Source organism: Virgibacillus sp. DJP39 (genome assembly GCF_049310925.1).
GTDB lineage: Bacteria > Bacillota > Bacilli > Bacillales > Amphibacillaceae > Virgibacillus_F.
In genome coordinates, this window is sequence record NZ_JBMERP010000017.1 from 1 (window position 1) to 57,671 (window position 57,671).

General features: G+C 34.3%; 55 protein-coding genes, 4 pseudogenes and 2 riboswitches (1 of these 61 running past the window's edge). Of the genes and pseudogenes, 37 read left to right on the forward strand and 22 right to left on the reverse strand.

Features of this window, described 5'->3' with window-relative positions; all coding sequences use genetic code 11:
- The first annotated feature begins 86 nt into the window (after positions 1-86).
- The 3 genes from ACOI1D_RS07775 to ACOI1D_RS07785 all read left to right on the forward strand — a co-directional run bounded on the left by ACOI1D_RS07775 (position 87) and on the right by ACOI1D_RS07785 (position 3,383).
- Entirely contained in the window at positions 87-305 is a 219-nt protein-coding gene (locus tag ACOI1D_RS07775) for a YqgQ family protein (protein ID WP_422500636.1), read from the forward strand.
- Positions 298-1,263 carry an ROK family glucokinase gene (locus ACOI1D_RS07780; protein ID WP_422500637.1) on the forward strand — a complete coding sequence of 322 codons (966 nt, stop codon included), beginning with the start codon at positions 298-300 and terminating at the stop codon, positions 1,261-1,263. Before ACOI1D_RS07775 ends, ACOI1D_RS07780 begins: the two co-directional genes overlap by 8 nt.
- Before the next feature lie 212 nt (positions 1,264-1,475).
- A complete protein-coding gene (locus ACOI1D_RS07785) occupies positions 1,476-3,383 on the forward strand; it encodes an LTA synthase family protein (RefSeq protein ID WP_422500638.1) in 1,908 nt (635 codons plus the stop codon).
- 82 nt (positions 3,384-3,465) lie between these two features.
- Here the strand turns inward: ACOI1D_RS07785 and ACOI1D_RS07790 are convergent, their stop codons facing one another.
- Entirely contained in the window at positions 3,466-3,636 is a 171-nt protein-coding gene (locus tag ACOI1D_RS07790; RefSeq protein WP_422500639.1) for a DUF2759 family protein, read from the reverse strand.
- Positions 3,637-3,820: 184 nt separating this feature from the next.
- Here ACOI1D_RS07790 and ACOI1D_RS07795 point away from each other — a divergent pair, with 184 nt between their 5' ends.
- Complete coding sequence (locus ACOI1D_RS07795; protein ID WP_422500641.1) at positions 3,821-4,441, forward strand: MBL fold metallo-hydrolase; 621 nt, start codon at positions 3,821-3,823, stop codon at positions 4,439-4,441.
- Positions 4,442-4,493: 52 nt separating this feature from the next.
- Here the strand turns inward: ACOI1D_RS07795 and ACOI1D_RS07800 are convergent, their stop codons facing one another.
- The 8 genes from ACOI1D_RS07800 to ACOI1D_RS07835 all read right to left on the reverse strand — a co-directional run bounded on the left by ACOI1D_RS07800 (position 4,494) and on the right by ACOI1D_RS07835 (position 7,971).
- Positions 4,494-4,736: a DUF2626 domain-containing protein gene (locus ACOI1D_RS07800; RefSeq protein ID WP_404453006.1), complete on the reverse strand. Its 243-nt coding sequence runs from the start codon at positions 4,734-4,736 to the stop codon at positions 4,494-4,496.
- A 124-nt stretch (positions 4,737-4,860) separates the two neighbouring features.
- Entirely contained in the window at positions 4,861-5,241 is a 381-nt protein-coding gene (locus ACOI1D_RS07805; RefSeq protein WP_422500643.1) for a hypothetical protein, read from the reverse strand.
- Positions 5,213-5,653: a competence type IV pilus minor pilin ComGF gene (locus ACOI1D_RS07810; RefSeq protein WP_422500645.1), complete on the reverse strand. Its 441-nt coding sequence runs from the start codon at positions 5,651-5,653 to the stop codon at positions 5,213-5,215. The genes ACOI1D_RS07805 and ACOI1D_RS07810 overlap by 29 nt, the downstream gene beginning before the upstream one ends.
- Entirely contained in the window at positions 5,613-5,948 is a 336-nt protein-coding gene (locus tag ACOI1D_RS07815; RefSeq protein ID WP_422500646.1) for a prepilin-type N-terminal cleavage/methylation domain-containing protein, read from the reverse strand. Before ACOI1D_RS07815 ends, ACOI1D_RS07810 begins: the two co-directional genes overlap by 41 nt.
- Positions 5,935-6,366, reverse strand: a complete 432-nt coding sequence (gene comGD, locus ACOI1D_RS07820; protein ID WP_422500648.1) for a competence type IV pilus minor pilin ComGD — start codon at positions 6,364-6,366, stop codon at positions 5,935-5,937. Before comGD ends, ACOI1D_RS07815 begins: the two co-directional genes overlap by 14 nt.
- Before the next feature lie 15 nt (positions 6,367-6,381).
- A complete protein-coding gene (comGC, locus tag ACOI1D_RS07825) occupies positions 6,382-6,687 on the reverse strand; it encodes a competence type IV pilus major pilin ComGC (protein ID WP_422500649.1) in 306 nt (101 codons plus the stop codon).
- A gap of 14 nt (positions 6,688-6,701) precedes the next feature.
- On the reverse strand, positions 6,702-7,757 hold the full coding sequence (gene comGB / locus ACOI1D_RS07830) for a competence type IV pilus assembly protein ComGB (protein WP_422500650.1): 1,056 nt from the start codon (positions 7,755-7,757) through the stop codon (positions 6,702-6,704).
- Positions 7,720-7,971, reverse strand: coding sequence for a hypothetical protein (locus ACOI1D_RS07835; protein ID WP_422500651.1), 252 nt, complete (start codon positions 7,969-7,971; stop codon positions 7,720-7,722). The genes comGB and ACOI1D_RS07835 overlap by 38 nt, the downstream gene beginning before the upstream one ends.
- Positions 7,972-8,344: 373 nt before the next feature.
- On the opposite strand from ACOI1D_RS07835, the gene ACOI1D_RS07840 reads away from it, so the two are divergent.
- The 7 genes from ACOI1D_RS07840 (at position 8,345) to ACOI1D_RS07870 (ending at position 14,141) form a co-directional block, all read left to right on the forward strand.
- Positions 8,345-9,958, forward strand: a complete 1,614-nt coding sequence (locus ACOI1D_RS07840; RefSeq protein ID WP_422500652.1) for a hypothetical protein — start codon at positions 8,345-8,347, stop codon at positions 9,956-9,958.
- 85 nt (positions 9,959-10,043) lie between these two features.
- Positions 10,044-11,117, forward strand: a complete 1,074-nt coding sequence (locus ACOI1D_RS07845) for an RES family NAD+ phosphorylase (protein WP_422500654.1) — start codon at positions 10,044-10,046, stop codon at positions 11,115-11,117.
- Positions 11,118-11,257: 140 nt separating this feature from the next.
- Positions 11,258-11,590, forward strand: coding sequence for a helix-turn-helix domain-containing protein (locus ACOI1D_RS07850; protein WP_422500655.1), 333 nt, complete (start codon positions 11,258-11,260; stop codon positions 11,588-11,590).
- A gap of 5 nt (positions 11,591-11,595) precedes the next feature.
- Complete coding sequence (locus ACOI1D_RS07855; protein WP_422500656.1) at positions 11,596-12,249, forward strand: ImmA/IrrE family metallo-endopeptidase; 654 nt, start codon at positions 11,596-11,598, stop codon at positions 12,247-12,249.
- A gap of 65 nt (positions 12,250-12,314) precedes the next feature.
- Positions 12,315-12,485, forward strand: a complete 171-nt coding sequence (locus ACOI1D_RS07860) for a hypothetical protein (protein ID WP_422500658.1) — start codon at positions 12,315-12,317, stop codon at positions 12,483-12,485.
- A 513-nt stretch (positions 12,486-12,998) separates the two neighbouring features.
- A complete protein-coding gene (locus ACOI1D_RS07865; protein ID WP_422500659.1) occupies positions 12,999-13,670 on the forward strand; it encodes a hypothetical protein in 672 nt (223 codons plus the stop codon).
- Positions 13,671-13,895: 225 nt separating this feature from the next.
- Complete coding sequence (locus ACOI1D_RS07870) at positions 13,896-14,141, forward strand: hypothetical protein (protein WP_422500661.1); 246 nt, start codon at positions 13,896-13,898, stop codon at positions 14,139-14,141.
- A gap of 39 nt (positions 14,142-14,180) precedes the next feature.
- Here ACOI1D_RS07870 and ACOI1D_RS07875 read toward each other — a convergent pair whose 3' ends face one another.
- The 5 genes from ACOI1D_RS07875 to ACOI1D_RS07895 form a co-directional block, all read right to left on the reverse strand.
- Positions 14,181-14,375, reverse strand: coding sequence for a hypothetical protein (locus ACOI1D_RS07875; RefSeq protein ID WP_422500662.1), 195 nt, complete (start codon positions 14,373-14,375; stop codon positions 14,181-14,183).
- A 98-nt stretch (positions 14,376-14,473) separates the two neighbouring features.
- Positions 14,474-14,842: a hypothetical protein gene (locus ACOI1D_RS07880; protein ID WP_422500664.1), complete on the reverse strand. Its 369-nt coding sequence runs from the start codon at positions 14,840-14,842 to the stop codon at positions 14,474-14,476.
- Positions 14,842-14,997, reverse strand: coding sequence for a hypothetical protein (locus ACOI1D_RS07885; RefSeq protein ID WP_422500665.1), 156 nt, complete (start codon positions 14,995-14,997; stop codon positions 14,842-14,844). The genes ACOI1D_RS07880 and ACOI1D_RS07885 overlap by 1 nt, the downstream gene beginning before the upstream one ends.
- Positions 14,998-15,371: 374 nt before the next feature.
- Entirely contained in the window at positions 15,372-17,033 is a 1,662-nt protein-coding gene (gene recJ / locus ACOI1D_RS07890) for a single-stranded-DNA-specific exonuclease RecJ (RefSeq protein WP_422500667.1), read from the reverse strand.
- Positions 17,034-17,180: 147 nt separating this feature from the next.
- Positions 17,181-17,549 carry a hypothetical protein gene (locus ACOI1D_RS07895; RefSeq protein ID WP_422500668.1) on the reverse strand — a complete coding sequence of 123 codons (369 nt, stop codon included), beginning with the start codon at positions 17,547-17,549 and terminating at the stop codon, positions 17,181-17,183.
- Positions 17,550-18,105: 556 nt separating this feature from the next.
- On the opposite strand from ACOI1D_RS07895, the gene ACOI1D_RS07900 reads away from it, so the two are divergent.
- The 4 genes from ACOI1D_RS07900 (at position 18,106) to ACOI1D_RS07915 (ending at position 25,142) form a co-directional block, all read left to right on the forward strand.
- Positions 18,106-20,145 carry a type I restriction-modification system subunit M gene (locus ACOI1D_RS07900; RefSeq protein WP_422500669.1) on the forward strand — a complete coding sequence of 680 codons (2,040 nt, stop codon included), beginning with the start codon at positions 18,106-18,108 and terminating at the stop codon, positions 20,143-20,145.
- Entirely contained in the window at positions 20,145-21,470 is a 1,326-nt protein-coding gene (locus tag ACOI1D_RS07905; RefSeq protein WP_422500671.1) for a restriction endonuclease subunit S, read from the forward strand. The genes ACOI1D_RS07900 and ACOI1D_RS07905 overlap by 1 nt, the downstream gene beginning before the upstream one ends.
- Positions 21,467-24,439 (forward strand): type I restriction endonuclease subunit R, encoded by a 2,973-nt coding sequence (locus ACOI1D_RS07910; protein ID WP_422500672.1) that lies wholly within the window; start codon positions 21,467-21,469, stop codon positions 24,437-24,439. The genes ACOI1D_RS07905 and ACOI1D_RS07910 overlap by 4 nt, the downstream gene beginning before the upstream one ends.
- Positions 24,440-24,641: 202 nt before the next feature.
- Positions 24,642-25,142, forward strand: a complete 501-nt coding sequence (locus tag ACOI1D_RS07915; protein ID WP_422500674.1) for a hypothetical protein — start codon at positions 24,642-24,644, stop codon at positions 25,140-25,142.
- 310 nt (positions 25,143-25,452) lie between these two features.
- On the opposite strand, the gene ACOI1D_RS07920 is transcribed toward ACOI1D_RS07915, so the two are convergent.
- The 3 genes from ACOI1D_RS07920 to ACOI1D_RS07930 all read right to left on the reverse strand — a co-directional run bounded on the left by ACOI1D_RS07920 (position 25,453) and on the right by ACOI1D_RS07930 (position 28,091).
- Positions 25,453-25,647, reverse strand: a complete 195-nt coding sequence (locus ACOI1D_RS07920; RefSeq protein WP_422500675.1) for a hypothetical protein — start codon at positions 25,645-25,647, stop codon at positions 25,453-25,455.
- Positions 25,648-26,430: 783 nt separating this feature from the next.
- On the reverse strand, positions 26,431-27,093 hold the full coding sequence (locus ACOI1D_RS07925) for a hypothetical protein (RefSeq protein ID WP_422500677.1): 663 nt from the start codon (positions 27,091-27,093) through the stop codon (positions 26,431-26,433).
- Between the two features lie 20 nt (positions 27,094-27,113).
- A complete protein-coding gene (locus tag ACOI1D_RS07930) occupies positions 27,114-28,091 on the reverse strand; it encodes a DUF6731 family protein (protein ID WP_422500678.1) in 978 nt (325 codons plus the stop codon).
- 181 nt (positions 28,092-28,272) lie between these two features.
- Between ACOI1D_RS07930 and ACOI1D_RS07935 the strand changes: the two genes are divergently transcribed.
- The 3 genes from ACOI1D_RS07935 to ACOI1D_RS07945 all read left to right on the forward strand — a co-directional run bounded on the left by ACOI1D_RS07935 (position 28,273) and on the right by ACOI1D_RS07945 (position 30,147).
- The gene (locus ACOI1D_RS07935) at positions 28,273-28,530 is read left to right on the forward strand and encodes a hypothetical protein (protein WP_422500680.1); all 258 of its coding nucleotides are present in this window, start codon (positions 28,273-28,275) and stop codon (positions 28,528-28,530) included.
- Positions 28,531-28,877: 347 nt separating this feature from the next.
- Positions 28,878-29,696, forward strand: a complete 819-nt coding sequence (locus ACOI1D_RS07940; protein ID WP_422500682.1) for a hypothetical protein — start codon at positions 28,878-28,880, stop codon at positions 29,694-29,696.
- Position 29,697: 1 nt separating this feature from the next.
- Positions 29,698-30,147 (forward strand): GIY-YIG nuclease family protein, encoded by a 450-nt coding sequence (locus tag ACOI1D_RS07945; RefSeq protein ID WP_422500684.1) that lies wholly within the window; start codon positions 29,698-29,700, stop codon positions 30,145-30,147.
- Between the two features lie 86 nt (positions 30,148-30,233).
- Here ACOI1D_RS07945 and ACOI1D_RS07950 read toward each other — a convergent pair whose 3' ends face one another.
- The gene (locus ACOI1D_RS07950; protein WP_422500685.1) at positions 30,234-30,599 is read right to left on the reverse strand and encodes a hypothetical protein; all 366 of its coding nucleotides are present in this window, start codon (positions 30,597-30,599) and stop codon (positions 30,234-30,236) included.
- Between the two features lie 340 nt (positions 30,600-30,939).
- On the opposite strand from ACOI1D_RS07950, the gene ACOI1D_RS07955 reads away from it, so the two are divergent.
- The 11 genes and pseudogenes from ACOI1D_RS07955 to ACOI1D_RS08005 all read left to right on the forward strand — a co-directional run bounded on the left by ACOI1D_RS07955 (position 30,940) and on the right by ACOI1D_RS08005 (position 44,015).
- The gene (locus ACOI1D_RS07955; protein ID WP_422500686.1) at positions 30,940-32,814 is read left to right on the forward strand and encodes a TniQ family protein; all 1,875 of its coding nucleotides are present in this window, start codon (positions 30,940-30,942) and stop codon (positions 32,812-32,814) included.
- 105 nt (positions 32,815-32,919) lie between these two features.
- A complete protein-coding gene (locus tag ACOI1D_RS07960; RefSeq protein ID WP_422500688.1) occupies positions 32,920-33,402 on the forward strand; it encodes a hypothetical protein in 483 nt (160 codons plus the stop codon).
- A gap of 418 nt (positions 33,403-33,820) precedes the next feature.
- Positions 33,821-35,875, forward strand: coding sequence for a transposase (locus ACOI1D_RS07965; RefSeq protein ID WP_422500689.1), 2,055 nt, complete (start codon positions 33,821-33,823; stop codon positions 35,873-35,875).
- 181 nt (positions 35,876-36,056) lie between these two features.
- Complete coding sequence (locus tag ACOI1D_RS07970; RefSeq protein ID WP_422500690.1) at positions 36,057-36,179, forward strand: hypothetical protein; 123 nt, start codon at positions 36,057-36,059, stop codon at positions 36,177-36,179.
- A complete protein-coding gene (locus ACOI1D_RS07975) occupies positions 36,172-37,086 on the forward strand; it encodes a TniB family NTP-binding protein (protein ID WP_422500692.1) in 915 nt (304 codons plus the stop codon). Before ACOI1D_RS07970 ends, ACOI1D_RS07975 begins: the two co-directional genes overlap by 8 nt.
- Positions 37,087-37,143: 57 nt before the next feature.
- Positions 37,144-37,548: pseudogene (locus ACOI1D_RS07980) on the forward strand (TniQ family protein); the annotation flags it as partial.
- A 60-nt stretch (positions 37,549-37,608) separates the two neighbouring features.
- Positions 37,609-38,946 carry a hypothetical protein gene (locus tag ACOI1D_RS07985; protein WP_422500713.1) on the forward strand — a complete coding sequence of 446 codons (1,338 nt, stop codon included), beginning with the start codon at positions 37,609-37,611 and terminating at the stop codon, positions 38,944-38,946.
- 1,025 nt (positions 38,947-39,971) lie between these two features.
- Positions 39,972-40,295 carry an HNH endonuclease gene (locus tag ACOI1D_RS07990; protein ID WP_422500693.1) on the forward strand — a complete coding sequence of 108 codons (324 nt, stop codon included), beginning with the start codon at positions 39,972-39,974 and terminating at the stop codon, positions 40,293-40,295.
- Positions 40,296-40,528: 233 nt separating this feature from the next.
- Positions 40,529-40,945 (forward strand): hypothetical protein, encoded by a 417-nt coding sequence (locus ACOI1D_RS07995; protein WP_422500694.1) that lies wholly within the window; start codon positions 40,529-40,531, stop codon positions 40,943-40,945.
- Between the two features lie 488 nt (positions 40,946-41,433).
- Positions 41,434-42,564 carry a hypothetical protein gene (locus ACOI1D_RS08000; RefSeq protein ID WP_422500695.1) on the forward strand — a complete coding sequence of 377 codons (1,131 nt, stop codon included), beginning with the start codon at positions 41,434-41,436 and terminating at the stop codon, positions 42,562-42,564.
- Positions 42,565-42,785: 221 nt separating this feature from the next.
- Positions 42,786-44,015 carry a pentapeptide repeat-containing protein gene (locus tag ACOI1D_RS08005; protein WP_422500696.1) on the forward strand — a complete coding sequence of 410 codons (1,230 nt, stop codon included), beginning with the start codon at positions 42,786-42,788 and terminating at the stop codon, positions 44,013-44,015.
- A gap of 383 nt (positions 44,016-44,398) precedes the next feature.
- Here ACOI1D_RS08005 and comGA read toward each other — a convergent pair.
- A pseudogene (comGA, locus tag ACOI1D_RS08010) lies at positions 44,399-45,160 on the reverse strand (competence type IV pilus ATPase ComGA); the annotation flags it as partial.
- Between the two features lie 102 nt (positions 45,161-45,262).
- On the opposite strand from comGA, the gene ACOI1D_RS08015 reads away from it, so the two are divergent.
- Both ACOI1D_RS08015 and ACOI1D_RS08020 read left to right on the forward strand, forming a co-directional pair.
- Positions 45,263-45,769 (forward strand): shikimate kinase, encoded by a 507-nt coding sequence (locus tag ACOI1D_RS08015; RefSeq protein WP_422500697.1) that lies wholly within the window; start codon positions 45,263-45,265, stop codon positions 45,767-45,769.
- A gap of 33 nt (positions 45,770-45,802) precedes the next feature.
- Positions 45,803-45,982 (forward strand): YqzE family protein, encoded by a 180-nt coding sequence (locus ACOI1D_RS08020; RefSeq protein ID WP_422500698.1) that lies wholly within the window; start codon positions 45,803-45,805, stop codon positions 45,980-45,982.
- Between the two features lie 132 nt (positions 45,983-46,114).
- Here ACOI1D_RS08020 and ACOI1D_RS08025 read toward each other — a convergent pair whose 3' ends face one another.
- Entirely contained in the window at positions 46,115-46,906 is a 792-nt protein-coding gene (locus ACOI1D_RS08025) for a YqhG family protein (protein WP_422500699.1), read from the reverse strand.
- Positions 46,896-48,554 (reverse strand): DEAD/DEAH box helicase, encoded by a 1,659-nt coding sequence (locus tag ACOI1D_RS08030; RefSeq protein ID WP_422500700.1) that lies wholly within the window; start codon positions 48,552-48,554, stop codon positions 46,896-46,898. Before ACOI1D_RS08030 ends, ACOI1D_RS08025 begins: the two co-directional genes overlap by 11 nt.
- A 156-nt stretch (positions 48,555-48,710) precedes the next feature.
- A riboswitch (glycine riboswitch) is annotated at positions 48,711-48,810 on the forward strand.
- A 3-nt stretch (positions 48,811-48,813) separates the two neighbouring features.
- Positions 48,814-48,913: riboswitch (glycine riboswitch) on the forward strand.
- Positions 48,914-48,970: 57 nt separating this feature from the next.
- Here ACOI1D_RS08030 and gcvT point away from each other — a divergent pair.
- The 3 genes from gcvT to gcvPB are packed head-to-tail and all read left to right on the forward strand — an operon-like array spanning position 48,971 to position 52,888.
- On the forward strand, positions 48,971-50,077 hold the full coding sequence (gene gcvT, locus ACOI1D_RS08035) for a glycine cleavage system aminomethyltransferase GcvT (RefSeq protein WP_422500702.1): 1,107 nt from the start codon (positions 48,971-48,973) through the stop codon (positions 50,075-50,077).
- 11 nt (positions 50,078-50,088) lie between these two features.
- Complete coding sequence (gcvPA, locus tag ACOI1D_RS08040; protein ID WP_422500704.1) at positions 50,089-51,438, forward strand: aminomethyl-transferring glycine dehydrogenase subunit GcvPA; 1,350 nt, start codon at positions 50,089-50,091, stop codon at positions 51,436-51,438.
- Positions 51,431-52,888, forward strand: a complete 1,458-nt coding sequence (gcvPB, locus tag ACOI1D_RS08045; protein WP_422500705.1) for an aminomethyl-transferring glycine dehydrogenase subunit GcvPB — start codon at positions 51,431-51,433, stop codon at positions 52,886-52,888. Before gcvPA ends, gcvPB begins: the two co-directional genes overlap by 8 nt.
- Before the next feature lie 63 nt (positions 52,889-52,951).
- On the opposite strand, the gene ACOI1D_RS08050 is transcribed toward gcvPB, so the two are convergent.
- Complete coding sequence (locus ACOI1D_RS08050) at positions 52,952-53,329, reverse strand: rhodanese-like domain-containing protein (protein WP_422500707.1); 378 nt, start codon at positions 53,327-53,329, stop codon at positions 52,952-52,954.
- A gap of 375 nt (positions 53,330-53,704) precedes the next feature.
- Here ACOI1D_RS08050 and ACOI1D_RS08055 point away from each other — a divergent pair.
- The 3 genes and pseudogenes from ACOI1D_RS08055 to pruA all read left to right on the forward strand — a co-directional run.
- Positions 53,705-55,150 (forward strand): annotated as a pseudogene (locus ACOI1D_RS08055) (vitamin B12-dependent ribonucleotide reductase); the annotation flags it as partial.
- Between the two features lie 255 nt (positions 55,151-55,405).
- Positions 55,406-56,527, forward strand: a pseudogene (locus ACOI1D_RS08060) (ribonucleotide-diphosphate reductase subunit alpha); the annotation flags it as partial.
- A 134-nt stretch (positions 56,528-56,661) separates the two neighbouring features.
- Positions 56,662-57,671, forward strand: the 5' portion of a protein-coding gene (gene pruA / locus ACOI1D_RS08065) for an L-glutamate gamma-semialdehyde dehydrogenase (protein WP_422500708.1). 535 nt of this gene lie beyond the right edge of the window; only the first 1,010 of its 1,545 coding nucleotides appear in the window; it begins with the start codon at positions 56,662-56,664; the stop codon falls past the right edge of the window.

Sequence of the window (57,671 nt, forward strand, 5' to 3'; positions counted from 1 at the left end):
AATAATTTGTCAGGGTTTTGAGGTATTTTTTTTTCGTGGTATACTATATAAGTTAAAAAATAAACATAAAATTCTGGTGATAGAAAATGAAAACAGTACATGATGTTCGACAATTATTGAAGAAATTTGGAACCTTTATTTATATTGGTGATAGAATAGCAGATCTTGAATTAATGGAAGACGAAGTAAAAGAATTGTATCAGAATGCTTTCATAAGTGTACAAGACTACTCAACAGCAACTTTAATACTAAAAAAAGAAGCACGAATAATACAAGAAAAAAAGGATGCATCTAATAATGGATAATATTTTAATCGGTGTCGACATTGGTGGAACAACAATAAAAATTGGTTTCTTAACGGATCAGGGAACAATAATCAATAAATATGAAATTCCTACAAATACAATTGATAATGGCAATCAAATTATACCGGACATCGCAACATCAATTAATGGAAAAATAAAAGAGCTGTCTATTAAACAGGAATCAATTTTAGGTGTTGGTGTTGGAGCTCCTGGCTTCATTATAGGTGAATCCGGGATAGTTGAAGAAGGAGTAAATATTGGATGGAAAGATGTTAATCTTGGGAATCAACTAAGTGATCAATTACAAATGCCTGTTTTTGTGGAGAACGATGCTAACTTAGCAGCACTAGGTGAGAACTGGATGGGATCTGGTAATAGGGCCAGCAACTTTGTAGCAATTACATTAGGTACTGGTGTTGGCGGTGGGATAATTGCAAATGACCAGTTGCTAACAGGAGAAAATGGCACTGCAGGTGAAATAGGCCATATAACAGTCGCACCAAACGGGTATCTATGTAATTGTGGGAAACACGGTTGTTTAGAAACGGTAGCTTCTGCAACAGGGATTGTCAAACAAGCATTGGAAGTAATAGATATGAAACCAACAAGTAATTTAAACAAATATGTACAGGCTAATGGAGATTTAACTGCAAAAGATGTATTTGATTTGGCAAGTAATGGTGATACGGATTGTTTAAAGATAATCGAAAGAACTGGGGATGTGCTTGGATTGGTACTTTCCAATATTGCCACAATTATCAACCCTTCGAAGATTGTAATAGGTGGTGGAGTTTCGAAAGCCGGGAAACCGTTACTAGATGCTATTAAACATTCCTTTAATATTTATGCACTTGAAAGGTTAACAAAGGTGTGTAAAATTGATACAGCACAGCTGGGTAATGATGCAGGGGTCTATGGTGCAGCATACCTGGTTATAGACAAGTTTAATAATAAATAAATTTTTTGTGGCTGCAATAAAAGGCTAACTTTTGTATATATATATTAAATAATTGTTAAATTAAGTGAAACTTTTACCTCAGGCAATCCGTCTTATCATGTAGGGTGAAAAATATATATGGTTTGTAAATCTTACAATAGGGTATTTACAAAAGAATAAGTATAATAGATTAATTGATGATGAACATGTTTTTTGTTTAGGAGGAACCTATAATGAATTTCAAAAAAACCAAAATTCCATTATATATAGTTGCTACATTATTATTTGGATTGAAGACATATATTGTCTATCGGTTTTTATTTAGTATTGAGTTAGAAAATTCAATGCAAGAGTTTATTTTATTTGTAAACCCATTTATATCAGCGTTTTTGGTGTTTGCTATAAGTGTATGGTTTAAAAAAGAAGCGCGTCAAATGAAATTTATTCGCTATTCAGCATTAATTGGTACAATTATTATATACTTTAATTTAGTCTTTTATCGTTCTTTCACTGACTTTATTACAGTTCCACAACTATTCCAAGCAAGTAACATGGGTGATTTGGGAGGTAGTATATTAACGCTAACAAAGCCTTATGACATATTGTTAATCGTAGATGTTTTATTTATTTGGTATTTGAGTAGGAAAAAGACTGAGGTAATGACAGTAAATTATCCTAGAAATGGTAAAGTCTTTGCATTAGCTATGTCATTAATGTTATTAGCCGGAAACTTTTTTCTTGCAGAAATGGAGCGTCCACAATTATTTACAAGAGCATTTGACCGAGAATATATTGTTAAAAATATTGGACTATTTAACTACCATATATACGATATTGCTCTTCATTCAAAAGTTAAAAGCCAAAGTGTTTTTGCCGATGGAAATGAACTGCCTGAAATAAAGAATTTTATTAAAACTGAGGTTAAAAGTGAAGAAAAGTCTGAAATGTTTGCTGTCGCAAAGGATAAAAACGTAATTTTTATTTCAGCGGAATCAGTTCAAAATTTTGTTATTAACAACAAAGTCAATGGAGAAGAAATCACGCCATTTTTAAACAGCCTGGTGAAGGATGAGGATACGTACTACTTTGATAACTTTTACCATCAAACAGGACAAGGAAAGACATCGGATTCTGAGTTTGTTATGGAAAATTCCTTGTATCCTTTACCAAGTGGAGCGGTATTTTTTACACATGGACAAAATGAATATAATGCATTGCCAAAGTTATTAAACCAAGAGGGTTATTATACGTCTGTGCTTCATGCGAATAATAAGAGCTTCTGGAACCGTGATCAAATGTACGATAGTTTAGGTTATGATCATTTCTATGGGGAAGAAGCTTATGAAGCAACGGAAGAAAATTCAATCGGCTGGGGACTCAAAGATAAGCCATTCTTTGAACAGTCCATTAAATATTTACAGGCAATGGATAAACCATTTTATTCTAAATTTATCACACTTACCAATCATTTTCCTTTTGATATTAGTAAAGATGATCGATCAATAGAACCGTATAATTCAAATTCCAATACACTTAATAATTATTTTCCAACCGTTCGTTACACAGATGAAGCTATCGAAAAGTTTTTTCAACAGCTTAAAGATAACGGTTTATATGAAGATTCAATTATCATAATTATGGGAGACCATTATGGAATAAGTGAAAGTCATAATAAAGCTATGAGTCAATATTTGGGTAAAGAGGAAATCACACCATATGACCATATACAGCTGCAGGAAGTTCCATTCTTTATTCACATCCCTAACAATGGAAATGGAAAAACAATGTCACAGGTAGCAGGTCAAATTGACATTAAGCCTACGTTGCTAAGCTTGCTGGGTATTAAAGCCGAAAATGATATTCAATTTGGCAATCGTCTATTTATTGAGGATAGAAAAGGTTATATCGCGTTTAGGAATGGAGATTATGCCAGCGAAAAATATATCTCTACAAATGACACTTGTTATAATCGTCTAACTGGAGAAGTGTTAAGCCAAGCTGAAGAGCAGGATGATGAACCTTCTGTTGAACAGGATAATCCATGTACAGAAATCAGTGATCAGGTGAATGAGGAACTACAATATTCGGATGACATTGTTTATGGTGATCTGTTCCGGTTCGTCAATTTCGATGAAAAATAAAAATCATAAGGAAAGGGAGCTGATTTAAATAATCAGCTCCCTTTTAAAAATCGTTTTGGATAGGTTACGTTTTGTCGTGCAATTATCCAGTAATCTCACTTATAATCGTCATCACAGAGAAAAACCCAAAAGCCAGTACAGATACTGCTGAAAAACCAAGACCAAACAAGTTTTTAGCTTTCATTTGTTTAACCGTAGAAATAGCACTAAGGATGGTAACAATCAATAATAGTATACCTAATGTAAGATGCATGTTTTTTTCCTCCTTCTACATTCCGTGCATGTTATAATTGCTATTGGAATTGCATTTATATTATTATGTATCTAATCGTTTATTCCTATTTAATTTTATAGCAAATTGACTAATTTGTCGAGGATTATCCGATTCAATTATCAGGAAACGCCAACAATAAAGAATGAAAGGGATATGATTTTTGATGAATATGGAGAGAAAATCGTTAGGACCATTAGGCACGAATTGTTATCTTCTTTATAATGAACTGGATGCTTTAATAATTGATCCAGGTGGAGATGCGAGCGAAATTTTAAATTTTTTTGCTGATAAAGCTTGCAGTCCTAAAGCAATATTGCTGACGCATGCTCACTTCGATCATATTGGTGCAGTTGATGAGGTTAGAGCTACATATAAGATACCTGTGTACTTGCACGGGAAAGAGCAGGAATGGTTGGAAGATCCCAAATTAAATGGGTCCACACTATTTACTGCTAATCCTATTTCTACTAGAAAGGCTGAACATGAGTTAAAAGAAGGAGATTTAAAAATCGGATCATTTGAGTTCAATGTTTTACATACTCCTGGTCACTCTCCTGGAAGTGTTTGTTTTGTTTTCAAAGAAGCAGGAGTAGTTATTGGTGGAGACTTACTGTTTAACATGGGAGTTGGACGTACGGATCTACCAGGCGGAAACATGGACCAATTAATGAACAGTATACGTGTTAAATTGTTTCAATTAAAAGATGATACTACTGTCTACCCAGGTCATGGGGTGGAAACTACGATAGGCGAGGAAAAGCGTGTTAATCCGTTTCTAAAATAATACCTATAGAAAAAAACCCTGCATAAAAAGTTATGTAAGCAGGGTTTTTTTCTTAGTGACCAAATCCAGGTACTAATATGAAATTCGAATACCAGGTAAAACCAATCATAAATACAGTACAATAAGCTCCGAATAAGTACATATACATGCGCTCAGATAATTTTAAGTAACTTACTGTAAGGAAAAATGCCGTCTGAACTAAGAATAATAGTGCTGTTTTGTTCATGTCTCCAATTACAAACATTACTGTAAATATCCCTGTCCAAAAGGCAAGCACACGAAACATCCGATCCATGTCTTCCCCTCCTTTAGATAACCTTATCATAGTTATTATAAACGACAATTTGTATATTGTAAATAAATCTTATTATAATAATCATGTTAAATATAATGCTGTTATTAGTTTAGCCTGTTTTAGTTCATTTATTCAAGTCCAATATCACTGCCATATGGTTTGCGATAATGAATTGTTTATTATCAGGAGTTGCGATCGAAAATAGTAACTCGTAAATATTTTGTTTGCGTGAATAAGTAATTTCTACATCACCATCGGGAAATGTGTATTGAACTGTACCACTCTCCTGGTTCAACAAAGGAAGTTCACTTTTGAATTTAGACCGTCCCATTTGAAAGAGGGTGTCAATTTTTGTTTGTGCCAGTTCATTTTTTGTAATGCGCAATTCATTTTGATAGATAGAAACGTGTGTGCTTAGAAAAAGAAAAAGGAGTGCTGCGGTCAAGAGTACTAAAGGAAGAATAAATCCTTTTTCATTATTTATATACTGTGAATTTTTTTTCATATACTGCACCATCCGTTGTTGAAATTACCGTTTTAATTCCATAGGTAATACTTTCGAAATTCAGACTATTTATACCTCTAATAACAACTTCATGTCCAGTTCCATTTACTTGCCGTCTAATAACATTTTCATATTTTTCGTATGTCACTATTGTACCATCAACAGCACTTAATGCTATTCCTTGATCGTACGTAGTGTAGTTTGTTGAACGGATTAAATCATCACGGAAGAAGTGGAAAAATTGATAGTAGGATAGATCCGTGTAGTTATTTGTGTAACTTAAACTTTTTGTCATATATTCAAGGAACGGTATTGTAATGAAGAGCATTGCAACAGTTAGAAGCATCGAAAGTAATGTGAAGCCTTTTTGGTTAACTAACATACCCATATAAGCACGACTTTTCTTTTTCAAAGTTAACATTTGTCCATTCAACACATCCTTGCAAGAGATCATTTACAGGCCTGAAACGAAAAGTAAGTTGTCTGTTTTTGTATGGACGGGTAAAGGTCTGGGTTAATTCGGAATTATGCCAAATAACTTGTTGTAGTTCGTCATAGAGAGTAGCAACTACCGTAATTCGGTCAGAGAGTTTCTGTTGTTCTTTTTTTATTTGGACTGATATTGGAACTACTGTAACAATCAACATCATTAAAATAGAAAATGCTACTAAAACTTCAATCAATGAAAATCCATTAAATTTTCTCAATATAGCACCTACCTTTCCCTGGAGGAAAAACAATCTTGTAGGAGTTATTAGTTGTAGTTAAATAAATGGTACCCGACTGCCTGATTGTGCCATTCTGATTAAACGAAATTAGCTCCTTAAGTGTTCTCAAATCAAACGACCACCCAGGTGGAATTGCACGGCGCTTTAGGATGGTGTTTGTATGACCTTCTAAAATCGTATAATTATCCGAATAGATTTTTATCCCTATATAGTCTTTTGAGAGGTAGGATATACTCTGCATATACAATACATCGTTTTCAAATGTCGTTAAAAACTGTTCATCTTTTTGATTTTCCAGTAAAGAAACCATTACTGGTGTACTAAGTAACAACAAAGCCGATACTACCCCCAAAACTAAAATCATCTCGAGTAAAGTAAAACCATTTTTAGTCTGCATTATATTTCCTACCTTTTAAGGTGTTGTAACTTTTCCAGTAGAAGAAATAGTTAATACTTTCCCATTTGAACATTTTGTTTGCTTATCTGTAATGTAACCATCTAAGGATAATGTAGATAGGGTATCTGGATACATACCCTTATCAAGGTAATAGGATTCGGCCTGTGTCTGAACAACAGCAACTAACGCGCCACAGCCCTTTTCATAAACGTCTTTACTCTTTTCGTTTAAATTTGGAATGATTAAAATAATGAGTACTGAAATAATCATCAGTACGATTAGCATTTCGATTAAGGTGAACCCCTTTTGATTGTTAAACATATTATATTCCTCCATTAAATTGTTTTGATTAGTTGAAACATAGGCCACATTAGCGTGGTATAAATTAACACAATAAAGCCAGCTAAGATCACAAAAAATACTGGTTGTATATATGTTATAGTTTTTGCTATCTTTCGATTGAGCTCTTCAGTGATGATACCTGCATATACGGTTAAGTCTTTTTCTAGTTCATGCGCATTAGCATTTTTTTGAAATATATATGCGATCTGTTTTTCTAATAAATACACTTGTGAAAGCAAATGATTAATGTGTTTACCTTGATTTAATTCATCTATTAACAAATTAGCGTAATAGGAAATGACTGGAAGTTGTGTCTGATTAGACATAATAGTAAGTATATCCTTAATTGATATACCTGTTTTAAGCAAAGAACTGAAATGTGTTGCAAATAAATAAGAAGTTTCTATTCGCTTATAGTGTCGATAAACGGGCAAATGGCGGTACAGCTTCAACTGATGATGAATACTAATTTTTTCTTTAATGAATTTCCAAATTACAATTAGGATAAAAGTCGTTACCATACTAATCCAAACAAATACTTCAAAGAAGTTAATTGCTGTTAGAGAAAGTGTGATTGTTGAAGAAGTTTCAGAGTTAGTGGTAAAGAGGTCAGCAAAGGAAGGTAAGATAAAGTGTTTGATAAAGTAAAGAAGCAGTGTAAATATAACAAGTAGTACAAGAGGATAACGAATTGTCTGCTGAAACTTAGATGTAAATTCAATTCGCTGTTTAAACATATCGATACATTTTTCTAAACTAGCTTGTATGTCTCCGTTCGCTCGCACGAAGTAAAGATAGGTTGTGATTATCGGGTTAAAATTTGCCTGTTCAAATGCCTCATCAAGCGTGTTACCGTTTTTTAAAGACTGAATTACTGTATTAGTCGGTTTGGTCATTTGTTTATCCCAATTCATAACTTCTAGTGCATGAAGTAAACTGTATCCATTTTTTAAAAGGCGTAATAGACGGGATAGGAATAACAACTGGGTATCTTTCTTGAGCTTGCGGTTTCTAGGTAGAGAGAAATAGTTCTTTTGAAATAAAACCATACATATATGCCTTCCTTCTCAAATTTTCAAAAGGCTGGAACGTAGAGATATTTCTCACGTCTTGTCCCTGTAGTACGCCTTCAAGTGTTTTCCCATCCAATAATTCTAGAATGGCAGCTCTTCGGGAGATGGTTTGATGTACTTGAATAGGCAAGAGTTGTAATGCTGCAACAGCTATTAAGGATTGTTGCAAATCTGTAATTTTTAAACCCATTTGTAGTCCTCCATGAAGATTGATACTACTACCCCTGAAGAACACCGCCACATCAACACCTCGGTTCACGTTGTTTGATACTAAAATCCAATATGTTTGATACAATATGTACTATTATTCACGAAGTTTGAGAAAACGAAAATTTATAGTAAGGCAGGATGGAGTGGGGCGATTTAAGCTATATACGTGCAAGTAGTGTATATTGCTTTAAATATGTAGATAACCTTAGTAGCATTTGTAGGTTTATCATGCCTCGATAAGAGTTGAACATTATCTTTACAGAAAAAGTTGTTATATTCTTTTGTTTTAAAACAAATTGGAAACCATTATGGTAAAATTATATAGATTGATATATTTATAAGGGGTTTTTTAAATGCCAAAGCAGATCACACAATATGACTTATTAATATCCTGTCCTTCCGACGTTGAGGAAGAACTTAATATAATTAAAGAGGTAATTGAAACATTTAATAGATCGGTCGGAGAAGCGAACAATGCTTCAATAAATCCTAAACATTGGTCTATCGACTCCTATCCGGAATCTGGTAGTAAACCACAGGAATTATTAAATAAACAATTTGTTTTACAGTGTGATTTAGCAGTCGCAGTTTTTTGGACAAGATTTGGTACACCAACTGATGATTATGGATCTGGAACCGAGGAGGAAATTGAATCACTAATTAAAGAAGGGAAGCAGGTTTTTCTATATTTTAGTGATTGTCAACTTAATCCATCAACAATTGATAGTAATCAATATAAATTAGTTCAGGATTTTCGAAATAAATACAAGGACAGAGGGATTTATGCTACATATTCCGATGTATCTGAATTCAAAAAGAGTCTTTCAAATCATCTTTATAAATATTTTCTTAAGTTATTTACGGAAGATGAATATTTAACTAAACCAGAAAAAATTGTGAATAGTAAACTAGCAATAAAAGGTGTAGAAAACGGAAAGATTGTTGAACATCCTTTATTAACAAAAAAGCATTTAAAAAATTCGCAAATTGTAAAAAAATTAAGAGAAAATATCAATCAAATCTTTGAAAAAACGAAAAATATTCAAATCGCAGAAAAAGTTATAAATGATGATGAAGACGAGGAAAGGCATCAATTGATCCCTAATAACAACACATTTGCAAACCTCAACAAGGTAGCTTTGGAATGGAAGAATGCGACAAGTAAATTTGGCAGTTTAATTGAAACCTTTGATGTTGAAATCATGGATGATGATAAAAATTTAATAATTGATTATGCAAACCAAAACAATATTTCTTTCGATGAAAATAAGTTATTTAACTTTGGAAATATAACTAAGGTGAAGCAACCGTTTGTTGGTGGTTCTTTCGGGGGTGGTTCTTCATATTCATTACAAGGTACTGATAAAGAAAAAGAAAAATATGGATTACTTATGGAGTTAGCTAATAAGATTGATGAGTTTAATCAATGGATTAAATACTTTGAAAGCATTGACTCAAATAGTTATGTAGAATTAGCTTTAACCAACAATGGGACGAACTTTGATGAAGATATTGATATAAAACTCTTAGTAAAAGAAGGATATATATGCAACGGAGAGCACCTCCCTTTCCCAGGAAATGATATTTTAGAGGAGGCAACTAAAAAGTTCGATTACATTTATCGGTCAAAAAAATCTGTATCCATAATGGAATTCGAAGATTATAATCAACGATCTACTAGTTATACAGTTGATCTTCCATATGGATTATATAACCCAACTTATAAACAAGAAGTTGAGGCTAACAAAGTAGACTTTATTCGAACAGCCCAAACTACTTTTTGTTATGAATATTTTAAAGATGATGGTTATGATGTCATTTGTTATAACTTATCTTATATCAAGCAGAATACAAATGTATATTTCCCTTCACTTTTGGTCTTTGGTTCTACGGTAGATGAAATACATTATGAAATTAGATCAAAACACTCACCGCAAATAATTAAAGGAACATTAAAAATCAATTGATCAATTAACAAATTAACATACTTCTTTAACTATTTATTGTAGAAAAAATAAAGGCAATTATACTATCGTGAAGTGAGGTTTTTTTATGTATTGTTGCATTAATTGCTTTTCTGATCCATACATCATTAAAAAATTTGAATCGATAACCACAGATGTAGGCGACTGTGAATATTGCAGTGGGGAAGAGGTGCTGGTATTAGATATATTATCCTTACAAGATGAATTTCATAAACTAGCTCAATACTATGCTACGACTGAGCCTTATCAGCATTTTCATCCTGAAATCCACGGAGATCCCTCTGACTTTGGCGATTCCCTTATTACGCTTATTAACGAAGACTGGGAAATATTTTCTGATGAAATTGTAGGGACCGGGACAGATGAAAAGCTACTATTTGATATTTTAAATTTTGGTGCAAGAGACCCAATAGATGTATATGAAAAGCATGAATTGTACTCAAGAATGACTTCAGATTTCACTTTTGTCCACCCACTGGAAAACTGGAACGAACATTGGAACGAGTTTAAACAAAATTTAAAACATAAAAATAGGTTTTTCCCAATGAAACAATCAGATCGGTTCATGGAATACATTAAGTTGGTTATAGGTGCAAAATCAATTGATTTAGATAAAGGAAGTGTCATCTACAGGAGTCGTTCTGGCGAGTGGGAAAAGAAAAACATGTTAGCACCACCAGATGAATTAGCATCTTCAGGTAGAACAAATCCTAGGGGTATTAGCTATCTTTACGGTGCATCGGATGTAGAAACAAGTGTGGCTGAAATACGACCATGGAAGGGCGCAGAAATTACCGTTGTGAGTCTACAAGTATCAGAAGAGTGTTCTATAGTGGACTTATCATCAGGTTATTTTTCCCCTTTTAGTTTTGATTCACCAATGTCAGCACTTATTGTAGAAAAGATGCTCACCGGTTTTGCGCAAGAATTAAGTCAACCGGTCGATCCCAATAAATCAGAGCTTGAATATTTGCCTACCCAATATATTACAGAATTAATAAAGTCGCATGGGTATGATGGTATTCTGTTTAAAAGTTCATTGGGTGATGGGAAAAATATTGTTCTATTCGATGAAAGTGTTGTAGAGGTAATAGAAGTCAGTTATAAATCAATTACAGGTATTAGTTATAATATCATGTAGAAATAATCACCCTTGAAATTTAAACAACTAAGCTAGTTCTCATCTATATCCATGGACAATAGTATTATCAAATACAAATAGAAAAATGTTGACAAAAAACTCAACAATTTGTTATAGTCATCTTAGAGAGGGTGAAGAAAATGAGTGAATTCGGTGATTTGTTAAGGTCTCTGCGTAAGGAGAAAAAAATCACTCAACGTAAGTTGGCTGAGCTCATTGGTATCGATTTTACCTATATAAGTAAAATAGAAAATGGATCGATGGAACCGCCTGCGGAAAATAAGATTATTAAAATGGCAGAAGTATTCGAAACTGATAAAGATAAATTGTTGCTTGCGGCTAAGAAGGTCCCAAATGATTTCAAAAGATTAATAACTGAAAACGAAAATGTCCCGTCGTTTTTAAGAAGTGTTCCTAATTTAAGTAAAAAACAATGGGAAGATATACAAAGTATTGTAGATGATAAGGAGTAAGGTAAATGGTTGCGTATATTACACCCGAAAAGATGGAATCAATCACAGTGAAGATTCTAACTGATTATGAAGATGTCAATATTGGTGTTGACAACCCAACATTGCCGATACCAATTGAGGAAATCATTGAATTTCATTTTGATTTATCGATATTATGGGAAAATATCAATTACTTAAATCCAAGCGAAACAGTCATGGCTGCTATTTTTCCTAATAAAAAAGTAATTGTTATGAATGAGAGCCAGCGAGGTTTGTTCGAGGAAAAAATAGGGACAATGAACTTTACTTTTGCACATGAGTTAGGACATTGGGTATTGCATGCTACTGATGATAGTCAATTGTGTTTTGATATGACTGGTAAAAATAAGGTGTTTTATTGTAGAAGCGTGAGTAATAAGCCACCTGAAGAAATCCAGGCAGATATGTTTGCTTCTAGTTTACTAATGCCTAAGACACTCATTATTTCTTCTATAAAAAAATTGAAGAAAAATGGAACAGTTCAATGGACAGACTTATACGAGCTTAAAGATAAATTTGACGTTTCAATAACCGCTTTAACAACAAGACTTCAATACTTAAATTTATTGTACATAGACAAAAATAAGGTAATCCACAATTCGAAAGAAGAGGCTTCGGGTCAAATGGCTCTAGACTTATAGTCTTTTTTTAAGTATAATGTTGAGTTGATTGTCAACTCAACATTAACTGAAGGGAGGTGAGACACATGGCGACAAACGGAAAACCGGGAAATGGACGAAACGGTGCGGTAACGAGCAGAAGTCAGTTCAAATCCCCTAATGGTAATTGGGTAAAAAGAGATTCAAGTACAGGGAGATTTATGGATCAAAAAACAAGTGACCCAAATGGATTTAAGGGGGTTAGGAAGGAGAAGTAATTGTTTTATGCTACGAAAAAAATTATTTGGATCCATAATTGGATTTACACTAGTTGCATCTATTTTACATTCAATGGGAATAAAAATAACACCACTCTTATTTCAGGTTATAGACTTGGTAAAATAAGATGTCGAAACATAGCAGAAAAGTCAAAAAAAGGATTGACTTTCTTTGACCATTGGAATACTATAAAAGTGGGTATATAGCCTAAATAGAAAAATAAGCTATTCCCCTGCTGACATGTTTTGCTACAACAAAACATACTTAGTTGGAACAAGGTTCCCATTAAAGGTCACAGAAGTGTAACGATTTAATGATACAGTGATATTAATATATAATAAATCGTTACAATATGCAAGGAATGTAACAAAATTGTAATATACCATTTTTTGTGTGTGGCTAATTTTTGGTGATCCTTATTGGAATACAACCTGATAAGGAGAAACGTGGTTAGGGATACTCTATTAAACTATATACCTCTAAATAAAATTAATTTACGGAGGTATTGAGGAATGGCAAATTTAATTTCGCAAGATATGACAGTATTGGTAAGTTCCACATCACGTTACAACGGGAATCAATTCGATGAGGTATACGTTAAAACAACAATCGTTGCTGATGGACAAGTTCCTGATGAGTATTACGTACCGAATGGCGAATCACTCCCGCCAGCTGCAATGGCTTTGATAAGGTCACAGGATCTAGAATATCGACCATACCGAAAAGACGTGTTGATTCAAGGCACAGAAAATATTCAGGAAAGTGCTAAAACTGGTGATCCAGTAGATACGGTTGCCGATTCAGCAAAGTTAATGTTGTTGTCTGCTCTGAGAAAGGTGTCACTAACTCAAGTAGCGAAAGTCGGTAACAAGTTTGTCTATGACTTATCTTACGCGTACAAGATCTATCCAGAGCACAATACGGGTAAATATGAATTTGCAGTTCGTTTACCATTCGATGGGATAAAGATGGTTAATGGTCAGCTAAAACTAACCGTAGTTACTCCAGACCAAGCAATAGTTAATCCTGATGAAACAGTTGGAATAGATGACCAGGGTAAAGAAATTCAGGAAACAATCACTAAGTTGTCAAAAAGTGGAAAATCAGTTACTGAATTTTCATATAGAAGGGATCCAGACTTTGTTGTTTCTTATTCCTACCCAAAAGGTAGCGAACTGAAATAATAGCTGAAAAACCAGGTGTACTTTAATAAGTACACCTGGTTTTTTGATGAATTTCGCCACTGGGTACTTTTCTTGAAAATTGAAAACCTATTTCCTGAAAAATACTGAGGAACTAGCCTGTATAACATGGTTCTTAGTTGAATCCACTCTAATGAAAACATCCTTTGTTAATAGCGTTTTGTTTGAAAAATCCTGTACAATAAGGTCTGAAGGGCGTGTTTCCTAATGAAATTCGAAAATCCACCACATGGTGGAAAATACAAACTGGTTGCAACAAAAAAGTACAAAAATGATATTGGTCTTGTCGTATTATGCCAAACGGATTACGGTTTTGAACGAAGGGAATACAGCTGGTGTAACGTGCCTAGATTACGTAATGAAGGATTAAAAAGTTATTTATTGTCACTTGGAAAAGGTATCGAAAAGGGTGTATATGATAGTGAACTATTAGACAAGGAACTAAATGGATAGTAAAGCCTCTCTCCCGAGGCTTTACTGTAAACTTTCCTGTTAATCGTTATTTTCGTTAGAATCTTCTTCTAATACTTTCCGGAATATCTCTTCTTGAAACTCATTTTCCCAGTCTGAATGGTAATCTATTACCCGTTCTGACATTGCACCGTTAGCAAAATATTCTTTATCATAATCTAACATCTCTTCCCATTCATCGAACCCAACTAAATGTCCTGGTAATCTTTTTTTCATTATAAAACCCCTCCTTACCCCTATAATCGAATGGAAAGGTAAAAAGGTGGCATATTATTTAAAATTATTTTTCAAAAGAAAAAAGCCCCTAACAGGACTCAAATCCACCCTCGTTCTTTATGTTCAAAGTTACTTGCTCTATCTCCATATAAATACCTCTTCATTGTTTCTCCGGTCATTTCCTTTAATTCCGCAGAAGTAAAAACAACGATCCTAGGTTCGTTGTTTTTCTTGCAAGTGTATTTGAAAACATCTTTTTCATTACCTAAATATTTCACATCAATATGATAGACCGTAATTAGTTGGTGTTTTACATGAATTAAATCCCGCTGCAGTTGTGTAATTACTGCATCTAGTTTATCAAAATAAACATTATTTACCTTAGAGACCTTAAATGCCTCTTGATCTCCCCGAAATACTTTTATCGCTAATGGCAACACAATAAAGTCTTTTATAAGTTTCTCCATCATGCGCCAACCCTACTACGAAGTTTACCTACTGAAAGTATGTTATCCAGTTTAAATGCACGTATTACCTGTTGCGATAGTTGATTATTTTTATTTATATAAATCATTAAGACTTTTTCTTTTCGCTTAATTGATCGTTTAAGGATACCTTTCATGTAACCACCTCTTATAGGGAACGTTCGTTCCTATCATAACACGATAAATGATTACTTATCAAAGTAATATTATGGGTAATCTCCTCAAATTGCGTTTCATGAAAACGGACTACCAATTTGAATGGGATGCAATACATTATTTTGGGCTTGGATTTCCAGGTTCTTTTTTTAATTCATTATTTAAGAGAAATAATGTATAATGTCATTCCGTTCTATATTTAACTAAAGAGCAGTTGTGAAATAAACAACATCACTATTTGAGTTTATGGTGGGGAATTTTGTCTGATTTTACCTTGGATTTCCGAAAATAAGATAACAGCTTAATAAATGAAGGGATTTGTATTAATCAAAAAAGCATCTATTTGATAACATTCCTACTTACCTTTAGAAAACTTTATATCCTGTACCAAAAATGAATCGTCTTGATTTCTATATAAAAAGTCAACGTCCTTCCCTAGGATAGTATCAGCAAAGTTTCCTTTTGAAAATGCGGTTACCTTTTTATTTCCTATATTAAATGATAAGTGCTGCTTAGCTTGACCGAAAGCTTTAACCTTTCTTGGCGTAGCCCTTCCTGAATAGAATATAGGTTTTTCAAATCCCATTCCAAAAGGCTCTAAAGCATTAATATCACTAGCCATATCACGGCTAAAATAGTGGAGGGGGAGTTGACAAAGAAACGTCATAATTGGTTCTATCACGGCTTCGTGAGAAGCTGAACGCTGTACTTCTAACTTGAATGCTTCGATATCATCATGTTTTAAAGAAAAACCAGCTGCTGCTTTATGTCCACCAAATTTTGAAAAAAAGCTTTCACATCGATTAAGCGTATTAATTATGGAAAAATTAGTCCCATTAACTCCGCGGCACGATCCTGTACCGCAGTCTGATATTACAATGGATGGCTTTTTATATTTTTCTGAAATCCGTGAAGCTATAATTCCGATGATTCCTTTAAAATAATCTCCTTTAATCACAATGACATTCTGCTTATATAGTTTATGGTGAATAATTTCTTTTTCTGCATGGAGATACTGAGTCATCGTCATTGATTGGCGCTTTCTATTAATATTTATTAACTCTTTTAATTCATCTTCGGTAGTATCCGCATTGGCTAAAAGGTGGACAGCACGATTTGGATTGTCCACTCGACCAACTGCATTCAGTATCGGTCCTACCTGAAAAGCAATTGTCGAGCTATTAATGGACTTTACATTTAAAACCTTAAATAACTTTTTAAAAATGTCTTGGGGACATATATTCATGCGCTTAAGACCAGCGTGACAGATTGCCCTGTTTTCACCTTGAAGTGAAACCAAATCGGCAATTGTACCAATTGTTGCAAGATCAATATATGGTCCGGCATGTTGGTCCCATTTCCGTTTCGATACACTAAATAATGCTTGGACTAATTTCATCGCTACACCCGCCCCACATAAATCGGAAAAAGGGTATGTGTTGTCTGGACGTTTTGGATTTATAAAAGCTAGGCATTGAGGAAAGGCATCTAACATATCGTGATGATCTGTTACGATGACATCAATACCTTTTTCTTTTGCGACTTTTATTGCATCATGCGCTGATGTGCCATTATCAACCGTGATGATTAACCCCGTGTTTTGGTCAGCAATTTCCTCAACGGCTTTTGGTGTAATGCCATATCCCTCTTCTCTTAGCGGCAGACGAAAGGACACATTTGCTTTAAATTCATTTAGTGCCTTATAAAGGATGGTGGTTGCCGTAATTCCATCACAATCATAATCACCAAATATAAGAACTTTTTCTTTTTGTTTTATTGCTTTGATTATCCGATGAACCGCTTTGTTCATATCATTTAATAAAAAAGGGTTGTGAAAGTCGTCTAGAGTAGGGAATAATAAATTGTATACTTTTTCTTGATTGTCAAATCCCTGTATAAACAGCCAATACATTAATTTTGGGTCCATATCAATTATTTTTGCAAGGTAGCACATCCATTGCTTTTCTGGATGGTCTTCCAATGCTGGATTCACCGGCATCCATATTGTTTTGTTCATTAATTAAATCATCTCCATTAATTATTGCCAGTCAATTGAACAAGTGTTTTTGCTTATGAAAAACCTTCATTCCACAATATATTGCCTAGCTAGAATAACGATATAGGTATGAACAGCAGAACACTTATAAAGTAAGGCTCAGATCTATTATTCATCATCACAATAAAACCAAACATATCTTTCTCCAATATACTTCTTTAAGTTTAATAAGAAGGTATCATCTGCTATGTCGTTTTGGTCGTAATAATCGAGATAGAAGTGTTTCAAATCATCAATTAATACTTTCCTTTGTAGTTTAAAGAAAGATTTAGGAACAGGAAAAGCGTCTTGATAATCAACATTTTCTTTTATTATATAGAAGTACAGTTCAAATTGCTGGTCTAGATCTAAATTACAGAGATTTTCTTTATAGAAAATTACTCCTTGTTTTTTCCATTTAATCAGATTCCATTTAAGTTGTAGTACATTGTTACTATCACCACTCTGTAGAAGTTGTTCCAATGTAATTGATTTCATTTGTCAAACTCCCTTTATTACAGTTGTGCGCTTTAGTTTACCCCAATAAATGGAATTTATACCAAATTTTATATGTGGGGAATGTTCTGTTTAGTTTCAGATAGCATCGAATATTATATATACGATGCGGTAAACTTCCTGAATATCTTTAAAAAGCAAAACTAAATAAGACGTAGCTCCTTGGTTTTTTTAAAACAGGAGAGTGCTGTATTATGCAAAGATAGTATTGGTGAATGGTTTAAATTATTACGATTTAAGCAACTAAAGGAGCTTGATTTCTCAAGACTTCTTTTTTGAATATTTATCTATTTTAAACTTTATTAATTTTATAAATTCTACTATATTCACTCAATAAACCATTTATTAAGAGTGAGATGTTATAATTATGACAGAAGTAATGATGATGCCATTTAAGTTTTAAAACGTTATCCTGGTTTTCACTTTAAATTATTTTGGTGCCTTTTTTATGGTTGTTAACATCATTGCATTTTTGGTTTGATACAATTTGAATTATGAATATATAATAATTATAAATAATTTTATAGGTGGTGTTGATATGGAAATTTTAAAAAACAATGAATATGTTAATTTTATATGGAAAAACGCAAAAATATTACGAGGTCCATATGCAAAAGAGGAATATCGCGATGTTATTCTACCGTTGAGTGTATTGCGTCGATTTGATAGTTTGTTAGAACCAACAAAAAAAGATGTATTAGAAAAAGCAAAATCAGTGAAACATGATGCTATTTTAAACAAAATAACAGGCTATGACTTTAATAACACAAGTCCTTTTGACTTTCAGACGTTATTAAAAGACCCTGATAATATCGCAGACAATTTACGTAATTACATACAAGGTTTTTCTTCTAATGTTCGTCTTATATTTGAACGATTTGATTTTGAAGGCGAAATCAAAACATTGGATGAGCATAATTTGCTGTATAGTGTCATCCAGTTGTTTGCAAGTATGGATTTGAGTGTTTCAACAGTGTCTAACATGCAAATGGGATATATTTTCGAAGAATTAATCCGTCGTTTTTCTGAGAACGCCGAAGCTGGGGATCACTATACACCACGCGAAGTTATCAAACTAATGGTGAACCTTATTTTAAACGAAGATCAATCAGAGTTAATGCAAGAAGGTAAAATCACGCAAGTAGGGGATTTTGCTTGTGGTACGGGAGGTATGTTGTCAGAAGCAACGCAGTTTATTAACGAGTTAAATCCGAATTCTCAAGTCGAGGTGTTTGGTCAAGAACTCAATCCAAAATCGTATGCGATAGCCTGTGCTGATTTGCTCATTAAAGGGCAAGACGCTGGACATATTGCCTTCGGTAACTCCTTAACCAATACGGATGGTCATAAAGACTTACAGGTGCGTTATGCCTTGATGAATCCTCCGTTTGGTGTGGACTGGAAACATTTTCGTGATGATATTCAGGAAGAGCATGATGAAAAGGGAAAAGAAGGACGCTTCGGCGCTGGTCTTCCGCGTACGTCAGATGGTTCTTTATTGTTTTTGCAACATATGGTTTCGAAAATGAAACGCGATGAAAAGGGAAGTCGTATGGCGATCATTTTCAACGGCTCTCCTCTATTCACAGGTGATGCAGGTAGTGCAGAAAGCGAAATTCGTCGTTGGATTATGGAAGAGGATTTATTAGAAGGTATTGTTGCACTTCCGAATCAACTTTTCTATAACACAGGTATTTCAACGTATATTTGGATTTTGTCCAATCGCAAAAATGATGATTTGGCAAAAGGTGCGATTCGTAAAGGGAAAGTACAATTGGTTGATGCAACCGATTTTTACGAAAAAATGCGAAAGAGTCTTGGTAATAAACGTAACGAAATTACGGCGTCTCAAATTGATGAACTCACACGAATTTACGGTGATTTCAAAGAAAATGAATACAGTAAAATTTTTGATAATGAAGAATTTGGCTTTCGCAAAATCACAGTTGAACAGCCTTTACAGTTGAATTTTATGATATCTGCAGATCGAATAGATGGCTTGTATACTGAGTCAACTTTTGCGAAATTGTACGATGAAGAAACATACATGGAATTAAGCCTTAAAAAGAATCAAAAGCCAACTGATGTAAAAAAAATAGAGAAATATGACGCTGGTAAAGAATTACAAGAAGCAATAGTTACCATACTTAATCAAAATATTTCTGATAAAGTGTACAAAAATCGTGAAGAGTTCATGAAGGTCTTGAAACCGCTGTTCAAAAGTCTCCCTGAAGTAAATGCGGGACTATGGAAAGCGATTTATATGGGCTTATCAGAACGTGATGAAACTGCAGATGTTTGTAAAAAAAGCAAAGGTCAAATAGAATCAGATCCGACACTTCGTGATACAGAAATTGTACCTTTAAAGGAAAACAAAGTTGAATATTTTGAGCGTGAAGTATTACCGCATGTTCATAATGCGTGGATTGATAATAGTAAAGAAAAAATTGGTTATAACATTCCTATAACACGTTATTTTTATAAAAATGTGAAACGTGAAAGCTCCCGAATTCTAAAACAAAGGGTAGTTGAACTTGAAGAAAGTGTTAATGATTTGTTAAAGAAGGTGCTAATATAATGAGTTACAATCTATACGATCAGTATAGAAATACTGATATTGAATGGTTGGGAAAAATACCCCAACATTGGGAAATATCAAAAGTGAAGTATATTGGTAATTATATTAATGGATACGCTTTTAAACCATCGGATTGGGTGGGAGAGGGTAGAAAAATAATTAGAATTCAAAATTTGACTAATAAAAATGCAGTTTTTAATTACTACAACGGGAAAATAGATGATAAGTACATAGTTAGAAGCGGGGATATATTATTATCGTGGTCAGCTAGTTTAGGTGTATTTTTGTGGGATGACGAAGAAGCTTTGTTAAACCAACATATTTTCAAAGTATTACCGAACCCAAAGTTAGTTACAAAGGACTTTTACTTGTGGTTATCTAAATGTTTTATACATGAAATGCAGAAAGATACCCATGGATCTACAATGACGCATTTGACTAAAGACAAGTTTGGATCATTTGTAGTACCGCTTCCAAGTTTCGAGGAACAAGAAAAGATATCCTCATTTTTAGATGAGAAATATTCTGAAATCCAGCAGGTTATCGATTCTAAAGAAAAGCAAATTAAAACTCTTGTTCAATATTGTCAATCTCTTATTACGGAAACTGTAACAAAGGGACTTGATCCTGGTGCAGTAATGGGAGACAGTGGTATAGAATGGATTGGTAAGGTTCCAACTCATTGGAATATAAAAAGATTGGGTTTTTTAGGATATTTACAAAATGGAATTAGCAAATCTTCAAACGACTTTGGCTTTGGTTTTCCTTTTCTGAGTTACGGAGATGTGTACAAAAGTATGGAACTGCCTAAGGAAGTCTCTGGTTTAGTAAACTCTTCTCGGTCTGATAGGAATATCTATTCTGTTAAGAAAGGTGACGTATTTTTCACAAGAACATCTGAAACAATTGACGAAATCGGAATAACATCTACCTGCTTAGAAACGATTGATTTAGCTACTTTTGCAGGCTTTCTAATTAGATTTAGACCAACCAAAAATGGCTTAATACCAGACTACTCAAAGTATTACTTTAGAAGTCAAATGCACAGAAAGTATTTTGCTAAAGAAATGAATTTAGTCACAAGAGCTTCTTTAAATCAGGATTTATTGAAGAAACTTCCTGTATTGATACCTCCGGAAGATGAACAAATACAAATATCCACATTCTTAGACGATAAATGTTCAAATATTAATAACCTAATTCTTAGAAATAAACAACTAATTAAAGAACTTAAGTCTTATATGGAATCGCTCATATACGAAGCGGTAACAGGGAGAATTGACGTACGAAATTACACTGAAAGCGACCTGGAGGTGGAAAAATGATTTTAACCCCTAATGTTTTGAAGGAACGTGCGTTTCAAACAGTGGTCAAGGAATACTTGACTGCTGAAAACGGCTATATCGAAGGAACGAATAAAGATTATAACCGCCAGTATGCAGTAGATGAAACGCAATTATTTTTATTTCTGGAAGACACCCAAGAAAAAGCCTTAAATAAATTAAAAGAAATTTATAAAGGGCAATACAAGCAAAAGATATTATTTCGATTGGATAATGAGCTAAAGAGCCGTGGGATGGTCGATGTACTGCGGAACGGAATGAAGGATTATGGTGTGACTCTTCATTTGGCTTATTTTCAACCACCTACGACTCTAAACAAAGATCTAATAGCACTCTATAATAAAAACCGTCTCTCGGTTACGGAAGAGCTCACACATAAAGAAGGAGAACGGATCGATCTTGTTTTATTTTTGAATGGATTACCTGTGTTAGCATTTGAACTTAAGAATGAATTTACGGGTCAAGACATACGGGACGGGGAACATCAATGGAAACACGACAGAAGCGGTAAAGACAAGTTGTTCCGTTTTAAACAACGTGTGATCGCCTGTTTTGCTATGGATACAAACGAAGCTTCGATGACCACAAAATTGAATGGTACGAAATCTTTTTTCTTACCATTTAACAAAGGGGACAATGGTGGGAAAGGCAATCCATCTGTCGAAGGAAAATTGAAAACCCATTATGTATGGGAAGATGTATTAACACGAGATAATGTATTAGAGATCTTGGATAAGTTTGTCTATTTGCAAGTAGAAGAAGAGGAAGATGATGAAGGAAAAATCAAACAGAAGGAAATATTAATATTCCCTCGTTATCATCAACATGATGCGGTTAGAAAGGTTTTAACGCATGCCAAGGATTTTGGTTCAGGGCAGTCCTATCTGATTCAACACAGTGCTGGCAGCGGAAAGACGAACTCCATTTCATGGTTGTCACATCGTTTAGCGACATTGCACGATGAAAATAACAATTCGATCTTTGAGGGTGTCATTGTTGTAACGGACAGAAAAGTGCTGGACAAGCAACTACAAAAAGCTATTTATCAATTAGAGCGTAAGGCAGGAATGGTTGCAAAAATTGAAGAAGATTCAAATCAGCTAGCGGAATCATTAAATAAAGGCACAAAGATTATCATCACAACCATTCAAAAATTCCCTTACGTATTAGATAAACTTGGAGCATTAAAACATAAGAATTATGGAATTATCATTGATGAAGCACACTCATCCACTAGCGGCAAGAACATGGCAGCACTTACAACAAGCTTGACGCTGGAAGAAGCACAACAACAAGACCAGGAAGCAGAAGAAAATGAAACAGATGCGGAAGAAAAAATCCTAGATGAACTTTCACGTGTGGGCAAACAACCAAACATTAGCTTTTTCGCGTTTACAGCGACTCCTAAAGGTAGCACATTAAAAATGTTTGGCACAGAAGATGATGAAGGCAAACCGCACCCGTTTCATCTCTATAGCATGAAACAAGCCATACAAGAACGTTTTATCTTAGATGTGTTGAAAAATTACTTGACGTATAAAATGTATTATAAAGTAGCTAAAAAGATTGAAGAAGATCCAGAATTTGAAAGTGCCAAAGCAACCAAAGCCATTGCTCGCTTTGTCAGCTTGCATCCGCATAACATTGATCAGAAAACAGAAATCATTGTGGAGCATTACCGAAGAATTACTAAAAAACAATTAAACGGTCAGGCAAAAGCGATGGTTGTTACAGCTTCCCGCCTGCATGCGGTCCGCTATAAATTAGCATTTGACGCTTATATCAAGAAAAAAGGCTACAAGGACTTGAAAGCGCTCGTTGCTTTTTCGGGGGAAGTAAAAAATAAAGGTAATGAATATACGGAACCTGGCATGAATGGGTTCTCAGAAAAACAATTAACCAAAAAGTTTGATAGCGATGATTACCAAGTGTTACTTGTAGCAGAAAAGTATCAAACTGGCTTTGACCAACCGAAACTACATACGATGTTTGTAGACAAAAAATTAACAGGGTTAAAAGCAGTTCAGACATTATCGCGCCTAAATCGCACGTATGCAGGTAAAGAAAACACTTTTATATTGGATTTTGTAAATGATCCAGAAGACATACGAAAGTCATTTGAGCCCTATTATGAGGAAGCAGTTCTAGAAGGAGATATCGATCCAAACGAATTGTATAGTGTCCAACAGGAAATAAAGGATTATATGATTTTGCGTGATGAAGAAGTGGATAAATTTGTAGACATTATTTATAAAGAAAAACAAACCAAACGGGATACAGAGTTATCCAATAACTATATTGATTCAGCAAAGAAGCGCTATGATGAATTAACAGAAGAAGAACAACGTGACTTTGTTAGTAAAGCACGAAAATTCAATAGCATCTATATGCTTGTATTACAAATTACGCCGTTCGAAGACATCGAGCTGCATAAATTATTTGTCTACCTGCGTTACTTCCTGAAAAAGGTGGCTCTGAAAAAAGGCACTAAAGTGGATTTAGAGGACAAAGTGGTGCTTGAATATTATTCACTTAAAAAGAAAAACGATGAGAATATTTCACTAGGTGAAGACGATGAGGACTACACGGTTTCTGTTAAGGTTGCAGGTGGTCGGGCAAATGAAGATCCACCAAAAGATCCGTTAACAGCTATTTTGGATCGGCTTAATACGAAAAATGGAACCGATTTTGGCAAACATGAAAAGTTAAATATGCAGCAAATCGTTGATATAGCAACAAAAGATGATTCGCTTCGTACACAGGCAGAAAATAATCCTTTTGATGATTTTATCTTAGGGTTTCAACGGAAATTTGAGGGTTATGTTGTGGATGGATATGATAAGAACCAGGATTTCTACGGTAAAATCTTAGGAGATGAAATATTCCGTAAACAACTTGAACAAGCAGTCGGTGAATATGTGTATGACGTATTAAAACAAGGCAATTCCTAGTGAAGGGATGCCTTGTTTTCTAATAGGAATTAACTATTTTCCGATTTAAGAACTTGAAATCAAGGGATCGTCGTTTACGGCGACCTTATTTTTACATTTGAAGAACCATTGGAATTTTATGTTAAAATAAACATGTGGACAAATGTACTTAAATTAACAAAGCACGATTGTTCATTAAAAAGATGGAAAGGTGTAATTCTTAATGGAAGTCGCTAAAACTCATTTAATTCAAATACAATGGGAAGGGTCCTTTAAATTAATAGACCTCCCTACTTTAAAGAACGAAGAAACAGATTATGGAATCTATCAGATTTATGGAAAGCACCCAATTTACGGTAGTGACGTATTGCTGTACATCGGTAAAGCAGATTGCCAAACACTCGGCAAAAGAATTTCTCAAGAGAATTGGATAGACACCAACGATTCCAATAATACAAAAATATACATTGGTAAATTACACGGTCCAACCATCCCATCAGAAGAAATATGGTCGAAGGAAATTGATTTAGCTGAACGATTATTAATTTATGTTCACAAGCCTGCTTATAATTCAAAAAGTATATCCTCTCTTCCAGATACCGAACTCCAGAGTGTACATATATTGAATTGGGGTCACCATAGAGACCTTCTCCCAGAGCTTTCTGGATTAAGATGGACTAGTAAGTTATATCCTTTAGAATATGAGACGTATAGATGGGAATGAACCATTTTCTGTAATAAAATATGTGATTGTGAAAATTTTCCACTTAAACTAGGGTGCTTTACTTCAATAAAGAAGGGATTTCTTATTCAACTATTGTAGCAGGGTTGTTTAAATTATAAGAAGGTAAACAAAGAAAATACTTCCCTATTGCTGACGTCAGTTAAAGAAGGCATTAGTAACAACGAAACTGACTTCCATATAATTGGAAGTCAGTTTATTCATAGTACAAATCAACATTAAACTTTAACAGAGCCTTATTTTTAAGTCGATAAAGAAGCCTCTCCCACGAGGCTTTGTACAAACCTTTCTGTTAATCCTTATCTGCTTCTGGATCTTCCTCTAACATTTTCTGGCATATCTCTTCTTGAAACTCACTTTCCCAGTCTGAATGGTAATCTATTACCCGTTCAGACATCCCGCCATTAGCAAAATATTCTTTATCGTAATCCAACATCTCCTGCAATTCATCGAACCCAACTAAATGCCCTGGTAATCTTTTTTTCATTATAAAATCCCTCCTTACTCCTATAATCGAATCAAAAGGTAAAAAGGTGGCATATATTTAAAAAAAGTTTTCAAAAAAAAACTATAATCAGGACTCAATTCCACGCTTGTTCTTTACGTTCGAAATGACTTGCTTTATCTCCATAAAAATACTGTGTCTATGGCAACATTTCACTATCATTGATAAAATGAGCTTATCTTATCGTATGTTATACGAAATTGAAAATAGCTTAAGGAAATTTATTAGTAAAACTAACTATTTATACTATGGTCTGTCCTGGATAAACTTTGTAAGACCGCCAATTAACTTACATACCTCAAGCTATTTTGATCTAGTAAACCACCTTATCAATAACCCTGTATTTAATTCAAGATTTAATAAGCCTGGTATAAGTCAGTTAATCAAGCTAATACAAGCTAGAAACCAAGTGTGTCATCTGCGAACCCTTACCGAAGAAGAATTGATACTCTTAAAAAACTGTCACTTTTTTGTCCTAAAGCTTGAATGAGCAAGAAGGTTGTTTTTAATCCTTAAATGATAAATGTAATATTTATTGCTAAATATGGTGCAATTTATTATACGAATTTAGTTACATTTACTGCACACATAATATAGGCTTCTTGTTCCTCAGGGTGCTTTAGTTGAACAAGATAATAGGGAATTAAATAAATACAGCACAGTCCAGTTTTGAACTGTACTGTACTATTTTTAATAATTGTATTTTATAGTTCAAATTTTAGGTTTTGTGATAAGAAGCCGGAATCCCTCAATTTTTTGACATCACTATTTAGGGTTTTTTCTTTTGGCTATTTCATTCATAATAATGGCTCTATTTCTATCCTTAATTTCATCTTTTTCATTCAGGAAATTTTCAAGTCTTAGAAAAATTTCTCTTTGTTTTTTTGTTTCTAATTTTTGCTTTTCGATTGATTCATGCAAGTTTGAAAGATCTTTTCTAAATACAACGAACAAGGCTAATCCAACTTTCAAAGCCGATAAAAACATATATAGAAATAAAATAATTAAAAACAAATTCAATAACTGCTTTGGGTAGGAGACAAGTTGTTCAGCTAACCATGGATAAAAAATTGTATAAAATAAATAGGAAAAGGCAAACAAAAAAGCATTTTTAATAAAAGTAATCAACTTAAAGAAATTCTTTTTAGGAATCGTTCCTAAAGTTGATTCCGCTTTTATTGTCCCCAATATAGAGAAAACCGTAAAGTATATTCCTAAGAAAACAGTAGCCACTGTGACTAAAATACTTTCTCTGGGTGCCAAAATACGTTCTGCCAAAAATGTAGTAATATTTTCACCACTACCTATATTAAAATGATTTAACCAATAAAATATGTTTGATCCAATAAAAACCACTAATACAACAATATTATTAAAATACTTCTCATAAAATAAATATAGTTTATCAAGCGTTTTTATTTTGTCCATTACAATTGCGCCCTTTCATCTTAGGCACCTGCTTCAGCTTCTTCTGGAAGGGTGTGGGGTGTTATTTCAGGAAGTTCTGCATATTCCACTTCATCTTCGAATTGCTGATAAGCGGTGTTGCCAGGTCTATTATCAATATTAAATTTAGATTCCATTTGATCGAGAATGTACTCATATCCTGTAGCTGCATCTCCTTCCAAGATTACGCTTTTTAAGATATTTTGATTCTTTAAATCAACTTTTTCCCGTCTTCCGGTATTAGGAGAATGGTAATCTACCCTTACAGAAGCAAAAATCTCATCTTCAATATTTAAATGGGTTAAAAGTCTGACCAACTGTTGCGCTTCAATTACGTCGATTCTTTTTCTTCCATTACCAAATTTAATTGTAGCAACATTCGCACCAAATTCTTGATGGCTTTCTCTGGTTTTATCTATAAAGCTACCAAAAAAACTATCTGTTTCAAAGGTATTGTCAACATCCCTAGTACAGTCAATCGAAAGTTCGATACTGTAAATTTTACTGGATTGTCTGATATCTGTTAGTCCTACACGTGTTTCGATTGGCTCTAGCAAAATATCCCAAAAGTTTTGAGGTTGTTTTGGTAAAAATGAGGAAAGATATTCAACAATTTCATTCGGGCGGCTTCCAATATGATTATACTCAATTGCTATTTGTTTAAACTGACCAATAAAAAAGCAATTTGTAAACTCAATCACATCATCCTCAATTGGTCTTGCCATGTTAGTCCCAATCCTACCAGTGTATGGCTTGTATGTTTCTCTGTACTTTGCTAATGCAATCGACCGGTTTAAAGAATTTAATGGATGTTCCGTATCAATAAGTTTTAGGTGTAGCAAGGATAATTTTTTCTGGTTCCAAAACTTTCCCATATCATCCATTGGGTAAATCACATCAATTAACGATTGAACTGGGACAGAGGTTTTAATACCATTTCTTGTTAGATAAATATTGTAATAGAGAATCGTTCTTGACAAAAAATCACCTACTATATTTTATTAATTTTATATTTATTTTTAACAATATAATACTTTATTATATCAAAAGATTTGGAGTTTTTGTTTGGAATTGTAAATATTATGTTAATAATTAAGGAAATTAGAGGAAATATACTAATTTTTCTTGAATATTGAAGCATGTCAGGTAGGAGTGTAGGATTTGTTGTATACGAATGACTTAAATGTGATAATTCCAGATGGATTGTTAGAGGGAACTATGGTAAACGAACGTAAAGACAAAATAAATAATAACTTTGCAAAAATGCGCTTTGTTTTACACCGTTACAATGTGTTAATTGCCGTTGGCTGGGATCCCGACCGTCAATACATTTACTGGATTATCTTTTCGATTATCTGCTTCATGCTTACTGCTCTGCTAACACTGGATATTAAATATACCATGAACAAGGTATTGTGATTGTTAGCATCTGCTACAAATTCGATTCATTATGAACATAGAGAAAAGAATGATTGTTATCTTGTTGGATTATCTCCAAATTTAATAGCCATAATTTCTAAGGAAATTTCCTATGATAGTTGCAGCACTTGCTTTTTCAGTTAATGAAATCTCATATTCAGATAAATAGAAACCCAATCAAACATATTAAAGATTTCATGGTATTTTTTTCTGACAAAACACTACTCATAAAAAAGCTGAGTGCAGTTACATTAGCGAACTAATAATTGGCTTCATAGTAATAATTGAAAAAATTTATATTACATACTTTTATATGATGTAGTAAATACTATTATGGGTGAACTATAATGTCATATAAAATAACGTATCGACAACAGGCAAAATTTGACGAATTAAAGGCATTTCATTTTGAAGAATGTCCCTCTATTGAATGGGAAAAGGAAGCAGTTGAACCTTTTTCAAAGAATGAGCTTGGACCAAATGAGAAAGTTTGGGTTGAAAAAGAATTGAATTATAATCCGTCTTTTATCCCAAGAAAAATAGGTTTAAGTAAAATTGTTACAACATACTTACGATTTAATAAAAAGAGAGGGAGTAAAGTGGATTGTTCACTTTATAGGAATTGGGAACAACAGTATCCTTTAGTTAAAAGTATGTTAGAAGGTGATCAAGAATCATGGAGAGAGGTTGTGAAAACACATGCCACTTTTCATAAGCGACCCCAAATTGCAGAAGCATACAGTTTGCATGTTCACAACGCAAATATAATCGAATGTGATGTCTATCTACACACCCTTGAAAAAATGATCCCTAGTCGTATTGAGAAAGTAACCAAACGGGGAAACGTACGCTATCATGATATGCCTAAGACAAAACGATACGAGCTGTATGAGTCTTATGTTTATAGTTGCTTAAATAAGATCACGAATGATCTATTTGCAGTGTTACCATGCCACAGTATTTTTATAAATGGCGTAACAGGTACGTATGAAAATCATCTTCCAATACTTTCATCTCTTATAGAACGTAAGCGGCATCAACAGAAAAGGTGCCCTAAGCGTACGATAGAGCGTCACCGCCATATGGTAACTTTTAAAAAGAGAAGTGGATTTTATCCATTAAATCGGGTCTATTCACCACAAGTCCTTTTTAGTAAGGAGTTATAAAATGGAATTATTATACTTGATCAGTATTGCGATTATTGTGTTATTTATTTATAAAGTTTATAGGCAATTAGCTGCTAGTAGCGGTGAACAAAATACTGTACAAGAATGGCATCAATTAAAGCCGATAAGCCAGCGATTTGATTCAAAAGGGCTCGATAGTGGATATGTTTATTTTGTTAGGGAGTCAGGTAATCATCGAATTAAAATTGGAAAGGCAAAAAATCCGGAACAACGTATACAAAATGATTTTGGTACAATGATGCCATATGAATTTATTATCATACATTTAATTAGAAGCGAGAACTATCATAAAACAGAAAACCTTTTCCACCGATATTTTGGCGATAAACGTTTCAAGGGAGAATGGTTTGATTTGACTTCAAAGGATTTGGCGTGGGTTCAAAAGGAAAAGTTCCCTAGAGAGATAGAGGATTCTATCCAGGGTTATTGATATTAGGAAACAGGACGTATAGTAAAAACTCATAGGATATAAGTAAACGAAGAGGTTACAGTACCTCTTCGTCTTTTTACGAGATATTAACTTTGGTTGTTGGGAGTGTTAATGTATGTAACCATGACATCTTTAACATCCTGAACTGGTTTCTTTTTTTCTAAGTATGAGTACGAAATTTCATCTATAGAAAAAACATGGGCTTCCACAATCATAGGGAACTTTTTTTGAAATTCAATTTTTGCTCGTCTGGAGTAATAATCCAGATTAGAATTATTCTTTTTTTTCATGGTCATCACGAATTTAATATGAAGTAGATGGTTTTGATTGGAAATCTTATGTGCTATTATATTGTACTTTTCAAATTCATCGTTTAATCTTCTTTGTATTAATTCAACTGATATCTTATCAGAATTAAAGAATAATTGAGTTTCTCCTGTAACTTTTATCAATTTCATCACCTAATCAAATTATACCATGAGCCAGCAAATAATTAATAGATTTTTGTTATGCTACATTGAATATTACAAAGATACTATTAGTTGTTTTACCCTTCGTAATCCTGGTCTATTTTTTCTAAGCAAATCAAGGTGGACTGGGAATAGATGGATGTATTTCAAAACAAAAGAATATTGTTTGGTCTATACATTGGTTACCTATTATTCACCTTAGACTATTGAAAATAAAAGCAATTCACGAAATGATTAACCGTGTAGTGAATAAAACCTTTAAAGTATGTTTATAATTACAAACATAAAAAATGATATCGATAACTATAAAGAAGGTGATAAAATGAAAGTATTACTAAACCGTCCGGCTATGATGAAATATGAAAGTCTAGTGAGTTTTTTTTATAGAATAACAAAGGCAAATAATTATGCAACAGTAGCAGCTATATCTCGAGAAATTGATGCAAAATTGTTTAAAGTGGACAGAAATAACTTTTCGCGAAATCAAATAAAAAAAATTGCAGAAATTACATTGAAGAATGAGGATGATTTTACGAATAAAACACAGAATTATTTTGATGAAAAAATCGAATCACAATTTGCTAGATTTCTGTATTTTAAAAGGGGCTTTAAATTTTGTCCTAAATGTATTACTGATCAATACCATAACAAAATAATATGGAATTTAAATACCGTTACTGTTTGTTTACAGCATAAAACGTTTTTGGCTGATTGTTGTATGAGTTGCAAAAACCCTGTTTCGATGTTGTCACTGGTAAACGGAAAATGTATAAATTGTAATTTTTCCTTATTGGATACACCACTTAATACTCTCAAGGTAAGCTCCCCCATTTATCGTTCGCAAAAAATCCTTCAACGATACCTATCTCATTTTATAAATCGTAATGAAATAGCAATGAAATACTCGTTTAATGACTTAATAGAGCTTGCACACAAAACCCTATTCTTATTATCGAATTTAGAAAGCTATTTACCGGATTATGACGGGAAAATATCTGTATTTATTGGTAAAGTACAGCAGCAAGAAATAAGCAATTATGATTTTGCGATTGCGCTTGGGAATGTTTATTGGGTTTATAAAGATTTTCCAGTTAATTTTCATAGACTATTAGATGATTTCTCGAATAAAGGCAACTTTGACAAAAGAAAGAGACATAGACGTAATTTTGAAGAATTATTTATAAACCTAAAATTTCTGCCAATAAAGCATGCCTATAATGACTATTGGAAAAACAAAGCAAAAAAAGGGGAAATATCAAAAAGCTATTTAAACTATCGCCAAGAATTACAGAAAGTATTTAAAAAAAGTTATTGTACGAAAGGCGATTTAATAAAGACCGGAATCTTAACTCGCGATGAAGTGGAAAATTTATTATATAGTAATTCTATTGAGGTACGGGAAATAAATTTTGGCGGATTAAAGCAATTCGTTATAAAATCCGATCAGATGGTTAAAATCAATTGGTATAAAAATCAATCTTCTAATTTAATTAGAAAAAAACAAGCCGCTAAAATGTTAGGTGTTTCGATTGAATCATTAAGACGATTAGTTAATAAAAAAGTATTAAAATGCTACAAGAATCCGTTATTAAAAGGGGAATTGCTTAAAATCGATGATGTGAAAAAAATCCTAAGTCTTTCAAATAATCATGTTGATGAAACCAATTACTGTATAAAATTTAACGAAATAATAAATAAATATCGATGCCACGGCGTCACAATAGAGCTGATCGTTACATCATTGATAAAAGGGGAATTAAAAGCTGTTTCATACAAAAAGGAACCACAGTTGACAGATTTTATTTTTGAGGAAAACGCATTATTGAAATGTTTAAGTAAAAACAAACCGGAGAATAAATATTATAATTTGACGGAAGTTGCAAAGTTGTTAAATGTTGATTTAAGAATGGTTAAAAAGATGATTGGAATTGGTTTGATCAAACCGCTGGTTGATGGTAAAACTTATTTATTTAATAAAAAAGAAATCGGTTCATTTATTGATGAATACATTGAGTCAAAAGACGCTGCCGAAATGTTTGGTATAAGAAGAGGATTGGTAAATAAGTGGGTTCGAAATGAAGAGCTACCAAATTATAATAAAACCATATCGCGTACCTTTTTGTTGAAAAAAAATGAAGTAGAAGAAAAGGTAAACTATTATAGAAAAAAGCAATTAAAGAAAAAATCACATGGCTAAAAAATGTCATGTGATTTTTTTTATAAACTTTTTCTCTAAAATTGTTTATTATATAGCTTTTTGGTTAATAAAAATAGGAAAGCCAAAAGGAGGAATTTAAAATAGGTGTATATCGAACGAGTAAGAAATTATATAACTCAATTACATAAAACTAATCCGAAGGAATTCAATTTATTTTTAGATAAGCTGATCATAGTATTAGATCGTGATTTGGATATCCGTAAAAAAAGAAAGGATGTAACAAAAATAGTTAAAAATTTTATGAAGGAGGACCCTAAGTACCCAAGTGGTAAATATTACGAAGCTTATTTGCTTGCTATAGACGAGATGTCATACAATGGGGCAAAAAATGTTTTAGATGGTGGGAAAATAAAATCTCCGCATACCTGGAGAGAACTCTTAATCCTTACAACATCGAAAGAAACATTACCAGAATATATCGCTCACCATTTCACTGATCAGGATATTCTTAATGAAGTTGAGGTGTTAATTAATTCATCAATTTTATATTGCGCGAGTGAAACAAAGAAAGAATTTAGAGAGAAGTTACATGATTTCAATAGATTTCTAGCAATAAAAAAAACATAGTATCGATATTGGAAAAAAATGGCGGGGTTTTATAAACCCGTCTTTTTATTTGCTTAAAATCAATAGGGGTTTATTATAATGCACCAACTAAGTGTCGGGATTATAAAAAAACATTTTTTAATTTAATAATTTGTTTGATTGGGATGTATTTGTTTAAAGAAAAATATATTTTGATTTAAATATATTAACCAAAAATTAGGCAATGATTTGGCTCTTGGAAATACGCTATGATGAATCTTGTGCAGGGGATCACCAGTGATTCCAACTAATCAAACGACGATTTTACTGGGGCAATATGTCATTATTCACCAATTGGGTAATTTATTCAGGAAAGTTGTATATAGTAACAATACAAATTCCTAGTTGGAGGAAATTGGTAATAAAAAGGAAACCGCAAATAATTGTTGGAGGAGATCTAATGGTCAGAACTACACCTGGTGTTGGAGAACGATTTATTACTAATGACGACGTTGTTTACGATATTATAGAAAACCTGCTTGACGAAAAAGGGGGTGATAAGTTTCGACTTAGAAACAGAACCTTTGGCGGTGAGAGAATGATGACCCGTATGGAAATTGTTAAGTTAGTAGAACAAGGTAGGGCACGTTTTCATGAAGAAGGACGTAATACGATTGAAATTAGTAAGTCTGGTATCAGAGGTGCGAGGGTTCCGGATTTTTCTATGTTAAATGAGGAAGAGAAAAATCAGGCTAAAGAGAGATATGAAGCAATCAAACCAATACTAGCAAAACAAAATCCATCTAAAAAAGATATTACCCTAAGAGTTGAGGAACTGAAAAGCATGGATAAACCCGGATCAATTGCTTCTATTTATAGATGGGTTAAGGCATATAAACAAAGTTCAGAAGATATTCGTTCATTGTTATCAAACTATGAAGGTTGTGGATCCGTAGGAAAACAGTTCTCTAATAAAGTAGAAGAAATACTCGAAAACGTAATACAGGAACATTATTTAAAACGCGAGAATGAATCTATCGAGGGACTCTGGTATCTCATAAAAGGAAAGATAAATAGAGAAAATAAGCAAAGAATTAAAAATGAACTGGTACCATTAAAGTGTCCATCAAAATCGACTGTCAGAAGAAGAGTGATAGAAGTTGACATCTTCCAAGCAGCCAAGGAAAAGCACGGCATACACCATGCTTTTAATAAGTACGGCAAAGTCAATTTGAAAAAAAAGGCTGAATATCCACTAGAGCGAGTGGAAGCCGATCACACGCAACTCGATTTATTTGTAGTTGATGAAGAAAATGGTTTACCGATAGGGCGCCCATATTTCACTTTGATTTTAGATTGTGCTACTGGTTATCCACTGGGATTTTATATGGGATTTGAAAATCCATCTTATACTTCCGTTATGTATGCCCTAAAACATGCAATTTCTACTAAATCATACGTAAAAGAATTGTATCCGGAAATCGAAAATGAATGGCTAGCTTATGGTTTACCTCAACAATTGATTGTTGATAACGGAAAGGAATTTCGGAGTAATTCTTTAAAAGATGTTTGTCTCCAAATGGGGATTAAGTTGGAACACGCTCCGCCAAGAAACCCTTGGTGTAAAGCACAGGTGGAAAGATATTTTAGGACAATAAATCAACAATTACTTCATAGTAAACCAGGCACAAGCTTTTCAAATATATTGAAACGAGGAGATTACGATCCTAAAAAAAACGCAGTTATTAGTTTAAAACTATTATTGAAAATTTTTCATAAATGGTTGTTAGATTTTTATGTGATCGCCCCTCGTAAAGGTGTTGACGGAAAACCGCAGGAATTATGGCGAAATGGAACAAGAGGTCTAGTACAACCTCAAATTCTTTCCTTTAAGCCGGATTGGGAAATTATTTTAGGTGCAAAAGGTAGTGGGACGATACAAAGGTCGGGGGTACGTCATAACCATTTATTTTATCTATTGCCTCCGAATGAGGATTTACAAAACAAATTAGTACAAAAGTACGAAAATACCAATATTGAATTTAAAATAAATCCGGACGATGTATCAAAAATTCATGTATATGACGAGTTCAACAACAAATATATTGAAGCACTTTGTACAGATCAAGAATATTCAAAAGGGCTCAAGTCGTATACACATCGATCAATAGTAAAAGCAACGCGAGAAAAGTTCAACGATGTAGACAATGATAAATTAGCGGAAACGAAAGTTGAGATACAAGACTGGGTTGATAACGCATGGGTTTCCATCAAAACCAGAGACCGTTCCAAAGCTGCAAGACACAAGGACATTGGTTCAAATCAAATCTTAAAAGGAGGTAATCCCGAAAAGGAAATCTCCAAAAAAGAAGAAAAACAAGTTGCTCCGAAAGTATCTAAGTCTAAAAAGGCAAAAGAAACAAAAGGTGAGGAAAGAAAGAAAGTAGTAAACGTGGCACCACCGATTTTTGATGACGATGACGATGATTTTTCATCAGATATATCTGGATTTTAGAAAGGCTCGTGGAAAGCAGATGCAAGGAGAGCAGACAAGCTATGACAAGCTTTTTTAACATGAAAGAGGCTAAGTGATTTGTATATAGCATCGTTACCCCACCACTTACAGAAGGATCAAATTATCATCTAATGGGTTCTAAAGAAGTCGCTACACGGAAGTTGCATAAGGTAATCGAATCATGCGAGGTAACAATTCGACCGGTACACCAATTCAATACAAGAAAGAAAAATATAACGAGCCGATACTCAAGATTAAAACACTTGGGTTACTTCGGCAAATAGGAGCGAAATATAATGAATGAAAATAGTAGAGAAATATATGAAGATATGACTAAAGCACAGAAACTTAAACAATTGAAAGATTTCAAAATTATTCACCCGGAGTTCAAAAAAGCATTAAAGATGATTAAGGATTGCCATGAGTCTTCTAAGGTAGCTGCTGATCCGAAATCTGTTTTAATAACAGGTGATTCAGGCGCAGGCAAAACTACAATCTACCATTATTATGCTGACAGGTTCGACCAAATCATACATGGGGAAAGTCTTACAACGAAACGAATACTACATGCTAGTATACCTAGCCCAGGATCGACTAAATTTGTTGTTGAGCAACTTTTAGAACAAATGGGTGATTTTAGGTTTGATTCAGGGACATTAAATAATAAAACGCATCGGTTAACACGATATATAGAAGAAAATGGCGTTGAGTTAATAATGTTGGACGAATTTCAACACTTTTTAAAACCAAGTAAAAAGAGCGTTTACGATACCGCGGATTGGTTCAAATCCTTAATTAATAAAACAAATGTGCCAGTTGTTTTATTCGGATTAAAGGAGAGTGAAACAGTTTTGAGTACAAATGAACAATTATCAAGAAGATTTAAAAGGCGCATAAAACTAGAGCATTTCGGTTTTAATACGAAAAAGGAAAAAAGCGCCTTTAGAGCTCTTCTACGAGAAATAGACAGAAACTTACCATTTAAGCAGGATTCGAATCTTGATTCTGAAGACTTTTCTGAACGATTTTATTATGCTTCCAATGGACTGATGGATACCATCACTTCTTTAATTCGGGAAGCATCGTCCTTTGCAATTGAAGAGAATGCAGACTCACTTGAATTAAAGCACTTAGCATGGGCATTCTCGCTTGATGGACACGCAAACCGTGGTAAAGACAATCCATTTGAATATGAAGACTTTACTTCTTAACAGACTATCGAAGAACTACTAACATCTAATGTGATAACACCAAGGGGAGTACGGAAGATGCAAAGCAACTATTTGCTTAGATACTGTAAGCAGTATGAAGGGGAAAGTTTGTATTCAATTATTTACAGAAATGCGATAAACCTAGGTTTTGACCACCCCTCATCCATGCTAAAAGAAATATCAGTACATTTATATACGAGCAGCTGTAACTATTATGATGATGACCAAAAATCGACGATCCTATTGGCAAATTTTTTAAGTCGAATCAAGGGCTTGGAAATTGATTCACTTACTTTAAATAAATGGAACAACATTCTTTTCAGCAAAGGAAAGCCAAATAAGACCCAAAAGGATATATACTTTTATCGGTATAAATCCAAATTTTGTCCACATTGTTTACAAGAAAAGTTTTATCACCATTTAATTTGGGATGTTTCATTTGTTACTGTGTGCAATATCCATAAAACCTACCTTATTGATAAATGTCAAAAATGTAATAGTAAGATATACCACTCACGTTTAATGAGGGATAAGTGCAAGTGTGGATTTTCTCTAAGTGAAAGTGAGATAAAAGCTTGTCATTCGGTCCCTGTTCTAAAAAGCCAAGAGGTTTTCCAGGATCTCCTTACAGGTAATAAAAACAAAGTAACTTTAAATACAAACGACATTAGTGCTAAAGAATTTTTTGAGCTTTTTGGTCATTTCGGTTATTTAATCAGTGGTATTCCAAGTAATGTATTGGATCAGTCCTCAACTATCCAAAAAATAGCTTTTTCGAAAAGATTAGCAACAAGGGATATAGAAATGCTTACACTGATGACAAGAGTTATTTACCAGTTAATTGTATACCCGTCGCTACACTTTGTTAATGTTATGGCGTTTATCGATAGAGAGATGAAGAAGTATCAACCAGAACTGTACCGAAATAGACAGGCTAGGCTGAAAAAAATCGTGAATCATCCAAGTGGAATGTTTTATCAAGAACAATTGATAAGGTATTTCGAAAACAATAGAAGCCTAAATGATACCAAAAGAACGATTGTAAAGGGTCAAAAACTGAATAATAGCTATATAGGTATTGGAGAAGCTAAGGCTATTACTAAAATAGATCATGCTTCAGTTGAAAAATTGATTGAAATTAATGCTTTAAAAACATACCCTACCATTGATGGAAAGTCATTTGTTCTAAAACGGGAAGAAGTAGAGAATCTTTTGAAAGTAAAAAAAGAATGTATCGGATTAAATGTTATTATAAAGGATTTAGAAATACGTTTTCAAAACATCATTAGGATTATAGACAGAGGAAAAATAGAAGTTTTTCATGGTCCGGGGAAAGACGGATATTACAATTGGTTAATCGAAGAAGTGAATTACAAAAAATATAAGGATAAACTTTTTCAAAACACAAAACTGGTCGAAGAAGTTGATGAAAGTTGGATTACTTTTTCACAATCAGTTTTTAAAGTCCGGAATTGGGGCGTTTCGTTTGAAGATTTGCTCGAGTTGGTGGAAAATGGAGAAGTGACATCTGTTTTATTAAAAAATAGGCAATCACTTAAAGGTCTTTATATATTGAAAACGGATGTAGAACATATCGTAAAGGTCAAGCAGAGTCAAATTATTGAATCCAATGGTTACGCAACAAAAAAGCTAATAAAGGTACTAAAAATGGGACAACCGAAGATTGAAAGGTTAATTGATAAAGGTGTACTAAAAGTAACGCACCAACAAAAGAATGAGAACGGCACAATAACAAGGTTTATTAGTAAAGACCAGATTATCGATTACCTAATGTGTTCTCGCGGGTGGAATAAAAAAGTTGTAGAAGATTATTTGGCAATAAATTCGGGTTATAGATAGAATAAAAACATGACTTATAACTGAATTATAAAACGCATTGGTTTTAGGACCAGTGCGTTTCTTGTTTTACTATATTTGTGTTCGGTTATTTATGTTGTGCACTTAGCGTACTTTTCATTATTTACAAACCTTTGTTACAATAAAGGAAATAATTACAAAAAAGCTCGGGGGTTATTTAATGGTAAAAAGAATACACATTGATGCTTTAAAAATTTCCCAATCAACATTTATAGATACCAAAGAATCAGGCTGTAAAAAGGATAAACAGGTACATGTCCGATGATGAGTGATTTGATACCATTGATTTTGTAAAGCAATACTGTTCTTTTTCTAACGATAACCACGCAATTAGGATTGAAGAAGAAGGTAAAGTGATAGCCGATGGGCGTCACAGAGTTAGAATAGCACAAAATTTGGGTATTGAAGTACCAGTTCATTGTTTCTTAGAAATACGAAAAAAGGGTATATTTTTTTAATCATTTTATTGCTTTCAAGTGTTTATAATTTGGTGGTTGTGTTTGACTTTTCAGTAATTCTTGGCTTTTCAATATTGTTTATGTACCTTTGATTAGGAATTTTGACATATTTTAATATAAAACGAAAAAGAGAAAATCAATTTTAGGGATACTATCAAGAAGGTTTTATACAACTGTAATTTTTTATTGTGCTAACGGGTGCCGCTCGACAAGTTCTGTTATAAGCGCTCAAGCGTGAAAAACAGAAGATAATCATAGATTAATCTGAACTTTATAACCGAGAATGGGAATGATAGAACCATGTTTCTTGAAACCATTCCGTCAATACTCCTGCATGCGTTTTGACTGACAGGTCAAGGGGTTTGAAGTACAGGTAGATTCGACAGAACGAAGGCTAAAGCCATTCCTTTGGAAAAGGTATGCCGACGGATATGCCGCACGGCTGAAAAACTAGATATGGTGAGAATAGTTCTACCTTTTACTACTACGGGAAGGGAAAAGATACAGAAAAAGCTTCGTTCAGATATTCAACAGGAGACTTCGCAACTGATGAAATCTAAACTCCCGACACGAAGTGTCGAGTATATGGATAATCGAATAAGTCGGTACAGTATGAAAATGGGCAAATGCGAAATTACTGGCATGTTTCTATCCGCTAGCGAAGTTCACTGCCACCATTACATTCCGACACATCTCGGAGGAAGCGATAAATTTAGCAATTTACGTATCCTGCACAAAGAGATACACAAATTTATCCATCAAACAGACACAACGACGATTGACTCGCTCAAAAATAATCTTGGAATCACTGAACCTATGGTTCAGAAGATAAATCAATACCGTCAGCAATGTGGTATGGAACCAAGTATATAATCTCGATTCTATGAGTAACTAGGAACTTATAATTTAGTACATATCTTTAGATGGAACGCGGAGTGCTGGGAAACTAGCACGCTCCGTGTGGAGCAGGGGAAAAGCTGGAGATAATCTCAAATGCTTACCTATTGCTGACTTTCCTACAAGAAGGAATTGAATCCTTGTTTCCACTAACGACGCAGTTTTGTTTAAGAAGGTTTTAAAATAACGCATATTTGGAGGGAAACAATATGAATAATAAATTCACACCAACTGAAGTAGATGTAGTAAAAAAACTTGACTCAAAAGACTTTGAGGTTTTAGGAACAAAGGGTAGTGGGAAAGAGATTGCAGGTACGATTACTGTCGAATTAGGCAAAGCTTTAATACCAATTGCATCAGATTCTTTTAAGAAAAAAATTGAACTAGATCAAGAAACCCAAAAGCTAGTAAGAGATGATAAAAGGAATATTTTGAATAAAAATGCTGAAATGCTAAGAATACAAATAGAAAAAGAGGAAGCTAAAGCTGATTATAATCAAGAAAGAATTAATAGATGGCGTGAAGAAATTGAAGAAATAATTAGAAAACTGGATATTATGGATGCAAAAAGTGAAGGTTTTTTAAAAGGAATGATTTCTTTACTTAATATTAGAAAGAAAAATTAGAAATCAAAAAGCAGAATCAATAAAATAGTAATTGATGTGAAGTTGTGAAAACTTTCACTTCAACTATAGGGTAGCTTTAGTGGAACAAGGAAAGTAAATATCAAATGAAAAACGCTCAGATTAAAATTGAAGTTTTTACTTGCTATTTATATTGTTAATTTGATAATAAAACATACGCTAATTAGTATGTTAGTTGCATTGTTATTAGTATTTTTCTCTCCCTAAACTGAACCCGTTACCTTTCTTTTAAATCGTCTAAATTTATTATCGGATTGATAAAACCCGACATACATAAAAAAGCTAGCATTTTATCACCTCTTTCAACCAGTTACACGAAACATCGCACTTACCTTTTTTATCATTTAGGACGGAACCTTTTGTCAACTAAAGAGGAAGCAATATAAGAGAAAGAACTAGGTATAAAAAATAAGAAGCTTCTATAGCCATTTTGGTAAGTATAATACTTTTTTTGAAAAGGTGTCGATAATATGAAAGATATAAAAGAATCATTGTTTAACCCCATGTATTCAGATAATAAGCTCCATCCTAATTACTTGTATATCCTGAAAGAAGAACTCCCATTTGGTAGAAATTTAATTAAAAGTTGGGCAGATGGGTTTTTGGATAGGGATAACAAATTTGTAAAAGAATTTCAAACAACATTCAATTCTTCTTTTTGGGAACTTTATCTATATGCTGCACTAAAAAAAATGGGTTTCACAGTAAATATGAAGTATGACCGCCCAGATTTTGTTGTGGAAGGTGAACGTGGTTTTGTAATGGAAGCCACGATTGCCAGTCATGCAAATAATGAAACACCTGAATGGATAAAGAACTATTCAAATGAAGACATGCAAGAATGGAGTAAAGATAAAGTGGCGAATAACGCCACACTTAGATTAGCCAATTCATTTATCAGCAAGTCCCGAAAATACACTGATTCCTATCAAAAATTGCCACATGTGAAAAGTAAACCGTATGTAATCGCCATTGCACCTTTTGACTCGCCCTATTTCTTTATGCAAAATCACCATTCTATTCAAAGGGTTCTATATGGGTTTGATCGTTTTATCGCCATCGATTGGGACGAGGAAAATCGGGAAGTCCTTGATACGGTATTTATGGAAGAAATTGAAAAGAAAACAGGGTCGAAAGTTCCTTTGGGGTATTTCACAAGCCCAGAGCATTCTCATGTTAGTGCCGTCATTTTTAGTAATGTCGCGACATTTAGTAAAGCCAGGGTGTTATCAGAAGATCCCCGGATTACACTAGTTCAGTATCGAAGGTACAATGATTATGGAACTCAACCTATGGTTGGTGTTGAAGAAAAATCGGTCTATAACGAACATCTTTTGGATGGGCTGGTCGTTTTTCATAATCCATATGCGGATGTGCCGTTTGATATTGAAGAGTTTTACCGTCCCATCATTGGTCATTATGGGTTTGATAGTGATTCTAAAGAGTTTATATCAGATATCGCCCATGGCACCTTATTCCAGAGGACAGTGCAAATATTCGATTTCAAGGGAGAAACTCCCGAAAAACTTAAAGAAATAAGATCCCAATTAGGTACAAAAAGCCAAAATAGCTCAACTAATTTCCCCAAATTTCATGAGTAGATATTAGGGGAAGCTGTGGGGTTTTCCCTATGAAACTCAAGTTTATTATCATTATGCAATTTTTAATCACACTTGGAGAAGTATTATAAATTGCATTGGTATTATGGTTTTCGCCACCTGAAAAATTAATTAGAAGAAGAAACTGTTACCGGGGTAATAAAATTAGGAGTTCTTTAAATTAAATTTTTTTCACATCATAATGTCGGAGGAAAAATCTTTCTATGCAAAATTTCAATAAAGAAAAGGATAAGGCAGTAAAACTTTATACTCAAATGATAGTTGAGTATGAAGAAAATTACAAAAATGAACTCACTCATTTTAAAAAACATTATAAGATTAAAGAAAAAGAAATAACGGGTACAAAACAATATTTGAAGCCAGATTGTCTTAATATGGAGGATAAGGATGAATTCATCTTTCATACAGTAAAAAACAAATTTATAGGTAAAGACACAGCTTTGTTTGAAGAACATTATTTGGTGATAAGTGGGATACACATTGATTTTAATAAATTTGTCAACTGTGATTTTCGGAATGTGGTTTTTAAAAATTGTACATTAGCTGGAAACAAGTTTGTTAATTGTCTATTTAGAGATGTTATATTTGATAACTGCCGTTTTAGTAGGCATATTTCACATTCTGATGTTTTAAAAGACATAAAACTTTTCACTAGTATTTTTGACGAGTGTACAATAACCGCAAAATTTAAGGAAACTTATTTGGAAGGTTGCGCATTTAATGCCAGTGCAATAATTCTTACTGATTATAATAATACAGATTTACAAGGGACACTTTTTTTGGATACCACATTATTTACTGTGAAAATAACCGATTGTGATTTAAGGGATTCGAAATTTGTTAAGATAAGATGTAATCAGGAATTTGTCATTGAAGATGATCAACTGACAACTAAGTTTAATGAAAATACATTTATTGGACCATTAAAAACAAAAGAAAATGATGACGACACCTATCGAATTTATAAAACATTTGCTGAACAATTTAAGAAAAACGTCTTCCTTGAACACTATGGTGAGTATTTTTACTTATACAACAAGTACAAAATCAAGGAATTGAGTGGATTTAAAAAAATTTATTCTTTTTTTGTATGGTCAACAATAGGATTTGGAGAAAGAATTACTCATGCTGTAATTTTCTCTATTGTTGTTATATTGATTTGGTCATTTTTATTTTCTCTTTCTGGCATACGTGTTGATGAGAAGTTCTTTTGTTTACGTCCTACTTTCATTATTAGCGATATGCTAAGTTTAAAAGAGGTTTGGAACATTTACATACAAATAATAAATTATAGTTTTACAAATTTCTTCGGTATTTCAATTAATGCCGATCTAAGTGGTATGGCATTATTATTTTCTTACGTACAAAAAGTAATTGGATTAGTTATGTTTAGTTTATTTACATCTGTACTTATTCGTAAAATGATTAGGTAATTTGTAAATCGGGTTGGTTAATTTAAAGGTTGGCAAAGAGTATCCTATTCAAAGGTTCTCAGCAATGAATTTTGAATTGTGATACACGACTTCCTCCAAGAGAGTTAATTACGAATTGAATAGACCATTTGAAGTTCAGTGTAGAAATGTTTTGGTTATTTCTTATAGTGTTGAAATGGTATCAAACTAAGTGAAAAGTGGTGTCAATCTTCATGGAAGTGGAAAATAGTGGGTTAACAAGGTATTATCTGAATTATGTAAAAAACAGGGGTTTTTAGCCTGGTATCAAACACTATGAAAGAGGGTGTTGATATACCGGGATTTATAGGAGGTGTAGTATCACACACCTTGAAGGATATATCAAACTTCGTGAAGGATTACACCATTTCTAACAAACGATGGATAGTTCCTACAGCGTTTTTTGCGTGCAATGTACTCAAAACAAGATGACCAGTAAGGGATGCGTCAAAGGCAAATTTAGCTGTTTCTTTATCCCTGATTTCTCCAACCATTATAATATCCGGATCATGACGTAATGCCGCTTTTAATCCTGCCTGGTAAGTTATACCAGCCTTTTCGTTGACCTGAACCTGTAAGATATTCGAGATTTCTTTTTCAACTGGATCTTCTAACGTGATGGTTTGATAAGAATCTTCTGCAAGGATTGTTTGGAGCAAAGCATACAAAGTAGTGGTTTTTCCACTTCCAGTTGAACCGGTGAGCAAAATAAGACCAGAACGGTTTTTAATCCACTTTCGTAACATTTTAAGCTGATAAGGGAAAAGAAAAAGCTGTTCTAGGGTTAATATCTCATCTTGTGGTAGAATTCTAATTGCGAGGCTTTCCATGTGGTTTACAGGAAGTGTTGATAACCGTAGTGCAAAATGCTGTGATTCGGTGCTGTAAGTGATAATACCATTCTGAGGCTTGCGAATTTCACCTATATCCATTCCAGAAGTGAATTTATAGTATGTCAGTAGTAGCTGGTAGTCTGACCCCTGAATAGTTTGGTGGAAAACACGCTTTCCGTGAATACGAAAATACACATCGGTATGGTTAGGGTATGGATAGAAGTGAATATCTGAAGCAAGTGCCTGAAAAGATGATAGAAGCAATTGTTTAGAAAGGTTAGCTGCGGAGTTCAATGAAGTATCACCTCCTTAATATTTCGCAACAAATTAGTATATTCGACATGATTTAACAAATTCCTTCTTTTTTTCAAAAAAATTTTATAGGAGTGTGGAATAATGAATAATATATATTTAATAGGTTTTATGGGAAGTGGTAAAAGTTCTGTTGGAGAAAAATTAAGCTTGTTGCTTGGTTATAATTACGTAGATACAGATCAAGCGGTAGAGGAAGCGTATAACAAAAAAATTGTTGATATCTTTTCTGATGAGGGAGAGCAGGCTTTTCGTACATATGAGTCTAAAATGTTGCAGAAGGTGTCTGTTGGGGAGTCTGTTATTTCAACAGGCGGTGGCCTTATAGAAAGTGAACAAAATATTAAAGAAATGAAAAATGCTGGAATCATCATCTATTTAGAAGCCTCTTACAACACTATTTACAACAGGTTAAAAACGGACCTATCTAGACCACTGTGGAATCAAAATAGAGAAAAACAAGAGGCGCTTTATGAAAAGCGAATCCAGTTATATCGTACCTGTGCAGATGAAAAGTTTTTAACGGATGACAAAACAATTGATGCGATAGCTACTGAAATTAAGTACCACATAGTGAATAATAGTAACTAAAACGTTACATACTAGTCACAAGGGGTGATAATGATGAGTGGTAATGATTATATAAAATATATGACAGGCCAAATTATCGGCTATTTGGATTTGCCAAAGGATGAGAAAAAAGAGCGAAGAAAAAAACAGAAACAGGAAAAAGATTTACTATCAAGCCGTTGGTTAGGCATGTTACCTTTTGCGATGAAGATGTTATGGAAGAAAGCGAATTAGTAAGCTGTTTTTAAAACAGCCTACTAATTCTTTTTTTTGGCATTAAAGATTCTTTCTGCAAAAGTGTAACTAAGGCTCTCGGATTAGCTTGGTGATAAGCCAAGTTCTGTTTTTTGCTTTTCAGGCATCCTTCTAATGAAAATCATCCATTAAGTAAAATATTCCACCATTAATTACACTATAGGAAACCTTTGGTGAGTATCGTTGTCTAATATCGTTAATTTCCTGTTCCATATGCTCGTTATTTTCTTCCTCATCAGCGCTACTTGTATAAAAGTGCTTAACTAACGCTGTTTCTTCATTAAGTGTCTGCAGGGATTCATCTGCCCAGTCGTGTGTTTGATTATTAATGTAACTATCCAACACTTTCTCAATTCTATGAAAACCACTGGACATTTTTATGATAGGAGTAATTGTGTAACAATAATCATCGATAGCTGGTTTAAGAGTAATACTGTCCAGCTTCTCCATCATATCCTTATACATCAATCCTTTTATTAGGTGTAAGCCAAAAGAAACAATCTCGTCCTTATTTTGTTTCCCTTGATAACTAATTCTTATGTTGACGACTAACCAAGGATATAAAGCGCTCTTTTTCCCAGAGTTGTCAGATTGAAACAGTTTTGTATATCGTTCGTTTTTAACCACGCTTTTTAGTATCTGTTGTAAACGTGGACTACCAAAATGAATCCATTCTCCCTTTTCATCACGTTTATCAGGGTTGGTGATTAGGTTAAGGGTGGCGGTATCACCCTCTCTCCCCATATTTTTAATATAATGCCAATAAAAAGGTCGATTCATCAGTACTTTATCGATTTCTTCCGTTAACTTGACTTGTAACACACCATTCTGGTTATTTAAAATCTGACAGTTATGAGCGTCAAAATAATCGTATAGGAATGCATTTAAATTTTCAATTGCCATATTGTTGTTCCTCACTTTCAGCAGAATTTGAGGTACTTTCGATGATCGAAGAAAGATTGTTAAGCTTGATTCTTGTCTCACCAGCAGAAGATGATTCTGCAAAAATTGTTTGAATTTCCTTTTCCATATCCTTAATGTTTAACTCAGCAAGGATAGCGTCCAGATTACCAACTACACGTTCAAATAAATTTATCTTTTCGTATAACAAGGTCATGATATGTTCTTCTACTGTATCGTTTATTGCTAAATTGTAGATAAACACATCACTTTCCTGGCCATAACGATGAATTCTTCCTATTCGCTGTTCCAGTCGCATCGGATTCCATGGAAGATCATAATTAATTAAATTGTGACAGAACTGCAGGTTAATACCTTCACCACCTGCTTCAGTTGCGATTAACACCTGAGCGTGGTTTTGAAATAGTTGTTTCATCCAATCTTTTTTCCCTCGTTTAAATCCACCACGGAATGGAACAGAGGTTATGCCTTGTTGTTGCAGTATCCATTGTAAAAATAGTTGTGTGGAACGATACTCTGTAAAAATAATAACCTTTTCGTCACCCATTTCTTTTACGAGCTCAACTAGTTTTTGTGCTTTACTGTGACTTTGCAGTTGTTCAATTTTTTTCAGAGGTACATCAAACGCAGATGAGTCGGCAGATTTCCCCTGCATTTTCTTCATGGACAAATAGCATGCTTCTCTTGATGAACATAACTCTCTTTGTAGCGTGATTTTTGTTAAACCAGCCATTTGTACAGGGAGGTTATTTAATTCATCATAAGCTACCCGTTCTTCATCTGAGAATGGAATCCAAATTGTCTTAATATGACGTTTCACTGTATTAAGTTCTGTATTTATCCTTGTATTTCTTACCATTACATGCTGAACTAATTGCTTTAAGTATTTATCTTGTTTAATTTTCTTTCTGTCTGTACCATAGCGTTGTAAAAATTCTTCATAATTGCCTAGATATCCAGGCTTTAGTATAGAAACTAAATTAAAAATGTCGGATAATTTATTTTGTACAGGGGTTGCAGTAAGTAACAGACAGTACTTTTTCTTTAATGATCTAACAAATTCGTAGTTTTGTGTTTTATGATTTTTTAACTTATGTGCTTCATCTATTAAAATAAAATCAAAATTTAGTTTAGATATTTTATCCCGATGTGGATCTCTTTTTGCTGTATCTATGGAAGAAACAATAATATCACATTGATCCCATGCATAGTTTTTCCGAAATGAGACAGCTGGAATATAAAATTTTTCAGCTAACTCCTGTACCCATTGATTGACAAGTGATGCTGGAACCAGGATAAGAACCTTTTGAATTAATCCTCTCACCATGTATTCTTTTAATATTAAACCAGCCTCAATAGTTTTTCCTAAACCAACCTCATCGGCAAGGATCGCCCGACCGTTCATCTGTTGAATTACTTGTTTTGCACAATCAAGCTGGTGGGGAAGAAACTTAACATGTGGAACATACTCTAATGCTCGTAACTCGGTAAATGTTGGTGTCATAGTAGTTAATTCAGCTTGATATGCCATTCGAAATAATTTCCAAGTCGAAAAAGGACCATTTTTTTCAACTGTATTATGTAAATCTTGTATGAATGAGTTATCTTTTTCCATATGAATAGAATCCATGAACTACCTTCCTTTATTCAAAGTTAATGTTTTCATTTAAAATTTTATGAAAAGTTTATATTTAATCGATACTTGTATGCTATAATGTAAAAAAATAGGTAGATTTTTCGTAACTGGTTCATAGTATAACCAATTAATATTTTTTCATAAAAGCGAATGAATACAAGGGGAGAGTTTACTAATAGCATTAGCTAAAAGTAACGCCGAAGGAGCAAACTAACGTGAATCTCTCAGGCAAAAAGACTCTTGTAGGACGCAACTCTGGAGAGTGTTTACTTTTTAGTAAACCACCCACGAAGCAAGCATTAATCGGAATGAAATTAGCCCGAGATGCGCAACTTTCTGGTTTAAGGACAGAGATTTCCTGGTATCAGTGAAATCTCTATTTTTTTATGGCGAAAAAGGGAGTGAGTCTAATGAGTGAATTGAAAAGAACACCACTTTTTCCTGTTTATAAGGAATCAGGGGGAAAGACAGTTGATTTTGGTGGTTGGGATTTACCAGTACAATTTTCTGGTATTAAACATGAGCATGAGGTAACGCGGACAAAAGCGGGTTTATTTGATGTATCTCATATGGGGGAAATTTTAGTTGTAGGTGAGGATAGTCAAGCCTTTTTGCAACGCGTACTTACAAACGATGTATCAAAGCTATCACCTAAAAAAGCACAGTATACAATTATGTGTTACGAAAATGGTGGTACTGTAGATGACTTAATTGTTTATATGCTAGAACACAATGTTTATCTACTGGTCGTAAATGCATCAAACACAGAAAAGGATTTTAATTGGTTAACAGAACAAAATAATGAAAACGTTAGAATAACAAATGTTTCGCAAAATTATGCACAACTTGCCTTACAGGGACCAAAGGCAGAAGATATATTACAAAAATTAACAAAAACAGACCTTAGTGAAATTAAATTTTTCCGTTTTGAAGATCCAGTACATTTTACGAGTATCGATTCAGGGGCACTTGTTTCAAGAACAGGTTATACCGGGGAAGATGGTTTTGAAATTTACATTGATGCAGCAAGTGCTGTTGATTTATGGCAACTCCTTTTAGAAGCAGGCAAGGATGAAGGACTTGAACCAATTGGACTTGGGGCACGTGATACATTAAGATTTGAAGCAAATTTGGCACTTTACGGGCAAGAACTTTCGAAAGATATTACACCTATTGAATCCGGACTTGGGTTTGCTGTTAAGGTCAACAAGGAAAGTGATTTTAATGGCAAAAATGTACTAAAGCAGCAAGTTGAAAATGGTGCTGCGCGTAAATTGGTTGGTATCGAAATGTTGGATAAAGGTATTCCACGCCATGGTTACGAGGTTTATGTAGACGATGAAGAAGTTGGTTTTGTTACAACGGGGACACAGTCACCAACCTTGAATAAAAACGTTGGATTAGTGTTGATCCAAAGTGAGTATGCTCAAACAGGAACAGAAGTAGTAGTGCAAGTACGGAAACGAAAGTTAAAGGCAAAAGTGGTTGAAACACCATTTTATAAGCGCGAAAAATAGGAGGGATTGTAGTGGAATTTCGTTATTTACCAATGACCGAAGCGGATAAGAAAGAAATGTTGACCACAATTGGTGTTGAATCAACGGAAGATCTGTTTTCTGATATACCAAAACAAGTTCGTTTTAACAAGGACCTTAATCTGAAAGTACCAACAAGTGAAGTTGAGTTAAAAAAAGAACTAGCTGGAATGGCAAACAAAAATGCTGATTTGGTGGAATATAGTTCATTCCTTGGTGCTGGAGTATATGATCACTATATCCCATCCGTTGTTGACCATGTCATATCACGGTCAGAATTCTATACAGCCTATACCCCGTATCAGCCAGAAATCTCCCAAGGGGAATTGCAAGCAATTTTCGAATTTCAAACAATGATTTCTGAGTTAACAGGTATGGCAGTTGCTAACTCATCTATGTATGACGGGGGAACTGCGTTGGCAGAGGCTGTTAACTTAAGCGCTGCCACAACAAAAAAGAAAAAAATTCTGGTATCAAAAGCAGTTCATCCTGAGTCAAGAGCAGTTATCGAGTCTTACGCAAAAGGTCCAAACTTAGAAATAATAGAAATTGATTATAAAAATGGTCTAACAGATCTCAGCCAGTTGGCGAATGAGTTAGATGAAGATACTGCTAGCGTAGTCGTTCAATATCCTAACTTTTTTGGTCAAATCGAACCTTTAAAAGAAATAAATGAATTGGTAAAACAACAAAAGAAAGCTATGTTAATCACTTCCAGTAATCCACTTGCATTAGGTTACCTGACTCCACCCGGTGAATTTGGTGCCGATATTGTTGTTGGAGATACACAAGTGTTTGGAATCCCGGCACAATTTGGAGGACCACATTGTGGTTACTTTGCTACAACTGAAAAATTGATGAGAAAAGTACCAGGACGTTTGATAGGTCAAACGAAGGATGAGGATGGGCAACGTGGGTTTGTGTTGACGTTACAAGCCCGAGAACAACATATCAGGCGCGATAAGGCAACATCAAATATTTGTTCAAACCAGGCACTAAACGCACTGGCAAGTTCTGTAGCAATGAGTTCAATTGGTAAACACGGAATAAAAAAAATGGCTATGCTTAATATGCAAAAGGCTCGTTATGCTAAGCAAGAGCTACAGAATGCTGGTATTTCAGTTATAACGAATGGTCCATTTTTTAATGAGATTGTGCTTAAATTAGATACACCGGTCTCTACCGTAAATGAAAAACTTTTCCAGAAAGGCATTATTGGTGGTTATGATCTGGAACGGGCGTATCCAGAGCTAAAAGGTCATATGTTAATAGCTATTACGGAAATACGTTCAAAAGCTGAAATTGACACTTTTGTTAAAGAATTGGGGGATATTCATGGCTAAAGAGAACTTTCCAATCATATTTGAACGGAGTAAAGAAGGTAGAACCAGCTACAGTTTACCAGATTTGGATGTTCCGGAACTAGACATCAACGATGGTTTAGATGATGCATATGTTAGAAAGAATGCACCAGATTTACCCGAAGTTAGTGAACTTGAGATCATGCGCCATTATACTGGACTATCAAGACGTAATTATGGTGTTGATTCCGGATTTTATCCATTGGGTTCATGTACGATGAAATATAATCCTAAGATTAATGAAGATGTTGCTCGTATGGATGGTTTTAGCCACATTCACCCTTATCAGGATCCTAAAACTGTTCAGGGTGCTTTAGAAATGTTGTATGATTTGCAGACGTCTCTTAGAGAAATCACTGGTATGCATGAAGTATCCTTGCAGCCTGCCGCAGGTGCTCACGGTGAATGGACCGGTTTAATGATGATCCGCGCATACCATGAAGCAAATGGAGACATTGCAAGAACAAAGGTAATTGTTCCGGATTCGGCACATGGAACAAATCCTGCCTCTGCAACAGTAGCTGGATTTGAAGCTGTAACGGTGAAATCCAATGAAAAAGGTTTAGTAGATTTAGATGATCTAAGACGGGTTGTCGGGAATGATACAGCAGCATTAATGCTTACCAATCCTAATACGTTAGGTTTATTCGAAACAGAAATTTTAGAAATGGCAAAAATAGTTCATGAAGCTGGAGGAAAGTTGTATTATGATGGTGCAAACTTAAATGCCATCATGGGATATACTCGTCCAGGTGACATGGGATTTGATGTTGTGCATTTAAATCTGCATAAAACATTTACAGGTCCACATGGTGGTGGCGGTCCCGGTTCAGGCCCTGTCGGTGTATCAAAAGAGCTAGAACCATACCTGCCAAAGCCGTTGCTGGTAAAAGGTGAGGATGGGTATACCTTTGAATATGATCGTCCGAATTCAATTGGAAGAGTAAAACCATATTACGGAAACTTTGGAATTAACCTACGAGCTTACACGTATATCCGTACTATGGGCGGAGAAGGACTAAAAAAGGTAAGTGAGTACGCGGTATTAAATGCAAATTATATGATGCGAAAGCTTGAAAAGGAATTTGATCTTCCATATCCGCAACACTGTAAACATGAATTTGTGTTATCAGGGAAAAGACAAAAGAAACTAGGGGTTCGTACACTGGATATGGCGAAGCGGTTATTGGATTATGGCTATCACCCACCAACAATCTATTTCCCATTGAATGTAGAAGAGGCATTAATGGTAGAGCCGACTGAAACTGAATCTAAAGAAACGCTTGATGGATTTATTGATACGATGATTGAAATATCAGAGGAAGCTAAAAATGACCCTGAAAAGGTTCAGGAAGCACCACATACAACAATTGTAAAACGTATGGATGAAACGACAGCTGCCAGAAAACCAATTTTAAGATATTATAAGTAAAATCAGAAGTTTATAGCAAAATAATAGGAGGAGTAGAAACTTTATGTTTCACTCCTCCTAAAATTATTTAACCTTGCCTGTCCATTTTTTAAATCCACCTTGCAAAAGGTTTATATCCAAATACCCTTTTTTGTGTAGTAATTGCGCTGCGCGGGCAGATCGCGAGCTATTTTGACAGTACAAGTAAACTGGTTTATCTTTTCTGATTTCAACTAGACGTTGCTTCATTTGTGTAACAGGTATATTACGAGCACCAAGTATGTGACCTTTCTTAAATTCCTGTGGCTCCCGTACATCTATTAACTGTGCTTTTCTGTAGCCTTCTCTAAATTGTTCTTCAGTTAATGATTTTAGATATTTTCTTTGCTTTAAAAATCGTAAAACAGCATATACAATAATAGCTACTGTTAAAGCGATAGGTAAAATAATTTGTAAGTCCATCTTTTATCCCCCATATTTTCTCTTTTACTACTTACCCTATTATATTGTCGTTAGCTTAATAATTCAAAGTATTTCTTTTAAGTTTTTATGTTAAAATGCTATTTATGCCTCTACATCAATAAAAAGTCATGATTAAAATTTTGCAACTGCGAAAAAAGATTAAATACGATTATAATCAGGTGGTTAGCTTAAAAATTCATCAAAATAACTCCTTTTTCGCTGTTTTTCTAGGTTTGACATTTTGATAATCATTCGTTCTAATCACAAGATATAGATTTTGTAAAAAATATAGATACTATATATTGTTATTATTTCATTAAAATGATAAAGTGAAAATAGAATAAAGGAGATACACATCTCCTTGCAAAAGGAGTGATGATATTGTCGATTGCTGTTGAAGAACGCAAGACGATTGATGTTGCACAGTTGAATAAAGATATTGAAGCATTTCCCCAGGTTCATCCGGTAACAGCGGATATGCACCTAACCCATAAAGGCGTATCACGGCTAGTGATGCTTGACCGGTATGCTTTTAAGGACACACAAAAAAAGACACTTAAAGAAGGGGATTTCGTTGTTCTTACCGTAAAGGCTGATCCGAAGTTCCCTGCCCGCGGAGTGGGTTTCGTAAAATCAATTAATTGGGAGGACAAGCTTGCTGACATTCAGGTGGATAAAGATTTTGTATCCGTACTGGACAATGAAACAGAAGCAGCTACAGGAGTTGTACAGCGCTCCCTTGATGTAATTGACAAACCTCTAGAGGTGTTTTATGAACAGATTGCCTTACGTAATGCGACAGGGTTATCAACTGTAGAGAAAACAGAAGAAAAGCAACAGGAATGGTCATATAAATTTAACCAGGAATTGGCCAACTTGAATTTTATTCCAGCTGGACGTGTTCTTTACGGTGCAGGTGCTGAGACAGATGTAACCTATTTTAACTGTTATGTTATGCCGTACATTAAGGATTCTCGTGAAGGGATTTCCGATCACAGAAAACAAGTGATGGAAATTATGTCACGAGGCGGTGGTGTTGGTACCAATGGTTCAACATTGAGACCACGAAACACGCTAGCAAGAGGAGTGAACGGAAAATCATCTGGATCCGTTTCATGGCTAGATGATATTGCGAAGCTAACACACTTAGTGGAGCAAGGTGGCTCAAGACGTGGAGCACAAATGATAATGTTAGTAGATTCACATCCGGATATTATCGAATTTATTATTTCAAAAATGCAAAATCCAAGAATTCTCCGTTACCTAATTGAGAACACTGAAGATGAACAAATTAAGCAGCTTGCAAAAGAAAAGCTTAAGTTCACACCGCTAACAGAAACGGAAAAAGATCTTTACCAAGGAATACTAAACTATGAAACTATTCCTGGTCTTGGTGGATTCACTAAAGCTGCAATTAGAGAAGCGAAAGAAAAGTTAGCTACTGGCGGAACCTATTCCGTACATAATGCTGAATTCCTAACTGGTGCCAACATTTCCATCTGTTTAACTAAGGAATTGATGGCAGCTATTGATACGGATGATATGTACGATCTGCGCTTTCCAGATGTTGAAAACTATACCAAAGAACAAATGAAGGAATATAATGAAAACTGGCATGAAGTTGGCGATGTTCGTAAATGGCAAGAAATGGGTTATGGAGTACGTGTTTATCGCCGTGTTAAGGCTAAGGAACTGTGGAATTTAATTAATATTTGCGCAACCTACTCTGCTGAACCAGGTATCTTTTTCATTGATAACGCAAATGAGAAGACAAATGCAAAGGCGTATGGGGACCAGGTTGTAGCAACCAATCCGTGTGGTAAAAAATTTGCCTCACATTAAACATCGGATGAATTGTCTGGAAGGCTAAGGGTTTCTACCTATGCTAATCAGCAGCCAAGCCTTAGTAGGGATACTAGGAAGGTTCAGAGACTAGATTCGAACCACTAGAACAGTGATGAGGAATCCACGAGCGTCCGATACTTATACAGGTAGATATCTAGTATAAGTAAAGATATAGTCCGATACTCAAGTGAAAACTTGAGATACAGGATAAAGAGCCTGTAACAACAATTGGAACAGCCGTTAGCACCATATTCAGTTTGTAATTTAGCAGCCGTTAATTTAGCGGAAATGGCTAATCGTAATACAAAATCAATCAACTTTGAGAAACTTGCAGAAACAGTTCGTACAGGGGTACGGATGCAGGACAATGTAATCGACGCAACACCATATTTCTTAGCTGAAAATAAAAAACAAGCACTTGGTGAGCGCCGCGTAGGTCTTGGAGTTATGGGACTGCATGATTTGTTAATTTACTGTGAAACTGAATACGGTTCAGCAGAAGGTAACAAATTAGTAGATCAACTTTTTGAAACCATTGCAACCACTGCATATCGGACATCAATTGAGCTAGCAAAAGAAAAAGGTAGTTTTCCATTTCTAATTGGTGAATCTGAAACCGAAACGTTAGCACTTAGAAATGCATTTATTAACACTGGTTATATGAAAGAGATGCCAGAAGATATCAGACAGGATATTTTAAAATATGGTATTCGTAATTCTCATCTATTAACTGTTGCTCCAACTGGGTCCACTGGGACAATGGTTGGCGTTTCAACTGGTTTAGAGCCATATTTTTCATTTACGTATTATAGAAGCGGTAGACTTGGTAAGTTTATCGAAGTAAAAGCAGATATTCTTGAAAAATATCTAAAAAATAATCCTGAGCAGGATCCTGACAACTTACCAAAGTGGTTTATCACCGCTATGGAACTCGCACCTGAGGCACATGCAGATACACAGTGTGTCATTCAGCGTTGGGTGGACAGTTCAATTTCCAAAACGGTTAATGCTCCTAGAGGATACACCGTTGACCAGGTAGAAAATGTTTATCGTAAGTTATATAAAGGTGGAGCTAAAGGCGGTACTGTGTATGTTGATGGTAGCCGTGATTCACAGGTTTTAACATTAAAGGCAGAAGAAAATTCATTTGAGGATAATACAGACGAAGTTTCTGCACCAACAAAACCGAAAGTAGTATTGATGGACACTGTGCATGAATTGGAAAAAACCAATGTTACAATCGGTTCTGAAGTTGGAGATACTTGTCCAGTTTGCCGTAAAGGCAGTGTTGAGGATATGGGTGGATGTAATACATGTACCAATTGTGGTGCACAATTAAAATGTGGTTTATAAGCCCTTGAACAAAATTATTAATAAAAAGCCTAAATTCAATTGAATTTAGGCTTTTTATTTGTTCTACTATACGTTTCAATTCATAACAATCGGGAACACCCAAAATAGATAAAATGATGAGGAGGATGTAATTTTTGGTACTACCGTTTACACATGAACCATTTACAGATTTTACAAAAAAAGAAAACCGTAAAGCATTTGAAGATGCATTAGAACAGGTGAAAGGTGAATTTGGAAAAGACTATAATCTTGTAATAGGTGGAGAGCGGATTGCTACAAAGAAGAAAAATCAATCGATTAACCCTTCTAACAAGGAACAAGTGATTGGAACAGTATCCCAAGCAGACACAGAACTAGTGGAAAAAGCATTCCAATCTGCAAAAGAAGCTTTTAAAACATGGAGCCAATGGGATCCAAAAGTGCGTGCGGAAATACTATTCCGTGCTGCTGCTATTGTTCGCCGTCGTAAACATGAATTTTCTGCCACAATGGTATATGAAGCTGGAAAACCATGGGGTCAAGCAGATGCTGACACCGCAGAAGGTATCGACTTTATGGAATACTATGGCCGTCAGATGATTGAATTGTCAGAGGGAAAGGAGATAAACGATAGACCTGGTGAAAACAATGAATACATTTATCAGCCAACTGGTGTAGGCGTGACTATTCCACCATGGAATTTTGCTTTTGCAATAGTTTGTGGAACTACTATAGCACCCATTGTAGCTGGAAACACCGTTTTACAAAAACCTGCTGAAGATACTCCAATAATCGCAGCTAAGCTGGTTGAGGTCCTCGAGGAAGCTGGTCTGCCAAAAGGCGTTTTAAACTTTGTACCCGGTGACCCTAGTGAGATTGGAGATTATCTCGTTGATCACCCAACAACTAAGTTTGTGAACTTCACAGGTTCTCGTGCAACTGGAACACGTATCTATGAAAAAGCTGCGAAAGTTCAGGAAGGGCAGAAACACCTCAAACACGTAGTAGTAGAAATGGGAGGAAAGGATACAATTATTGTAGATAAGGACTCTGATCTAGACCTTGCTGCGGATTCGATTGTTAATTCCGCATTCGGTTTTCAAGGTCAAAAGTGTTCAGCCTGTTCACGGGCAGTTATTCATGAGGATGTATATGATGAAGTATT

Excerpts from the sequence above, each read along its gene's own strand:
- ACOI1D_RS07775 (WP_422500636.1), top strand. The coding sequence starts at position 87 with ATGAAAACAGTACATGATGTTCGACAATTATTGAAGAAATTTGGAACC.
- ACOI1D_RS07780 (WP_422500637.1), top strand. The coding sequence starts at position 298 with ATGGATAATATTTTAATCGGTGTCGACATTGGTGGAACAACAATAAAA.
- ACOI1D_RS07785 (WP_422500638.1), top strand. The coding sequence starts at position 1,476 with ATGAATTTCAAAAAAACCAAAATTCCATTATATATAGTTGCTACATTA.
- ACOI1D_RS07790 (WP_422500639.1), bottom strand. The coding sequence starts at position 3,636 with ATGCATCTTACATTAGGTATACTATTATTGATTGTTACCATCCTTAGT.
- ACOI1D_RS07795 (WP_422500641.1), top strand. The coding sequence starts at position 3,821 with ATGAATATGGAGAGAAAATCGTTAGGACCATTAGGCACGAATTGTTAT.
- ACOI1D_RS07800 (WP_404453006.1), bottom strand. The coding sequence starts at position 4,736 with ATGGATCGGATGTTTCGTGTGCTTGCCTTTTGGACAGGGATATTTACA.
- ACOI1D_RS07805 (WP_422500643.1), bottom strand. The coding sequence starts at position 5,241 with ATGAAAAAAAATTCACAGTATATAAATAATGAAAAAGGATTTATTCTT.
- comGD (WP_422500648.1), bottom strand. The coding sequence starts at position 6,366 with ATGCAGACTAAAAATGGTTTTACTTTACTCGAGATGATTTTAGTTTTG.
- comGC (WP_422500649.1), bottom strand. The coding sequence starts at position 6,687 with ATGTTTAACAATCAAAAGGGGTTCACCTTAATCGAAATGCTAATCGTA.
- comGB (WP_422500650.1), bottom strand. The coding sequence starts at position 7,757 with ATGGTTTTATTTCAAAAGAACTATTTCTCTCTACCTAGAAACCGCAAG.
- ACOI1D_RS07835 (WP_422500651.1), bottom strand. The coding sequence starts at position 7,971 with ATGGGTTTAAAAATTACAGATTTGCAACAATCCTTAATAGCTGTTGCA.
- ACOI1D_RS07840 (WP_422500652.1), top strand. The coding sequence starts at position 8,345 with ATGCCAAAGCAGATCACACAATATGACTTATTAATATCCTGTCCTTCC.
- ACOI1D_RS07845 (WP_422500654.1), top strand. The coding sequence starts at position 10,044 with ATGTATTGTTGCATTAATTGCTTTTCTGATCCATACATCATTAAAAAA.
- ACOI1D_RS07850 (WP_422500655.1), top strand. The coding sequence starts at position 11,258 with ATGAGTGAATTCGGTGATTTGTTAAGGTCTCTGCGTAAGGAGAAAAAA.
- ACOI1D_RS07855 (WP_422500656.1), top strand. The coding sequence starts at position 11,596 with ATGGTTGCGTATATTACACCCGAAAAGATGGAATCAATCACAGTGAAG.
- ACOI1D_RS07860 (WP_422500658.1), top strand. The coding sequence starts at position 12,315 with ATGGCGACAAACGGAAAACCGGGAAATGGACGAAACGGTGCGGTAACG.
- ACOI1D_RS07865 (WP_422500659.1), top strand. The coding sequence starts at position 12,999 with ATGGCAAATTTAATTTCGCAAGATATGACAGTATTGGTAAGTTCCACA.
- ACOI1D_RS07870 (WP_422500661.1), top strand. The coding sequence starts at position 13,896 with ATGAAATTCGAAAATCCACCACATGGTGGAAAATACAAACTGGTTGCA.
- ACOI1D_RS07875 (WP_422500662.1), bottom strand. The coding sequence starts at position 14,375 with ATGAAAAAAAGATTACCAGGACATTTAGTTGGGTTCGATGAATGGGAA.
- ACOI1D_RS07880 (WP_422500664.1), bottom strand. The coding sequence starts at position 14,842 with ATGGAGAAACTTATAAAAGACTTTATTGTGTTGCCATTAGCGATAAAA.
- ACOI1D_RS07885 (WP_422500665.1), bottom strand. The coding sequence starts at position 14,997 with ATGAAAGGTATCCTTAAACGATCAATTAAGCGAAAAGAAAAAGTCTTA.
- recJ (WP_422500667.1), bottom strand. The coding sequence starts at position 17,033 with ATGAACAAAACAATATGGATGCCGGTGAATCCAGCATTGGAAGACCAT.
- ACOI1D_RS07895 (WP_422500668.1), bottom strand. The coding sequence starts at position 17,549 with ATGAAATCAATTACATTGGAACAACTTCTACAGAGTGGTGATAGTAAC.
- ACOI1D_RS07900 (WP_422500669.1), top strand. The coding sequence starts at position 18,106 with ATGGAAATTTTAAAAAACAATGAATATGTTAATTTTATATGGAAAAAC.
- ACOI1D_RS07905 (WP_422500671.1), top strand. The coding sequence starts at position 20,145 with ATGAGTTACAATCTATACGATCAGTATAGAAATACTGATATTGAATGG.
- ACOI1D_RS07910 (WP_422500672.1), top strand. The coding sequence starts at position 21,467 with ATGATTTTAACCCCTAATGTTTTGAAGGAACGTGCGTTTCAAACAGTG.
- ACOI1D_RS07915 (WP_422500674.1), top strand. The coding sequence starts at position 24,642 with ATGGAAGTCGCTAAAACTCATTTAATTCAAATACAATGGGAAGGGTCC.
- ACOI1D_RS07920 (WP_422500675.1), bottom strand. The coding sequence starts at position 25,647 with ATGAAAAAAAGATTACCAGGGCATTTAGTTGGGTTCGATGAATTGCAG.
- ACOI1D_RS07925 (WP_422500677.1), bottom strand. The coding sequence starts at position 27,093 with ATGGACAAAATAAAAACGCTTGATAAACTATATTTATTTTATGAGAAG.
- ACOI1D_RS07940 (WP_422500682.1), top strand. The coding sequence starts at position 28,878 with ATGTCATATAAAATAACGTATCGACAACAGGCAAAATTTGACGAATTA.
- ACOI1D_RS07945 (WP_422500684.1), top strand. The coding sequence starts at position 29,698 with ATGGAATTATTATACTTGATCAGTATTGCGATTATTGTGTTATTTATT.
- ACOI1D_RS07955 (WP_422500686.1), top strand. The coding sequence starts at position 30,940 with ATGAAAGTATTACTAAACCGTCCGGCTATGATGAAATATGAAAGTCTA.
- ACOI1D_RS07965 (WP_422500689.1), top strand. The coding sequence starts at position 33,821 with ATGGTCAGAACTACACCTGGTGTTGGAGAACGATTTATTACTAATGAC.
- ACOI1D_RS07970 (WP_422500690.1), top strand. The coding sequence starts at position 36,057 with ATGCGAGGTAACAATTCGACCGGTACACCAATTCAATACAAGAAAGAA.
- ACOI1D_RS07975 (WP_422500692.1), top strand. The coding sequence starts at position 36,172 with ATGAATGAAAATAGTAGAGAAATATATGAAGATATGACTAAAGCACAG.
- ACOI1D_RS07985 (WP_422500713.1), top strand. The coding sequence starts at position 37,609 with ATGAGGGATAAGTGCAAGTGTGGATTTTCTCTAAGTGAAAGTGAGATA.
- ACOI1D_RS07990 (WP_422500693.1), top strand. The coding sequence starts at position 39,972 with ATGAAATCTAAACTCCCGACACGAAGTGTCGAGTATATGGATAATCGA.
- ACOI1D_RS07995 (WP_422500694.1), top strand. The coding sequence starts at position 40,529 with ATGAATAATAAATTCACACCAACTGAAGTAGATGTAGTAAAAAAACTT.
- ACOI1D_RS08000 (WP_422500695.1), top strand. The coding sequence starts at position 41,434 with ATGAAAGATATAAAAGAATCATTGTTTAACCCCATGTATTCAGATAAT.
- ACOI1D_RS08005 (WP_422500696.1), top strand. The coding sequence starts at position 42,786 with ATGCAAAATTTCAATAAAGAAAAGGATAAGGCAGTAAAACTTTATACT.
- ACOI1D_RS08015 (WP_422500697.1), top strand. The coding sequence starts at position 45,263 with ATGAATAATATATATTTAATAGGTTTTATGGGAAGTGGTAAAAGTTCT.
- ACOI1D_RS08020 (WP_422500698.1), top strand. The coding sequence starts at position 45,803 with ATGAGTGGTAATGATTATATAAAATATATGACAGGCCAAATTATCGGC.
- ACOI1D_RS08025 (WP_422500699.1), bottom strand. The coding sequence starts at position 46,906 with ATGGCAATTGAAAATTTAAATGCATTCCTATACGATTATTTTGACGCT.
- ACOI1D_RS08030 (WP_422500700.1), bottom strand. The coding sequence starts at position 48,554 with ATGGATTCTATTCATATGGAAAAAGATAACTCATTCATACAAGATTTA.
- gcvT (WP_422500702.1), top strand. The coding sequence starts at position 48,971 with ATGAGTGAATTGAAAAGAACACCACTTTTTCCTGTTTATAAGGAATCA.
- gcvPB (WP_422500705.1), top strand. The coding sequence starts at position 51,431 with ATGGCTAAAGAGAACTTTCCAATCATATTTGAACGGAGTAAAGAAGGT.
- ACOI1D_RS08050 (WP_422500707.1), bottom strand. The coding sequence starts at position 53,329 with ATGGACTTACAAATTATTTTACCTATCGCTTTAACAGTAGCTATTATT.